This is a genomic window from Pseudomonas fluorescens HK44, from assembly GCF_000217955.3.
Classification (GTDB): Bacteria; Pseudomonadota; Gammaproteobacteria; order Pseudomonadales; family Pseudomonadaceae; genus Aquipseudomonas; species Aquipseudomonas fluorescens_AQ.
In genome coordinates this window covers 516,197-573,867 of record NZ_AFOY02000019.1, presented here as the reverse complement: position 1 = coordinate 573,867, position 57,671 = coordinate 516,197, and the positions used below count along the sequence as shown (strand labels likewise).

Sequence of the window (57,671 nt, the reverse complement as noted above, 5' to 3'; positions counted from 1 at the left end):
CGGCGCTTCCGGCACGTCCGTCGGCCCAGACCATCCGCCAACAGGCGCGCAAGACACCTTCGGCGGCATGCGGCTGCGCGCTTAAACGACGCAAGTAACCGCGCAAGCGATCATGCCCCGACTTGCCACGGTTGAACGCCGCGATTGCGCGCTTCTGCGCCGACTCGCTCATGTCCAGCGAACGCATTTCCTGACGCGCCTGGTAGATATGACCATCCACCACCCGGCCATCGCTCTTGGCCAGACGTCCCAGCAATACAAACAACAATTCATCGTTGCGCAACATCGGCCGACCACTGAGTCGCTCACGCAACTGCCCGAGGCTTTGCAGTTGCAAGCGCCGGTCCAGCGCCTGCCCCAACAGCGCGCCGAGCATGGCCCCCGGAATGCTGGCTATCGCAAAGCCCGCTCCGGCTCCGATCAGAGTCCCTGGCCACAACATATCAGTAGCTCGCTTCTATCAAGTGTTCGACGTGTGCCAGACGCTCATGAGTGCCGACATCGACCCAATGCCCACGCAATCGTTCACCACTCACCTGCCCTTGCGCCATGGCGTCGCGCAACAACGGAGCCAGTTTGAAGGCACCGTCCACGCACGCCGCGAAGAGCTTCGGATGCAGCACGGCGATGCCACTGTAGGTGAGCGTCTGCGCCCCCGACTGGCCGTCCCGCACCTGACCATCGACCAGACTGAAATCGCCGGCTGGATGATGGTCCGGATTATCGACCAGCACCAGGTGGGCCAGGCCCGCCATCGGTTGACGCAATGCCGTGAAGTCGTAATCGGTCCAGATATCACCGTTGACCACGACAAAAGCGTCATCACCCAAGAGCGGCAAGGCGCGGAAGATCCCGCCGCCCGTTTCCAGTGGTTCACCTTCCGGCGAGTACCGAATACTCAGTCCATAACGCGAACCATCGCCCAGGTAATCTTCGATCTGCTGCCCCAACCAGGCGTGATTGATCACCACCTCGCTGAAACCTGCCGCCGCCAGCGCTCGCAGGTGGTACTCAATCAGCGGCACCCCGCCAACGCGCACCAGCGGCTTGGGTGTGGTCAGGGTCAGCGGGCGCATGCGCTCGCCTTTACCGGCTGCCAGAATCATTGCCTTCATGCAGTCACTCCGACCGACTGGCGCAGACTGGCCAGCAACACATCCAGCTCCACCAGCTCAGGACGACGAGCGATGACTGCTTCTATATAAGCAAAGAAGCGCGGCACATCGCCGAGGTAGCGCGGTTTGCCATCGCGGTGGCAGATCCGGGCGAAAATGCCGATCACTTTCAGATGACGCTGCACCCCCATCAGGTCGCTGGCACGCAGGAAGTCTTCGAAATCGGGCTGAACCGGAATGCCGAGAGCACCTGCTTGCCGCCAGTACTCCGCCAGCCAACCCCGTACACGCTCCTCGGGCCAGCTGAGGAAGGCGTCCTTGAACAGGCACGTCACGTCGTAAGTCACCGGCCCGTACACCGCGTCCTGGAAATCCAGCACGCCGGGGTTTGGCTCGCTGAGCATCAGGTTGCGTGGCATGTAGTCGCGATGCACCAGCACTTTGGGCTGGGCCAGGGCGCTGTCGATCAACCTGTCGCTGACTTGCTGCCAAAGCATTTGCTGCGCCGAATCGAACTCGATGCCCAACTCTCGCTTCACATACCACTCGGGGAACAGTTCCAGCTCGCGGCGCAACAGTGCCACGTCATAGCTGGGCAGCGGAGCTGCCATCGGCAACTGCTGAAAAGCCAGCAACGCTTGCAAGGCATCCTTGAACAAATCGTCGGCATTTTCGCTGTCGATCACGTCCAGATAGGTCTTGTTGCCCAGGTCATTGAGCAAAAGAAAACCGCGTTCAAGGTCTTCTGCGTAGATTTTTGGCACGTTAATTCCGGATTTCGCCAGTAAAAAGGCGATATCCACGAACGGTTTACAGTTTTCCTGGGGCGGTGGAGCATCCATCACGACGAAGCTACGGCCGGCGCCTTCCCAACGGAAGTAACGGCGGAAACTCGCGTCGCTGCTGGCCGCAGTCAACGTGGCCGGGGGGACGGCACCCCATTCTTGCGTGGCAAACAGCGTTGCCAATTGCTCATCGAGCCAAACTTTCAGGTGCTGCAAGCGTACATCTTGTTCAGGCATTACAAGGGTCTCCGACGGCGCTAGCCGTCAAGCGGGTCATGCTTTATTATCCAGCATCTTTTTCAGACCATCGAGAGGCGTGCGGCCCACACCGCGGGCAGATGGCACGCAGGAAGCCCGGACTAATAAGATGGCATTGAAATCCCCCGCGTTTCGTAAAAAATTTCCGTTGTTGGTCACCGGCAGTTTGCTGGCCCTGCAACCTCTAGCCACTTCGTTCGTAGTCGCTGCGGAACAGTATGACTGCTCAGTCTCTGCTTCGGGTGCCTGGGACTGCGCGCCAAAAGCCAACGCAGCCCAATTACCACCGCGCCCTGTACATGAGGGCAGCGCGGTCAGTTCGGGCAACGAGTCAACGGCCGAGAGCAGCACAGCCGGTGGCGAAACCGCCAACAAGCCTGTGCTGGTCACCGAAGCCAAGGGCCGCGTCCTGAAATCGCGCAGCGCTGACTTTAGTCACCTCGACTGGGTCCCGCGTGAGAAGCTCACTGCTGCCCAATTGGCCGAAACAGGTCCTTATTGCTCTGGTTCCTATATCGAACCGATTCGTCCTGGCATGAATGACAAGACGAATAAAAGTGACGCGCCGACGTTTATCGGCGCCAAAGCCTCCCGCTACCAGCAGGAAGAACAGGTGGCGACCCTCGCCGGTGACGTGGTCATGCGCCAAGGCAGCATGCAGGTCGAAGCGGATGAAGCCAACCTGTATCAAACCGAAAACCGTGGCGAACTGAACGGTAATGTTCGCGTGCGCGACAACGGTGCGCTGATCGTCGGCGATCATGCAGAAGTGCAGCTCGATACCGGTGAAGCCCAGATCGACAACGCCGAATACGTGATGCACAAATCCCGTGTTCGCGGCAGCGCGCTGTATGCCAAACGCGCCGAAAACGCGATCATCCGGCTCAAGGATGGTACGTACACCACGTGCGAACCGAACAGCAACGCCTGGCAGCTCAAGGGCAACAACATCACCTTGAACCCGGCGACCGGTTTCGGTACCGGGACCAACGTGACATTGCGGGTCAAGGACATTCCGGTGTTCTACACCCCGTATATCTATTTCCCGATCGATGACCGTCGCCAGTCCGGCTTCCTGCCGCCAAGCTTCGGCACCAGCACCAAAACCGGCTTCATGCTGGTCACACCGTACTACTTCAACCTGGCACCGAACTACGATGCCACGATATATCCGCGCTACATGAGCAAGCGCGGCCTGTTGATGGAGGGCGAGTTCCGCTACCTGACCAAGTCCAGCGAAGGTCAGTTCGGCGCCGCGTACCTCAACGATGACGACACCGAACGCAGCAAGCAGACCGACTACGAAAAAACCCGCTACCTGCTCAACTGGCAACACAAGGGCGGGTTGGATTCGCGGGTAATGACCGAGGTCGACTACACCAAAATCAGCGACCCGTATTACTTCCAGGATCTGCAAAGCGATCAGATAGGCGTTCAAAACCGCGACTACGTGAATCAGCAAGGTGCCGTCACCTACCGTGGCGATACCTACTCCGCCCGCGTGAATGCACAGGCATTTCAGCTGGCGACGATCGCCAATATTACGCCGTACAACCGCCTGCCGCAGATCACCTTCAATGGTTTCCTGCCGCAGCATCCGGGCGGCCTGGACATGACCTACAACACCGAACTGGTGCGGTTTGACCGGAACCTGAGAACCGGTAACTTCACTGACGAAAACGGTGTCCAGTCACCTTTCCTGGATACCAACGTACAGGGTCTGGCACGTGCTACCGGTGATCGCCTGAACCTCGCACCAGCAATCAGCTTGCCGCTGAACTGGACCTACGGCTTCCTTAAGCCGTCGCTCAAATATCAGTACACCCAGTATGACCTGGACCTCGACGGTACCGGCAAAAGCCAGATCGCTGCACAAAGCGCGGATGCAGATCGCCTGAACGGCACCTTCAGCCGCAATCAGAGCCGCGGCGTGCCTATCGCGAGTATCGACAGCGGCCTGTACTTCGACCGTAGCACCCAGTGGTTCGGCAAGAACTACCGCCAAACCCTGGAACCTCGCCTGTACTATCTTTATGTACCCGAGAAAGACCAGTCTGACATCCCGATTTTCGACACCGGCGAAAGCACGTTCAACTACGCCTCGCTGTTTCGCGACAACCGTTTCACCGGTTCCGACCGTGTCGGTGACGAAAACAAACTGTCGCTGGGCGTGACCAACCGCTGGATCGAAGACAACGGCTTCGAACGTCAACGCATCAGCGTCGGCCAGGCCATGTACTTCAAGGACCGCGAAGTCCAGCTGCCGGGCATCGATGCAAAAACCCGTGCCGATGCGCACTCCAACGTTTCACCGTATGCTCTGGAATACGAATATCGCTGGAACCGCGATTGGCGGACCACGGCTGACTACAACTGGGACCCGGACAGCCGTAAACCGCGCTCGGGTAGCGCGATGTTCCACTACCAGCCGGAAGACAATCCGAACAAGGTCATCAACGCCGGTTATCGCTATCGCAATGACCAGGTTCGTTACGACCAGACGACGGGTAAATGGGCTGTGGGTGGCGGTGACTATGGCACCCCTGGCACACCTGGCTTCGTGAAGGATTACTACAAGATCAAACAGCACGACTTCTCGGTGATCTGGCCAGTCGTGCCGCAATGGAATGCCATCAGCCGCTGGCAGTACGACTACAACCGCAACCGCACCCTGGAAGCCTTTGGTGGTTTCGAGTACGACAACTGCTGCTGGAAACTGCGCCTGATCAACCGTTACTGGGTTTCATATGACGAGTTCAGTCAAGATGCCCCGCAAAACGAAAAAGGCGACCATGGCCTCTTCCTCCAAATTGTTCTGAAAGGTCTCGGTGGCGTCATGGGCACCAAAGTAGAGAGCTTCCTCGACAAAGGCATTCAAGGTTATCGTGAACGTGAAGACCAAGCTTTCTGATTGTCTGCGCCCGCTGATGCTGGGCGCGCTGTTCCTGGGTACCGCGGCTAGCGCCGCGGTTCAGTCCATAGACAAAGTGGTGGCCATCGTCGACAACGACGTGGTCATGCAGAGCCAGCTGGACCAGCGGGTTCATGAAGTTCAGCAAACCATCGCCAAGCGCGGTGGCGGCACACCGCCCGCCAGCGTGCTGGAACAACAGGTGCTCGAACGCCTGATCGTCGAAAACCTGCAACTGCAGATCGGCGAACGTTCCGGCATCCGCATCACTGATGAAGAACTGAACCAGGCCGTTGCCACCATTGCCCAGCGCAACAACATGACGGTGGATCAGTTCCGTGCGGCACTGACTCACGACGGCCTGTCTTACGACGACGCTCGTGACCAGATCCGTCGCGAGATGATCATCAGCCGTGTTCGTCAGCGCCGTGTGGCCGAACGGATTCAGGTGTCCGAGCAGGAAGTGAAAAACTTCCTCGCCTCCGACCTGGGCAAAGTGCAGCTCTCTGAAGAACTGCACTTGGCCAACATCCTGATCCCGACCCCGGAAAGTGCCAATTCGCAAGCGATTCAGAACGCTGCGCGCCAGGCCATGGAGATCTATCAGCAACTCAAGCAGGGTGCTGACTTCTCTCAACTGGCCATCGCCAAATCCGCGAGCGACAACGCACTGGAAGGCGGCGACATGGGCTGGCGTAAAGCCGCTCAACTGCCTCCTCCGTTCGACCGCGAGCTGAGCGCGATGTCAGTGGGTGAAATCACCCAGCCGGCACGTACACCGGGCGGTTTCATCATCCTCAAAGTGCTGGAAAAACGCGGCGGCGGCAATCAGGTGCGTGACGAAGTACATGTTCGCCACATTCTGGTCAAACCAAGCCCGATCCGCGACGAAGAAAAAACCAAGGCTCTGGCTCAATCGCTCTACACCCGTATTTCCGCGGGCGAAGACTTCGCTGAACTGGCGAAAAGCTACTCGGAAGACCCGGGTTCTGCCCTTAATGGCGGCGACCTCAACTGGATCGATCCGAACGCGCTGGTGCCGGAATTCCGCGAAGTAATGGCCAAGACCCAACAAGGTCAGCTGTCCAAGCCGTTCAAGACTCAATATGGCTGGCACGTTCTGGAAGTCCTTGGCCGCCGCGCCACCGACAGCACCAGCCAGGCCCGTGAACAGCAGGCCATGACCGTACTGCGTAACCGCAAATACGACGAAGAGCTGCAAACCTGGTTGCGTCAGATCCGTGACGAAGCCTACGTTGAAATCAAGCTCCCTGGCGTCGACCAGGCGGCGAAGTGAGCCCCAAGCGTTTTGCGCTGACACCCGGCGAGCCGGCCGGCATAGGTCCTGACCTGTGCCTGCTACTCGCCTCGCGAGCCCAGCCACATCCCCTGATTGCCATTACCAGCCGCGACCTGCTCCTTGAGCGGGCCGCGCAGCTGGGCGTGGTTGTCGATTTGCTGCCGGTAACACCGGACAGCTGGCCGGACACTCCGGCGCCGGCCAACAGCCTGTATGTCTGGGATACGCCGCTCAGCGCACCGGTTACCGCCGGACAACTGGACAAGGCCAATGCCGCCTTTGTCCTGGAAACCCTGACCCGCGCTGGCGTTGGCTGCCTGGACGGGCATTTCGCCGGGATGATCACCGCCCCTGTGCACAAAGGCGTGATCAATGAGTCGGGCATCGCCTTCTCCGGCCACACCGAGTTCCTCGCAGACCTGACTCACACCCCCCAAGTGGTGATGATGCTCGCCACACGCGGCTTACGGGTCGCGCTGGTTACCACGCACCTGCCGTTGCGGGAGATTGCCGATGCAATCACCCCTGAACGCCTGGAGCGGGTCACACGGATCCTGCACACCGACCTGCAACAAAAGTTCGGCATCGCCCGGCCACGCATCCTCGTTTGCGGGCTCAACCCGCATGCCGGCGAAGGCGGACACCTGGGCCACGAAGAAATCGACATCATTGAACCAACCCTGGAGCGTCTGCGCGCTGAAGGCATGGACCTGCGTGGTCCCCTGCCCGCCGACACTCTGTTTACCCCCAAATATCTGGAGCACTGCGACGCGGTGCTGGCGATGTACCACGACCAGGGCCTGCCGGTGCTGAAATACAAAGGCTTCGGCGCGGCAGTCAACGTGACCCTCGGCCTGCCGATCATCCGCACCTCAGTCGACCACGGCACCGCCCTGGACCTGGCTGGCAGCGGAAAAATCGACACCGGCAGCCTGCAAGTCGCCCTGGAAACCGCCTACCAGATGGCCGAGACCCGTTTATGACCGAGCATTACCAACACCGGGCGCGCAAGCGTTTCGGCCAGAACTTCCTGCACGATGCCGGCGTTATCGACCGCATCCTGCGCTCCATACACGCCAAGCCCGAAGACCGTCTGCTGGAAATCGGCCCGGGTCAGGGCGCGCTCACCGAAGGCCTGCTCAACAGCGGCGCCCAGCTGGACGTGGTTGAGCTGGACAAGGACCTGATCCCGATCCTCAACCAGCAATTCGCCGGCAAGAGCAATTTCAACCTGCACCAGGGCGATGCACTGAAGTTCGACTTCAACAGCCTGAATGCCGCACCCAACAGCCTGCGCGTCGTCGGTAACCTGCCGTATAACATCTCCACGCCGCTGATCTTCCACCTGCTGAACAACTCCGGACTGATTCGCGACATGCACTTCATGCTGCAAAAGGAAGTGGTCGAGCGTTTGGCGGCAGGTCCTGGCGGTGGCGATTGGGGTCGCCTGTCGATCATGGTTCAGTACCACTGCCGGGTCGAACACCTGTTCAACGTTGGCCCTGGCGCCTTCAATCCGCCACCAAAAGTCGACTCGGCGATCGTCCGTCTGGTGCCGCACGCCGTGCTGCCGCACCCGGCCAAAGACCATCGTTTGCTGGAGCGCGTCGTTCGCGAAGCCTTCAACCAGCGCCGCAAGACCCTGCGCAACACCCTCAAGGCTCTACTGAGCAATGCTGAAATCGAAGCCGCCGGCGTCGATGGCAGCCTGCGCCCAGAGCAGCTCGATCTGGCGGCCTTCGTCCGTCTGGCTGACAAGCTCAGCGAACAAGTCGCCGATCTGCCTGCCGACATCTGACAGGCCAGAAGCGTTATCGGGTAGGACACCAGCCTTCCAGTCTGGTTTACTATCCGATACCTGGCCTAGACTGATCTCAATCAGTTACGCCCCGCGTCCCGCTTTGCTTTTAAGGCCTCTTGCATGTCCGATCCTCGTTATCAGGTCGACGTCAGCGTCGTCACCCGCTATCTGGCAGAACAATCGCAACCCGAGCAGAACCGCTTTGCCTTCGCCTACACCATTACCGTACAGAACAACGGCCTGCTACCGGCCAAGCTGCTCTCGCGGCACTGGGTGATTACCGATGGCGACGGGCATGTCGAAGAGGTTCGCGGCGCAGGTGTCGTGGGCCAGCAACCATTGATCGGCGTCGGCCAGAGCCATACTTACAGCAGCGGCACCGTGATGACGACCCGCGTTGGCAACATGCAGGGGACTTATCAAATGCTCGCCGAAGACGGTAAACACTTCGATGCTATCATCGCGCCGTTCCGCCTGGCGGTGCCCGGAGCCCTGCACTGATGGCGACGTACGCCGTCGGCGACCTGCAAGGCTGCCTGGAACCCCTGCAATGCCTGCTCAAGCGGGTGGCCTTCGACCCTGCAAAGGATCATCTGTGGCTGGTCGGCGACCTGGTCAACCGCGGCCCGCAATCGCTGGAAACCCTGCGTTTTCTCTATAGCATCCGCGAATCGCTGGTGTGTGTACTGGGCAACCATGACCTGCATTTGCTGGCTGCCGGTTACAACATCGAACGCCTGAGGAAAGCCGACACCCTGCGTGAAATCCTCGAAGCCCCGGATCGCGAAGACCTGCTTGAGTGGCTGCGCCAGCAAAAGCTCATGCACTACGACGAACAACGCGATATTGCGTTGGTCCATGCCGGCATACCACCGCAGTGGTCCCTGCGCAAAGCCTTGAAGTGCGCAGCCGAGGTCGAAGAAGCATTGCGTGACGACAACCGCATCGCGCCCTACCTCGATGGCATGTATGGCAACGAACCGCTTAAGTGGGACGGCGACCTTAAAGGTGTAGCCCGCCTCCGTGTGATCACCAACTACTTCACCCGCATGCGCTTCTGCACCAGCGACGGCAAGCTTGATCTCAAGAGCAAGGAAGGCTTGGAGACCGCGCTTCCGGGTTACGCCCCCTGGTATGCACACCCGCAACGCAAGACCCGCAGCCAGAAAATCATTTTCGGCCATTGGGCGGCGCTCCAAGGTAAATGCAACGAACCCGGCATCTTCGCCCTGGACACCGGTTGCGTCTGGGGTGGCTCGATGACCTTGATGAACGTCGACACCGGCGAGCGCCTGCATTGCAAATGCGATGCCCAAGGCAACACCCAGCCGTACGTCCCCCCAACGCCCGCCGAACTATTGCCGGCCAGCGCCAAGCGCTAGGCTGCGCTTTCCGTCAGGCCACAGGAGCCCGCCATGAGCGAATTCAAACGTATCCCCCCAGAACAGGCCCAGGCACTGCGCGAACAAGGCGCGGTGGTGGTCGATATCCGCGATCCGGCAACTTTTGCCGCACTGCACATCAGCGGATCGAAGCATCTGGATAATCATTCCCTGCACGCATTCATCACCGCTGCCGACCTCGACGCACCGACCGTAGTGGTTTGCTATCACGGTAATTCCAGCCAGAGCGCCGCGGCGTATCTGGTCAGCCAGGGCTTTTCCGACGTCTACAGCATGGACGGCGGATTCGAGCTTTGGCGTACGATTTATCCTTCAGAGACGTCGCAAGGCACTGCCGAATAATTTTTTTCACCCGCTCAAGCCCACGCCCGCCGTGGGCTGACGAACGGTCAGTCATCACAAAACTACGCATTGCCCCCCTTACCTTGCAGATTCCGAACTATCCTTAGCCTCAGGCCATCCAAAACAGGGGAGAGCCGGTACACCGGCGCACGGATCATCGGGAGTAGCTTTCAGGGTTGATAGCTTTGAAGGTGTTCAGGGGGGTAAAAGGCAACTGCACTTTCAGTTGCTTGCCAGCATCCACTGATTGATCCGACGTCGGCTCCAGGTATCGAGCGAGGTGACGTCATGAGTATCTTTAGCCACTTCCAACAACGCTTCGAGTCCACACGGCAGGAAGAGCTCACTCTGCAGGAGTATCTCGAACTGTGCAAAAAGGATCGCAGCGCTTACGCGTCTGCCGCTGAGCGACTACTGTTGGCCATCGGCGAACCGGAGCTGCTCGACACCTCGACCAATTCGAGACTGTCGCGCATTTTTTCCAACAAGGTGATCCGTCGGTATCCGGCCTTTGAAGACTTCCACGGGATGGAAGAATGCATCGACCAGATCGTCTCCTACTTCCGCCACGCGGCTCAGGGTCTGGAAGAGAAGAAACAGATCCTCTACCTGCTCGGCCCCGTCGGTGGCGGTAAGTCATCCCTGGCCGAGAAGCTGAAACAACTGATCGAAAAAGTGCCCTTCTATGCGATCAAGGGCTCTCCGGTGTTCGAGTCTCCGCTGGGGCTGTTCAACGCCACCGAAGATGGTGCAATCCTCGAAGAGGATTTCGGCATTCCGCGGCGCTACCTGAACACCATCATGTCGCCCTGGGCAACCAAACGCCTGGCCGAATTCGGTGGCGATATCAGCCAGTTCCGGGTAGTCAAACTCTACCCGTCGATCCTCAACCAGATCGCCGTAGCCAAGACCGAACCAGGTGACGAAAACAACCAGGACATCTCGGCGTTGGTGGGCAAGGTCGATATTCGCAAGCTGGAAGAGTTCCCGCAGAACGACGCCGATGCCTACAGTTACTCGGGTGCACTTTGCCGCTCCAACCAGGGCCTGATGGAATTCGTCGAAATGTTCAAGGCACCGATCAAGGTGCTGCACCCATTGCTGACCGCCACCCAGGAAGGCAACTACAACAGTACCGAAGGCCTGGGCGCGATTCCCTTCACCGGGATCCTGCTGGCGCACTCCAACGAATCGGAGTGGCACACCTTCCGCAACAACAAGAACAATGAAGCCTTCATCGACCGGATCTACATCGTCAAAGTGCCGTACTGCCTGCGGGTCAGTGACGAAGTGAAGATCTACGACAAGCTACTGTTCAACAGCTCCCTGGCCAAGGCCCACTGCGCGCCCGACACCCTGAAGATGCTCGCTCAGTTCACTGTCCTCTCGCGCCTCAAAGAGCCGGAAAACTCGAACATCTACTCGAAGATGCGCGTGTATGACGGCGAAAACCTCAAGGACACCGATCCGAAGGCCAAATCGATCCAGGAATACCGCGACAACGCGGGTGTCGACGAAGGCATGAACGGTCTTTCGACCCGGTTTGCCTTCAAGATCCTGTCGAAAGTCTTCAACTTCGACCCGCATGAAATCGCCGCCAACCCGGTGCATCTGCTCTATGTGCTGGAACAACAGATTGAACAGGAACAGTTCCAGGCGGAAACCCGCGAACGTTATCTGCGCTTCCTGAAAGAGTACCTGGCGCCGCGTTATATCGAGTTCATCGGCAAGGAAATCCAGACCGCCTACCTGGAGTCCTACAGCGAATACGGGCAAAACATCTTCGACCGCTATGTGCTCTACGCGGACTTCTGGATTCAGGATCAGGAATACCGCGATCCGGAAACCGGCGAGATCCTCAACCGCGTAGCCCTCAACGAAGAGCTGGAGAAAATCGAGAAACCGGCGGGCATCAGCAATCCGAAGGATTTCCGTAACGAAATCGTCAACTTCGTCCTGCGTGCCCGGGCCAACAACAACGGCAAGAATCCGACCTGGCTCAGCTACGAGAAGCTGCGGGTGGTCATCGAGAAGAAAATGTTCTCGAACACCGAGGATCTGCTGCCGGTCATCAGCTTCAACGCCAAGGCCAGCAAAGAGGACCAACAGAAACACAACGACTTCGTTACACGGATGGTCGAGCGCGGCTACACCGACAAACAGGTACGACTGCTCTCCGAGTGGTACCTGCGGGTCAGGAAATCGCAGTAACACGCTGCCGGTCAGACCGGTTGTCGTTAGCCCGGAGCCTGCATGACAAATTTCTGTTACACAGGTTTCAGGAAGGTGTTTGGAAATCGGCAGCGAAGTCCAGGCAACGCGCAGGTGGTACGGGAGGCGCAAGATCGCGCCTCCTGCCACGCGCTCATTACCGCCAGACTTGCTCGCGATTTCTCAAGACAGCTTCTAAGGAGCAGTCATGAGCTATGTGATCGACCGACGTCTTAATGGCAAGAACAAGAGCACGGTAAACCGTCAGCGGTTTCTGCGGCGTTACCGTGATCACATCAAGAAGGCCGTCGAAGAGGCGGTCAGCCGGCGTTCCATTACCGATATGGAGCACGGTGAGCAAATCAGCATTCCTGGCCGCGATATCGACGAGCCGGTGCTTCACCATGGTCGCGGTGGCAAGCAGACCATCGTGCATCCCGGCAACAAGGAGTTCACCAGCGGTGAGCATATTGCTCGTCCGCCGGGAGGTGGCGGCGGCAGAGGCCCGGGCAAGGCTGGTAACTCCGGCGAGGGCATGGACGAGTTTGTGTTCCAGATCACCCAGGAAGAATTTCTCGAGTTCATGTTCGAGGACCTGGAGCTGCCAAACCTGGTCAAACGCAACCTGAGCGGCACGGACACCTTCAAGACCGTGCGCGCCGGCATCAGCAATGAAGGCAACCCTTCACGGATCAACATTATCCGCACCCTGCGCTCGGCCCATGCACGGCGCATAGCGCTTTCGGGCAGCAGCCGGGAGAAATTGCGGGTAGCAAAAGAGGAACTGGCGCGACTTAAACAGGAAGAACCAGACAACTTCGGCGATATTCAGGAAGTCGAGGCAGAAATCGAGCGCTTGAGCGCACGCATCAATCGCGTGCCGTTTCTCGATACTTTCGACCTCAAGTACAACCTGCTGATCAAGCAGCCCAACCCCAGCTCCAAGGCGGTAATGTTCTGCCTGATGGACGTTTCCGGCTCCATGACCCAGGCCACCAAGGACATCGCCAAACGGTTCTTCATCCTGCTGTATCTGTTCCTCAAGCGTAACTACGAGAAAATCGATGTGGTATTCATCCGCCACCACACCAGCGCACGGGAAGTCGATGAGGAAGAGTTCTTCTACTCTCGCGAAACCGGCGGCACCATCGTTTCCAGCGCCCTGAAACTGATGCAGGAGATCATGGCTGAGCGCTATCCAAGCAACGACTGGAACATTTACGCCGCGCAGGCTTCCGATGGCGACAACTGGAACGATGACTCGCCGATCTGCCGCGACATCCTGATCAACCAGATCATGCCATTTGTGCAGTACTACACTTATGTGGAGATTACCCCGCGCGAACACCAGGCCCTGTGGTACGAATACGAGCGTATCAGCGAAGCCTTTTCCGACACGTTTGCTCAGCAACAGCTGGTTTCGGCCGGGGATATCTATCCGGTCTTCCGTGAACTCTTCCAGCGCAGGTTAGTGACATGACCGCCAAAGAGCAGAAGCGCCAACCCATATCCACAGGCTCCGAATGGACGTTCGAGCTGATCCAGGCCTACGACCGGGAAATCAGTCGTCTTGCGGCCCGCTACGCGCTCGATACCTACCCTAACCAGATCGAGGTGATTACCGCCGAGCAGATGATGGACGCCTACGCCTCTGTCGGCATGCCGCTGGGCTATCACCACTGGTCCTATGGCAAACACTTCCTCAGCACCGAGAAGTCCTACAGTCGCGGCCAGATGGGGCTGGCCTACGAGATCGTGATCAACTCGGACCCATGCATCGCCTACCTGATGGAAGAAAACACCATCTGCATGCAGGCACTGGTGGTGGCCCACGCCTGCTATGGCCACAACAGCTTTTTCAAGGGTAATTACCTGTTCCGCACCTGGACCGATGCCAGTTCGATCATCGATTACCTGGTGTTTGCCAAGCAGTACATCATGCAATGCGAGGAACGCCATGGCATCGATGCCGTGGAAGACCTGCTGGACTCCTGTCATGCCCTGATGAACTACGGTGTCGACCGCTACAAACGTCCTTATCCGATTTCCGCGGAAGAGGAGCGACGCCGGCAAAAGGATCGCGAAGAACACCTGCAAAAGCAGATCAACGACCTGTGGCGCACCATTCCAAAAGGCGCAGACAAGTACAACGAGAAGGACAACGCACGCTTTCCGGCAGAACCGCAGGAGAACATCCTCTACTTCATCGAAAAGCACGCCCCGCTGCTGGAGCCATGGCAGAGGGAAATCGTACGGATCGTGCGCAAGATCGCGCAGTACTTTTATCCACAGCGTCAGACTCAGGTCATGAACGAGGGCTGGGCGACGTTCTGGCACTACACCCTGATGAATGACCTGTACGACGAGGGCCTGGTGACGGACGGCTTCATGATGGAGTTCCTGGCCTCTCACACCAGCGTGGTCTTCCAGCCCGGGTTCGATAGCCCTTACTACAATGGCATCAACCCCTACACCCTGGGCTTTTCCATGTACCGCGACATTCGGCGCATGTGCGAAGCGCCCACTGAAGAGGATTACCGCTGGTTCCCTGAAATCGCCGGGACCGACTGGCTGTCGAGCATCAAGTTCGCCATGAGCAGCTTCAAGGACGAAAGCTTCATCCTGCAGTACCTGTCTCCCAAAGTGATTCGTGACCTGAAACTGTTCAGCATTCTTGATGACGACCAGAAGGACGACCTGCTGGTGCCAGCCATTCATGACGAAGAAGGCTATCGGACCATTCGTGAAACCCTGGCAGCGCAGTACAACCTGGGTAACCGCGAACCGAACATACAGATCTACAGCATCGACCGGCGCGGCGACCGCTCGCTGACACTGCGCCATCAGCAACATGATCGTAAACCACTCGGGGACTCCACCGAGGAGGTGCTCAAGCACCTGCACCGCCTCTGGGGCTTCGATATTCACCTGGAAACCCTGCAAGGCGACCAGGTAATGAAAACCCATCATGTCCCGCCCAGAGGCGAGCATAGCGAGGGTGAATACGGTCGGATGGACCTCGCCGTCATTCATCTTTGATGTCACCCGGACCTCCGAAAGCTCGACGCAAGGGTTATCCTGTCGGGCTAACGGAGGTTTTTTATGCAGATTTATAAAGTCGGCGGCGCGGTCCGTGACCGCCTGCTCGGCAAGCCTGTTACCGACATCGACTGGGTGGTGGTGGGCGCCAGCACCGAAGAAATGCTCGCCAAGGGCTATCGCCCGGTAGGCGCCGATTTTCCGGTATTCCTTCACCCCAAAAGCGGCGAGGAATACGCACTTGCACGCACCGAACGCAAAAGCGGACGCGGCTACGGCGGCTTCACCTTCCACGCCAGCCCCGAAGTCACCCTCGAAGAAGACCTGATTCGGCGCGACCTGACGATCAATGCCATGGCCGAAGACGATCATGGTCAATTGACCGATCCGTATCACGGCCAGCGCGATCTTGAAGCACGCTTGCTGCGTCATGTTTCCCCCGCGTTCGCCGAAGATCCACTCCGTGTTCTGCGTGTTGCCCGTTTCGCCGCGCGCTATGCCGGGCTCGGGTTCACAATAGCTCCGGAGACCCTGGAACTGATGCGTCAGCTCAGCGAATCAGGTGAGCTTGAGGCACTGACAGCAGAACGTAGCTGGAAAGAAATATCCCGCGCCCTGATGGAAGATCAGCCACAAGTCTTCATCCAGGTTCTGCGCGACTGTGGCGCCCTGAAAGTATTGATCCCCGAGATTGACGCGCTGTTCGGCGTACCGCAACCCGAAGCCCACCACCCGGAAATCGACAGCGGCGTGCACACCCTGAGCGTTCTCGAACAGGCTGCCCTGCACAAACAGCCGCTGACCGTGCGCTGGGCCTGCTTGCTGCACGATCTGGGCAAAGGCCTGACACCCGAGAGCCAGTGGCCCAGACACATCGCTCACGAGCACAAGGGCCTGAAGCTGATCAAAGCAGTCAACGAACGCTTCAAGGCCCCGCGTGACTGCCAGGAACTGGCGTTGCTGGTCGGCGAATACCACACCCATGGTCATCGCGCGCTGGAGCTGAAGCCGTCGACATTGCTGGAGTTGCTGCAAAGCTTCGACGTTTACCGACGGCCGCAGCGCTTTGAAGAGTTCATCAAAGCCTGCGAAATGGACGCCCGCGGCCGCAAAGGCCTTGAGCAGAGAAGTTATCCACAAGCAGATTATTTGCGCGATGCGGCGACCGCCGCACGCACCGTGGCGGTTCAGCCTTTGCTGGAGCAGGGATTCAAAGGCCCGGAGCTGGGCGAAGCCTTGAAACGCGAACGGCTCAAGGCGCTGAAGGCCTACAAAGAGGCGGCGTCTGCTTGAAAAGCATCGCGGGCAAGCCTTGCTCCTACGAGACCTATGCCGAGCGCGTAAATGGCGTACGACACAATACTGTAGGAGCAAGGCTTGCCCGCGATGGCGTCATCAAGGTCACAGCAGAATCGAAGGGGTCAACTGCTCGCCGCGCCACTCAAACGCCACCGGCGCCAGAACCTGATCAATCTGCGCTTCACGCCTCAGCGTCGCAAAACTTTTACCCACGCCGGGATGGACCCTGTCCGGCGCTATCAGCGACAACGGCCACAGCACAAAGGCATTTTTCAGGATTTCCGCTCGTGGCAGGATCAATCCGTCGAAATTACCCACCAGATCGCCATACAACAGCACGTCGATATCCAACGGCAAACCCTTGCGATCCGGGGCATAACGACCGTTGTCGGCCTCGATAAACTTCAATCGACGGTCCAGTTCCATCAACGGCAGATCGGTAAACGCCGACACCACGAAATTGAAAAACGGACCGCTCTTGATCCCCACTGGCTGACTTTCGAACACCGCCGAACAGCGTATATCCACCAGAAAACCGGCAAGCGCTTCCAGCCCCGCCTGCAAATGAGCTTCGCGCTCGACATTGCTGCCGAGCCCAAGAAATACCTGAGTTAGCGACATCCGCGCTCGATCTCCACGCCCACGCCCGTTGCAGCCGGGATAGCCCCCGGTTTGGTCAGCTTGAGGCGCAGCCAGGTAACCTTGAATTCGCTCATCAAGACTTCGGCCAGACGCTCGGCAAAGGTTTCAACCAGTTGGTACTGCGCCTGCTCGGCGAACGCCTGAATACGTGCCGTCACGCTGGCGTAGTCGAGCGCCAGGGTCAGGTCATCACCGGCCGCTGCCGGGCGATTGTCCCAGGCGAAATTCAGATCAAGACGCAGGCACTGACGGATGCCGCGCTCCCAGTCATAGGCACCGATCACCGTGTCGACTTCCAGGCCCTCGATAAACACTCTGTCCAAGCACTCTTCTCCGCAGCACGACAAGGGCGCAATGCGCCGTTAGAATCAGGGCGTCCTCGCCCGGAATAGTTAGCATGTTTTGGTTACTGGCGATCCTCGCCTACCTGCTTGGCTCTCTGTCCTTTGCCATTTTGCTCAGCCGCCTGACCGGTCACCCCGATCCGCGAATGAGTGGCTCGGGCAATGCCGGCGCCACCAACATGTTACGCCTGGCCGGCAAAAAACTCGCCGTCCTGACTTTGCTCGGCGACCTCTGCAAAGGCCTGCTGCCCGTGTTGGTCGCAGGGCTAGCAGGCCTCTCGGTACAGCAACAGGCCTGGGTCGGCGTCTATGCCGTGATCGGCCATCTGTATCCGCTGTACTTCCGCTTTCGCGGCGGCAAAGGTGTTGCAACGGCTGCCGGCATGCTGCTGGGGCTTTACCCTCCGGCAGCGCTTCTGGCTATCGGCGCGTGGCTATTGACCTTCTACCTCACACGCACCAGCTCGCTGGCCGCCCTGATCGCCACGCCCCTGACCCTGCCACTGCTCGCCTGGCAGGAGCCGGGAGCATTGCTGCCCATGAGTGCTCTGACAGCACTGATCGTCTGGCGCCATCGCGGCAATCTACGCGACCTGTTTGCCGGGCGCGAACGGCATTTTTAATACTCTTGTCGAGTACGGCCCTGACTCACCCGTCTTTACACAGGTGACAACTGCTCCATCGGCCAGCGCGCCTGCACGCTGATCGCCAGACTTTCCTGCTGACCGGCCTGCAATCGCTGACACCCGGCAAAAGCGATCATCGCGCCATTATCGGTACAGAACTCCGGACGTGCGTAGTAAACGTCGCCCTTCATGTCGCCAAGCATTTTCTCCAGGGACACACGCAATGCCTTGTTCGCACTGACGCCGCCAGCGATCACCAGACGCTTGAGACCCGCCTGCTTCAGGGCACGCTTGCACTTGACGGTCAAAGTCTCCACCACCGCCTGCTGGAAGGCCAGCGAGATGTCGCTGCGTGTTTGCTCGCCGTCGTCCCCAGCGCTGACGCACTGTTGCCATGTGTTCAAGGCAAAGGTTTTCAAGCCGCTGAAACTGAAATCCAGACCTGGCCGATCACACATCGGACGAGGAAACACGAAGCGTCCGGCAACGCCTTGCACGGCCAATCGCGCGATTTCCGGACCGCCAGGGTAATTGAGGCCCATCATTTTCGCGGTCTTGTCGAACGCCTCACCGGCAGCGTCATCAAGCGTCTCGCCCAACAACGCGTATTGACCGATACCATCGACCCGAACCAGCTGAGTATGACCACCAGACACCAACAAAGCGACGAACGGAAATTCGGGCGGTTGCGGCTCCAGCATCGGTGCCAGCAAGTGGCCTTCCATGTGGTGCACGCCCAAGGCTGGAATACCCCAGGCAAACGCCAGCGCCTGAGCGCAGGAAGCCCCCACCAGCAAGGCCCCGACAAGCCCGGGACCCGCAGTGTAGGCGATGGCATCGATCTCGGTCGGCACGCAGTCGGCTTCAGCCAACACCTGACGAATCAAGGGCAGCATACGTTTGACGTGGTCACGCGAAGCCAGCTCCGGCACCACGCCACCATAGGCGCGATGCAGGTCGATCTGGCTGAACAGCGCATCGGCCAGCAGGCCTTTTTCACTGTCGTAAAGTGCGACGCCGGTTTCGTCGCAGGAGGTTTCTAATCCCAGTACTAGCATGGGTTTGCGCCTTGTTTAGGCTAAATTCGAAGGCGCGCATAATAGTCGCCACGTGATGCCCCGACCAGCGGTTTTCGATCAGAGGCTTTGCATTCCGAGCGATGAGGGGTTAACATCCGCAACCCTTAAAAACCGACGTCTTCAAGTGCACTTTTGCCGCGAGGATGTTGACCCCGGTAATGAATGAAGGTAGCTCTGGATGCCAGCCGTCAAAGTTAAAGAGAACGAACCCTTCGACGTAGCTCTGCGTCGTTTCAAGCGCTCCTGCGAAAAAGCCGGTGTTCTGGCTGAAGTTCGTAGCCGCGAATTTTACGAGAAGCCGACTTCTGAGCGTAAGCGTAAAGCAGCAGCCGCTGTTAAGCGTCACGCCAAGAAAGTTCAGCGCGAACAGCGCCGCGCCGTTCGTCTGTACTAATACGCAGACGTTCGTAGCAAGCTTCTGCCAAGCCCGGCCCTCAGCCGGGCTTATGGCATTTGCGGAAATCGCTTGATGCTTCACTGTCAAAGCCGCAGACGCGACCGAGACAAATCTGCTTCACACGTCAGACCTGGCTCTTTTGCCAGCGGTGCACGTCTCTTCTGACGAGCCTTCCAAGGCTACTGACGAGCACAACCTTTTACTGATTCCTCTCACGACGATCAGCCCAAGGCACGATTTTGCGTGCCCACTTATGAGCTATCCGAGGCCTCCCTTTGGCCAATGCGGACTCAGCGCAACACTTTCAAACAGTCGAATACCGATGCGCACTAACGTCAGCGGATTTTCGGCAGATACACTTCCCGACAGCGAATACGCAGACGATACCTGGTCGAGCCGCACATCCTCCGCGCCTCAACATTATGACCAGCATCAGGCCGCCTTTCGCGCGGATTAGATTTTCAGCGCAGTGATGACGAGAACGCCATGGCCGGGCTAATTCCCCAGAGCTTTATTGACGACCTTCTGAACCGCACCGACATCGTCGATGTGGTCAGCTCGCGCCTGCAAATGAAAAAAGCCGGCAAGAACTACACTGCCTGCTGCCCGTTTCACAAAGAAAAAACCCCCTCCTTCAGCGTCAGCCCGGAGAAACAGTTCTATTACTGCTTTGGCTGCGGCGCTGGTGGCAACGCCCTCGGCTTCATCATGGACCACGACAACCTGGATTTCCCCCAGGCTGTCGAAGAACTGGCCAAAGCCGCCGGCATGGAAATACCCCGCGAGGAAAGCGGTCGCCCGCATAAACCGCGACAACCGACCGACTCGCCGCTCTACCCACTATTGACCGCCGCAGCTGATTTCTACCGTCAGGCACTGAAAAGCCATCCGGCGCGAAAAGCAGCTGTCGATTACCTGAAGGGGCGCGGCCTGACCGGCGAGATCGCCCGTGATTTCGGCCTCGGCTTCGCACCTCCAGGCTGGGACAACCTGTTCAAGCATCTGAGCAGCGACACCCTGCAACAAAAAGCCATGATCGACGCCGGCCTGTTGATCGAGAACGCCGAAACCGGCAAACGCTATGATCGCTTTCGCGACCGCGTGATGTTCCCGATTCGCGACAGCCGCGGGCGCATCATCGCATTTGGCGGCCGGGTACTGGGCGACGACAAACCGAAATACCTTAACTCACCGGAAACCCCGGTATTTCATAAAGGCCAGGAACTCTACGGCCTGTATGAAGCACGCAAGAACAACCGCAATCTCGACGAAATCATCGTCGTCGAAGGCTACATGGACGTCATCGCACTGGCCCAGCAAGGCCTGCGCAACGCCGTCGCCACACTCGGCACCGCCACCAGCGAAGAACACTTGAAGCGGCTGTTTCGCGTGGTGCCCAACGTGCTGTTCTGCTTCGACGGCGACCAGGCTGGCCGCAATGCCGCGTGGCGCGCCCTGGAGTCAACGCTTTCGAGCCTGCAAGACGGACGGCGTGCGCGCTTCCTGTTCCTGCCCGAAGGCGAAGACCCGGACACGCTAATCCGCTCCGAAGGCACCGACGCCTTTCGCGCGCGGATCAATCAGCACGCCCAGCCATTGGCAGACTATTTCTTTCAGCAACTGACCGAGGAATCCGATCCGCGCTCGCTTGAAGGCAAGGCCCACATGGCCACCCTCGCCGCGCCGCTGATCGACAAAGTCCCGGGAGCCAACCTGCGCACCCTGATGCGCCAGCGCCTGACCGAAATTACCGGCCTGAACAGCGAAGCCGTCAGTCAGTTGGTGCACAGCGCACCACAGGATGCACCTCCCGCCTACGACCCGGGCATCGATTACGACGCCATGCCGGACTATTCCGACTACCACCAACCGCAAGAGGCCTACGCACCCCAACAGGAGTGGACGCCGAAAAAACCGGGCAGCGGCGGCAAGAAGTGGGATAACAAACCCTGGGACAAGAAAGGCAAACGCGATGAGCGACGCCCGCCCCGCACCCCGATTGCTGTCGAGGCCCCCACCTTGATTGCGCTGCGTACACTCATTCATCACCCGCAACTGGCCGGCAAAGTTGAGACCGCCGATCACTTCGCAAATGAAAGCAACACTTATGCGCAACTGCTGGTAGCCCTGATCGAGGCCGTGCAAAAAAATCCTAAGCTAAACTCTATCCAGTTGATGGCCCGCTGGCATGGAACCGAGCAAGGACGCCTGCTTAAAGCACTCGCGGAAAAGGAGTGGTTAATTGAAGGCGACAACCTTGAACAACAGTTTTTAGACACCATTACTAGGTTATCAGCGGGTCAGCACACACAGACCCTCGACGACCTCATCAAGAAAGCACGGCAGCCAGGATTGACTGCCGAGGAAGCGAATCAAATAGCAAATCAGATGCGCGACCTACTAAAACGGAATGTTTCCGCATCAAACCCGACCTCAAGTGGCGCGTGAGGTCATAGCTAAGGTATAATCCTCGGCTTGTTTTTTGCCCGCCAAGACCTTCAGTGGATAGGGTGTTATGTCCGGAAAAGCGCAACAGCAGTCTCGTATCAAAGAGTTGATCACCCTTGGTCGTGAGCAGGGTTACCTGACTTACGCGGAGGTCAACGACCACCTGCCGGAGGATATTTCAGATCCGGAACAGGTGGAAGACATCATCCGCATGATCAATGACATGGGGATCAACGTGTTCGAGGTTGCGCCAGATAAGGATTCCCTTATGCTGGCCGACGCCGATACCGACGAAGCAGCCGCAGAAGAAGCGGCGGCGGCGTTGGCAGCGGTTGAGACCGACATTGGTCGTACTACCGACCCAGTGCGCATGTACATGCGCGAAATGGGTACCGTAGAACTCCTCACACGTGAAGGCGAAATCGAAATCGCCAAACGTATTGAAGAGGGCATCCGTGAAGTGATGGGCGCAATCGCGCACTTCCCTGGCACGGTTGACCACATTCTCTCCGAGTACACTCGCGTGACCACCGAAGGTGGCCGCCTGTCCGACGTCCTGAGCGGTTATATCGACCCGGACGACGGCATTGCGCCGCCTGCTGCAGAAGTGCCGCCGCCTGTCGACCCGAAAGCCGTGAAAGCGGATGACGACACCGATGACGACGACGCTGAAGCCAGCGACGACGAAGAAGAAGCCGAAAGCGGTCCGGATCCGGTCATCGCAGCACAGCGCTTTGGCGCTGTGGCCGATCAGATGGAAATCACCCGCAAGGCGCTGAAAAAGCACGGTCGTGAAAACAAGCAGGCCATTGCCGAGATGTTGGCGCTGGCTGAGCTGTTCATGCCGATCAAACTGGTTCCGAAGCAATTCGAAGGCCTGGTTGAGCGTGTGCGTAGCGCCCTGGATCGTCTGCGTCAGCAAGAGCGCGCGATCATGCAACTCTGCGTTCGTGATGCACGCATGCCGCGTGCCGACTTCCTGCGCCAGTTCCCGGGCAACGAAGTTGACGAAAGCTGGACCGAAGCACTGGCCAAAGGCAAAAGCAAATACGCTGAAGCCATTGGTCGCTTGCAGGCCGACATCGTTCGCTGCCAGCAGAAGCTGACCGCACTTGAAGCCGAAACCGGCTTGAAGATTGCCGAGATCAAGGACATCAACCGTCGCATGTCGATCGGTGAGGCCAAAGCCCGCCGCGCGAAGAAAGAGATGGTTGAAGCCAACTTGCGTCTGGTGATCTCCATCGCCAAGAAGTACACCAACCGTGGCCTGCAATTCCTCGATCTGATTCAGGAAGGCAACATCGGTTTGATGAAAGCGGTAGACAAGTTCGAATACCGCCGCGGCTACAAATTCTCGACTTATGCCACCTGGTGGATCCGTCAGGCGATCACTCGCTCGATCGCCGACCAGGCCCGCACCATCCGTATTCCGGTGCACATGATCGAGACGATCAACAAGCTCAACCGCATTTCCCGCCAGATGTTGCAGGAAATGGGTCGCGAACCGACCCCGGAAGAGCTGGGCGAACGCATGGAAATGCCAGAGGACAAGATCCGCAAGGTATTGAAGATCGCTAAAGAGCCGATCTCCATGGAAACCCCGATCGGTGATGACGAAGACTCCCATCTGGGTGACTTCATCGAAGACTCGACCATGCAGTCGCCAATCGATGTTGCTACCGTCGAGAGTCTTAAAGAAGCGACTCGCGAAGTTCTCTCCGGCCTCACTGCCCGTGAAGCCAAGGTTCTGCGCATGCGCTTCGGTATCGACATGAATACCGACCACACCCTTGAGGAGGTTGGTAAGCAGTTCGACGTTACCCGTGAGCGGATTCGTCAGATCGAAGCCAAGGCGCTGCGCAAGCTGCGCCACCCGACGAGAAGCGAGCATTTGCGCTCCTTCCTCGACGAGTGATCACAAAACCCCCGGCCCTGCCGGGGGTTTTGCTTTCTGTAGATTAAATCCCCTTCGCTTCGCTCCCGTCGCCTGGCCCGTCTACACTCGAAACATTCCCCCAAAGCCATAACGAGACCGTTATGCCCGGACTGCCGGCCGTGCTTTTGCTATTGCTGATGACCTGGACCACAACAGCAGGCGCGCTGACTCTCACCGACGAAGAACGTGCCTGGCTTGCGGCTCACCCGGAACTGCGCCTGGGCGTCGACGCTTCCTGGCCACCGTTTGAGTTTCGTGATGAACAGGGCCGATACCAAGGCCTTGCCGCTGACTACATCAACATCGTGCGTGATCGCCTGGCAATCAAGGTCACGCCCATTGAGCCTGTGAGCTGGACCGAAGTTCTGAAACAGGCCAAACAGGGCAAGCTGGACCTCTTACCCGGCGTCATGTCGACACCTGAACGGCAGAGTTACCTCTCGTTCACACGGCCCTACCTGGACTTTCCGATCGTCATCCTGGCCCATGTAAAGGGTGCACAACCGCACAAGCTGGAAGACCTTTACGGTCTGAAAGTCGCCGTCGTGGAAAACTACGCCCCCCACGAACTGCTGCGCACCCACCATCCTGACCTCAATCTGGTTCCCATGCCCAATGTCAGCTCGACGTTGCAGGCACTGGCCACCGACGAGGTGGACGCCGTAGTCGGCGATCTGGCCTCAAGCGTCTGGAGCCTTCGCCAACTCAAACTCGACGGGCTCTACGTCAGCGGCGAAACGCCGTATCGCTACCAATTGGCGATGGGCGTACCGCGAGACGACAAAATGCTGGTCGGGATTCTGGATAAAGTGCTGGCGGACATGAGCCCCGGCGAAATCAGCGCCATCCAGGAGCATTGGGTCGGAAATGTCCTCGACCACCGCACCTTCTGGTCCGACCTGCTGATGTACGGCCTGCCCGGCGTACTGCTGCTGGTCACCGTTCTGGCCGTGGTGATCCGTATCAATCGCCGCTTGAGTTCGGAGATTTCCCGCCGGGTCGCACTGGAACAGGAGTTGCGCACCAGCGAATACCACTACCGCGGCCTGGTGGAGAGCCTTTCGGCGATAGCCTGGGAAGCGCGAATCAGCGATTTTACGTACAGCTACGTCTCACCCCATGCCGAAGGCCTGCTCGGTTACCCCCTGTCCCATTGGCTGATTCCGGGCTTCTGGCGAAATATCATCCATCCTGCCGACCTTACGCGCGCCCAGGCATTTTGCGATCACGAAGTACTTGCCGGACGCGATCACAGCCTCGACTACCGGGTAATCACTGCCGACGGGCGCTGCCTATGGGTACGCGACATCGTCAGCCTGATAGAGCACGGCCACGAGCCAATACTGCGCGGGCTGATGATCGACATCAGCGAAGCCAAAAGAACCGAAGAAGCCCTGCGCCTCTCTGAGCAGAAGTTTGCCTCGGTGTTCCAGCAATGCCCGGACATTCTGGTCATTGCACGCCTGTCCGACGGTTGCCTGCTGGAGGTCAACGAGGCGTTCGAAGAGCAAATCGGTCTCACTGCCGAAGAAGTGATCGGACAGACCGCCACCGAGCTGAACATCTGGGGCATCGCCGGTGTCGGCCCCGGGCTCTTGCAGCGCTTGCAAGCCGGCAGTATTCGCAATCTGGAGATGCCCTTTCGTCGCAGCAATGGCCAGGTGTTCACCGGCCTGATCTCCGCCGAACCCTTCGAACTCGACACCACCCCGGCACTGGTCGTGGTAGTGCGTGACATCAGCCAGCTCAAGGAAACCCAACAACAACTGCAAACCTCTGAAGAAAAATTTGCCAAAGCCTTCCATGCGTCCCCTGACGGCTTGTTGTTGTCACGCGTGAGCGACGGCCTGCTGATCGAGGTCAACGAAGGCTTCAGCCGCATCACCGGCTTCAACAGCGCTATGTCGCTGGACCGCTCGACTTTCGACCTCGGCATCTGGGTCAACCTGAATGAACGCAGGCAGATGCTCGACCTGTTGAAACGTGACGGCTTCGTGCGTGACTTCAGTTGCCATATACGCCGCAACGATGGGCAGATCCGTCTCTGCGAGATGTCCAGCCGGCCGCTGCCGATTGGCGATGACGATTGCATGCTGACCATCGCCCGGGACATCACCGAGCGGCATCTGATGCAGGAAAAACTGCAACAGGCCGCCACGGTATTCGAGAGCACCGCAGAAGGTGTATTGATCACCGACACCCAACAGCACATCAGCGCCGTCAATCGCGCGTTTACCGAGATCACCGGCTACAGCGAAACCGAAGCCCTGGGCCACACGCCAAGGCTGCTCGCCTCAGGCCTGCATGACAGCGCCTTTTATGCGGCGATGTGGCATCAACTGACCGCCGAAGGGCATTGGCAGGGAGAAATTTCCAACCGGCGCAAGAATGGCGAGCTGTACCCCAGTTGGCTGACCATCAGCGCGGTGCGCAATAAAGACCGGTTCATCACCCACTTCGTCGCGGTATTTGCCGACATCTCCAGCCTCAAGCACGCCCAGGCCAAACTCGACTATCAGGCCCACCACGACCCATTGACAGGGTTGCCGAACCGGACGCTGTTCGAAAGTCGGCTGCTGAGCGCACTCAACAACCAGCAGGAAAACGGTGGTCAGGGCGCCGTACTGTTTCTGGACCTCGATCGCTTCAAGCACATCAACGACAGCCTGGGTCATCCGGTTGGCGACCTGCTGCTCAAAGGCATCGCGGTGCGGCTCAAAGAGCAACTTCGGGACATCGATACCGTGGCGCGGCTGGGGGGTGACGAATTCATCATCCTGCTGCCGGGCCTGCAGCAAGCCAGCGACGCGGACCATATTGCCAACAAGCTGCTGAACTGCTTCACAGCGCCCTTCCAGGCTGGTGAGCACGAGTTCTTCATCAGTGCCAGCATTGGCACCAGTCTCTACCCCAAGGACGGCAGCGACGTCGCTACGCTGGTCAAAAACGCCGATGCCGCGATGTACCGCTCCAAAGCCAAAGGTCGCAACAGGGTTGAACGCTATACCCGCGACCTGACCGCACAGGCCAGCGAACGCGTGGCACTGGAGCATGAACTGCGTCGCGCTATCGAGCGCAATGAGCTGACGCTGTTCTATCAACCTAAAGTGAGCCTCAACCATCCGCGCCTGGTAGGTGCCGAAGCCCTGATCCGCTGGCGGCATCCAACCTTCGGCAACGTGCCGCCCGAGCACTTCATCCCGCTGGCCGAAGAAAACGGCATGATCCTGCAAATCGGTGACTGGGTACTGGAACAGGCCTGCCTGCAGATGCACGAGTGGAACCAGCGTTATGAAGGTTTCGGCCCGCTATCAGTCAACCTGGCCGGAGCGCAACTACGCCAGCCGAACCTGCTGGTGCGGATCGAACAACTGCTCAAGGACAACCGACTCAAACCGGGCTTCCTGCAACTGGAAATCACCGAAAACTTCATCATGAGCCAGGCCGAAGAGGCACTTGAAGTCCTGCATCAGCTCAAACGCCTCGGCGTGCAGTTGGCCATCGACGACTTCGGCACCGGTTATTCCTCGTTGAGCTACCTCAAGCGCTTGCCGCTGGATTTCCTGAAAATTGACCAGTCCTTTGTCCGCGGACTGCCGGACGACCCCCACGATGCCGCCATCGTCCGCGCAATCATTGCCCTGGGCCGCAGCATGCAATTCACGATCATAGCCGAAGGCGTTGAAACCCTCGCGCAGCAGCAATTCCTGGCTGCCGAAGGTTGCGAACAGATCCAGGGCTACATCGTCAGCCTGCCTCTGCCCGCCGACGAATTCGCCGCAACCTTTCTTCGTATAGCAGTTTCAGATTTTTCGGATAGCACAGCCAAGAAACCATCGCTATAATCCGCGGCCTACTGAGGGCCTATAGCTCAGTTGGTTAGAGCAGAGGACTCATAATCCTTTGGTCCACGGTTCAAGTCCGTGTGGGCCCACCATATGAATCAAGGCCTGCAGCTCAGCTGCAGGTTTTGACACCGCAATCAGATGTTCCCGAGGTACAGTTTCGGTACAGTCCGTACCGATCTTCCCTCGGAGAACGTATGGCAACTCTCGTAAAAACCCCTCTGGCACATGGAAGGTAGTCATTCGTAAGAATGGTTGGCCAACCACATCCAAAACCTTCCGTGCCAAGCGTGACGCTGAAGATTGGTCGAGCCGTTGATAGCAGTAGCAATCTGCGCTTACCTATACCTGTGAGGTGTCCAAGTCCGCGTACATAAGCGTAAATTAGACCGGCGTGGTGCTCCAATCCGCACTCCTGAGGATTGACTCAAGTTCGGCGGTGAAGGCCATTGCAGGTTTGGATTCGGCGATGTGAAAATCAAAGACCCCCTTCTGGGTCATGCCTCGTCCATTAGAAACCGTGCAGCTCATTTTTCGGAAAAGTGCCGTGCGGACTTCGAATCCACGGCCTTATATTTCCTCGCGCCACCTAATGGCGCCTTGAAGCAAGGCTATGGCGCTGGCGACCTTACGTCTGTTTGCGCAGCATCGGATTTTTATCGCTCACTGTTGCTCGAAAAACCAGTTTTTAGAGGCTCCCTAAAGAGCCGGCTAAAGTCTGCGGAAATACAACTGGGTCGTCGGCAACATCACTGGACCTAGCAGCCGCTTCGCAACGGTCTTCACGAACTTCATCGAGTCGCACGTTACGCAACTGACCGGCTTGCGAATAGGGGCGAAACCTAATCGCGTAGCGAAGCGCTTAAGCGTTTCTGGAGTAAAGGCGTTGATGTGTTCAAGCGGGTGGATTTTTCCATAATCGTCTCTAGTTCCGATGGTGCGCACTCCTGAGCAGTCAGGTGTCTCAAGCACTAGAATGCCACCGGTTGCGAGAAGTTCGCTCAATCGCAGCATTAAGCCGTGTGGGTCGTCAAGATGCTCTAAAACCTCAAAGAGTGTCAAAGCATGGAATGGGGACATGTTGGCAATGTCCTCAATCTCGGCGAATACTTTGGAGAAGCTGTTGTTATCGCGCTTTGCGGCTGACCTATCCACGCCATACGCCTCGAAACCGTACATTGAACACATTGAAAGGAAGCCACCATAGCCGCAACCGAAGTCCAGCACACGAGGTACTTCGGAACCACGTAAGGAACGGGTTAGTTGTTCGATTTGGAGGACGTGTGCTGTGTAGCCTGCTGCCTTCCTAAACACATTTGCAGGTGTCTTCGAATGTTTCTCGAACGCTTCGATGGCGTCCTGCGACATCCACTTAGAAAATCGGCGCTCATTCCATTCCGGGTCGAGAATATAGCGATGAAACATCAGACCGCAATCTTTGCAGGCGACAAAAGACCATTGCTGTTCTCGCAAGAACGGAGCTGGATGCTCACCCCAAGGATCCTCTTCGATGAAGCGCTGAACCGCACCTTCATCAAACCGTCCCGCAGACAATTCGACTAGGCCGGTGCCGCCGCAACTGATACATGCGGTTCGTACAGTAAATTTCGCAGTCTCGGTAGTGTTCATCTTTTTCCTATCCGATAAATGCTAAGGAAGGTCTGAAATAGACGCCGATAATTGATGTCTTCCGCGTTCGGGGTTCAAAAAATCGGTGGCCTGATTGAAAGTCAGGCCTATGCTTTGCCAAAATCATGCTTTCGCTTTTTTCTTGAATTGCACCTTTCCAAAGCGTTTGGCGCGCATCACAGGCGCAACCCTCCCACATTCAATATCCATTTTCGCATCATCCTCAGGTTCGACAGCGCGAACAGCGTGGTCTGCTGTGCGGTGTTTTTTACTAATCCCTGAAAGCGCACCTTCGTGTAGCCAAACTGGCGCTTGATCACTGGAAACGGGCACCAGAAGAATTATCACTCGCCCTGGGTCGCTGAACTCTATCAGCGTAGCCAACGGGACTAAGATCTGCTTCGTTTGCGGGACGCCTCCAATAATTGAATCGTAGGGGCTGGTGAACACATCTTCCGAGCTCGGCCGATAAGGGCGATTGTGTCCGCGTATTTTTGAGCGGACGCAATTACCCTTAACGCCAGGATCGCCATGCGCCAACGTAAGTCCTACCCGAAATCCTTCAAGACCCAAGTCGTCCAAGAGTGCAAGCAGCCCGGTGTTTCCGTGGCGGCTATTGCGATGAGGCATGGCATCAACGCGAATGTCGTTCGCCGGTGGCTACCGCTTTACCGCGATCAGGAGGCCGCCACTCTGCCAGCTTTCATTCCTGTGAATGTTGGCGCCGACGCCGAATTGACTTAGTTGCCGAGATGGCACTGACCCAGTCTGATTCCTCGCGAACCGTTGCCTGTTCTAGATCAGTGCCGATCTTGAGGTGGGTTAGTCTTACATCGGCACGTGGGTCAATTCGGCGTCGGCGTCAACAGAAAGTGTCCACAAATCGTCCCGCCTGCTCCCCTTTCCCGGCAACGTGTAACATGCTCGCCCACCGCCATGTGCCACCGGAGATGACCTTGCCTGATACCCGCCCTCCCGTCCTCGACGAAATTGACCGCCAGCTGATCGCGGCCTTGCAGATCAATGCCCGTGAAAGCGTGGCCATGCTCGCCCGGCAATTGGGGATTGCACGCACCACGGTAACGTCACGCCTGGCGCGGCTGGAAAAGGCTCGGGTCATTACCGGCTACGGCGTGCGGCTCGGACAGCGGGTGGTCGATGGCGGTTTGCAGGCTTATGTCGGGATCACCGTGCAACCACGCTCCGGCAAGGAAGTGCTGCGTCGGCTCAGCGCCATGGCGCAGGTCCAGCAGTTGTGTGCGGTCAGTGGCGAATTCGATTACGTGGCCTGGCTGCGTACCGATTCACCAGAACAGCTCGATCAGTTGCTCGACCAGATAGGCAGCGTCGACGGTGTAGAAAAAACCACTACTTCGATCATCCTCAGCAGCAAGATTGACCGCAGTCAGCCAGTTTGATCAATAAGCTCGTCACATTGCATCAACAACATGCAGAACGACGACACATTGCGTCTTATTAACGTGCTCGACGCTCCCTAGAATGGCGACAGTCTTTTCCTATACTCAGCACCGAGTGCGAGTCGCCAGCAAGGTCAGCCATGAACAAGAACAATCGCCATCCTGCAGACGGTAAAAAACCAGTCACCATTTTCGGCCCGGACTTCCCATTCGCCTTTGACGACTGGATTGAGCATCCGGCCGGTCTAGGCAGTATTCCTGCGCACAACCACGGCGCGGAAGTGGCGATTGTCGGCGCCGGTATCGCAGGTCTGGTAGCCGCTTACGAGCTGATGAAGCTGGGCCTCAAGCCGGTCGTCTACGAAGCCTCGAAAATGGGTGGCCGCTTGCGCTCCCAGGCCTTCGAAGGCGCTGAAGGGATCATCGCCGAGTTGGGCGGCATGCGCTTTCCGGTGTCGTCCACTGCGTTCTATCACTACGTCGACAAGCTCGGCCTTCAGACCAAGCCTTTCCCTAACCCGCTGACGCCTGCCTCCGGCAGCACCGTCATCGACCTGGAAGGCCAGACCCATTACGCACAGAAACTCGCCGACCTTCCTGCACTGTTCCAGGAAGTGGCCGACGCCTGGGCTGACGCACTGGAAGATGGCTCGCGCTTTGGCGAGATCCAGCAAGCGATCCGCGACCGCGATGTGCCGCGCCTCAAAGAGCTGTGGAACACCCTCGTTCCGCTGTGGGATGACCGGACGTTCTACGACTTCGTCGCCACCTCCAAAGCCTTCGCCAAGCTGTCGTTCCATCACCGTGAAGTGTTTGGCCAGGTCGGCTTCGGTACCGGCGGCTGGGACTCGGACTTCCCGAACTCGATGCTGGAAATCTTCCGCGTAGTCATGACCAACTGCGACGATCACCAACATCTGGTGGTCGGCGGTGTGGAACAAGTGCCGCTGGGCATCTGGCGCCATGTGCCGGAGCGCTGCGCTCACTGGCCGGAAGGCACCAGCCTGAGCTCGCTGCACAACGGTGCGCCACGCACCGGGGTCAAACGCATCGCGCGCGCCGCGGATGGCCGTTTCAGCGTGACCGACAACTGGGGTGACACCCGCGAATACGCGGCTGTGCTGACCACCTGCCAGAGCTGGCTGCTGACCACTCAGATCGAGTGCGAAGAGTCGCTGTTCTCGCAAAAAATGTGGATGGCCCTGGACCGCACCCGCTACATGCAATCGTCGAAAACCTTTGTGATGGTCGACCGGCCGTTCTGGAAAGACAAAGACCCGGAAACCGGTCGCGACCTGATGAGCATGACCTTGACCGACCGTCTGACTCGCGGCACCTACCTCTTCGATAACGGCGACGACAAGCCAGGCGTGATTTGCCTGTCGTATTCGTGGATGAGCGACGCGTTGAAAATGCTCCCGCAACCGATCGAAAAACGCGTGAAGCTGGCGCTGGATGCATTGAAGAAAATCTATCCAAAAGTCGACATCGCCGCGCGCATCATCGGCGACCCGATTACCGTGTCCTGGGAAGCCGACCCGCATTTCCTCGGTGCATTCAAAGGCGCCCTGCCCGGCCACTATCGCTACAACCAACGGATGTACGCGCACTTCATGCAACACGACATGCCTGCCGAACAGCGTGGGATATTTATCGCTGGCGACGACGTTTCGTGGACACCGGCCTGGGTCGAAGGCGCCGTACAGACCTCGCTCAACGCGGTATGGGGCATCATGAATCACTTCGGCGGTAAAACCCATGTCGAAAACCCGGGCCCGGGCGATGTGTTCCATGAAATCGGCCCGATTGCCCTGCCCGAGTAAGAGGAGTCCGAAATGCGCGTAGCTCTCTACCAATGCCCGCCGCTACCGCTCGACGTTGCCGGTAATCTGCAACGCCTGCAAAAGCTCGCGACAGAGGCCTCGGGCGCCGATCTGCTGGTGTTCCCGGAGATGTTCCTGACCGGCTACAACATCGGCGCCGAAGCGGTTGGCGCATTGGCCGAGGCGCAAGACGGTGCTTGCGCGCAGTACATTGCGAGCGTTGCCAAGGCCTCCGGCATCGCCATTGTGTATGGCTACCCGGAGCGCGCCGAGGACGGGCAGATCTATAACGCCGTGCAGTTGATCGACAGCCGAGGCGAACGTCTGGCCAACTACCGCAAGACTCACTTGTTCGGCGAGCTCGATCATTCGATGTTCAGCGTTGGACCGGATGAGTTTCCACTGGTGGAGCTCAATGGCTGGAAGCTTGGCTTTTTGATCTGCTACGACCTGGAGTTTCCGGAAAACGCCCGGCGCCTGGCACTGGCCGGTGCCGAGCTGATTCTGGCGCCGACGGCGAACATGATTCCCTACGACTTCATCGCCGATGTCACCGTGCGCTCGCGGGCCTTCGAGAACCAGTGTTACGTGGCGTACGCCAATTACTGTGGTCACGAAGGCGAGATCCATTACTGCGGTCAAAGCAGCATCGCCGCGCCGGATGGCAGTCGCATCGCCCAGGCCGGCCTGGATGAAGCATTGATCATTGGTACGCTGGATCGGCAGTTGATGCTCGATTCTCGCGCCGCCAATCGCTACTTTCTCGATCGTCGGCCAGAGCTCTACGGCGACCTGAACAAGCGCTGATCCCAGGTTTTCGCTAGCATGAGCACTTCTTAAGTAGCGGAAGTGCTCATGCCTGCGCCGACCCACCTTCTCCCTCACATCGAAACCCTGGCCAACGGCCTGCGGGTTTCACTTCGTCATACGCCCGGTTTGAAGCGCTGCGCCGCGGCTTTACGGGTTGCAGCCGGCAGCCACGACGCCCCACTGGCCTGGCCTGGGCTGGCGCACTTTCTTGAACACTTGTTCTTTCTCGGCACCGAACGCTTTCCGGCAAACGATGGGTTGATGGCTTACGTGCAACGTCATGGCGGACAACTGAACGCCAGCACCCGCGAGCGCACCACCGACTTTTTCTTCGAATTACCGCCTCAGGCCTTTGCCGGAGGGCTTGAGCGTTTGTGCGACATGCTCGCCCACCCGCGTCTGAATCCAGACGATCAGTTGCGTGAACGGGAAGTCCTGGAAGCCGAATTCATCGCTTGGACTCAGGATGCCGAGGCGCAACGACAAGTCGCGTTGTTCGACGGGCTTGCATCAGATCATCCATTGCGCGGTTTCCATGCCGGCAATCGCGACAGCCTGGCGGTGCAGAAACCTGAGTTTCAACAGGCCTTAAGCGCGTTCTATCAGCGTTTCTACCAGACCGGTCAAATAACTCTGAGCCTTGCCGGTCCGCAGTCTGTGGATGAATTGCGCAGCCTGGCCGAGCGCTTGAGCGCCGACTTCGCCGTCGGTGAGCAGCAACCACAAAACGCCCCGCCCGCGTTGATGGCAACCGCAAACCACAGTTATCAACAGGCTGACGAACGCCGACTCAACCTGCTGTTTGCATTCGAAGCCTTGCCGAGCGCTTCCCGTGAAGCGCTGGATTTTCTCTGCACCTGGCTGAACGCATCGAAACCGGGCGGCGTGTTCGCCGAGCTATGCTATCGCCAATTGATCGACAGCCTGAAGGCGGTGCCGCTGTACCAATTCGCCGGGCAAGCACTGCTGCAGGTCGAGTTCAACCTGACGGCCAGTGCCGCAACGCAGACCGGGACAATCAGCAAGCTGCTCGGCGATTGGCTGAGCTTCTTCGCCGGCCATGCCGACTGGTCGGAGCTGCGCGAAGAATATGCCCTGCTGCAACAGCGAAAACGTCAGGCCAGCAACACCTTGACGCTTGCCCGACTGGATGGCGAGAAGTTGGAGCCAGAACTCTCGGAGTCGGGTGTGATTGCCCTCAAGGCGATCTTGCAGCAGATGAATCCGACACCTATGGATAACCTGGATGTCACCTGGCAACTGCCGCCCGCCAATCCGTTCCTGCGCTCGGCCGAGGTGTCAGCACCGGCCGGTTTGATCCGCGGACAAACCAGCGCCCATCGCGGCTTGCGCACGTTTGCCCAGGATCGCACGCGCAGTCGCCGCGAACGCTCGCCCATGCAGTTCAGCCCGGCACTGGCAGACGATAGCGGCGAAGCGGCAGTTTGCCTGCGCTGGCGCCTCGACTCCGCACCGCCAGCCAATCTTCAGCCGACACTGGCCCGTAGCCTGCAAGACCTGTGCGATGACGCCAGTCAGGCGGGCGTCGATCTGTCCTTCAATGAAACGGGCAATCAATGGCTGCTGAAAATAAGCGGACGGCATGAGCCAATGCCGGCGATTCTCGAACAGGCGCTGCTGCGTTTGACGAAGCCCGCCGCCGATGCCTGGCTCAATACCGAATCACCAGCGCCGCTGATTGCAATCCGGCAGTTGCTTAAGGTATTGCCGGTGCATTGCCAGGGACAGGATGCGCACCCGACATCGCAGCCGGCCAGTGCCGATGACCTACAGCACATCTGGGCCAGCGCACGCTGGGATGGACTGGCTGCAGGTCTGCCGGCAACCAGTCAAACAGCGCTCACCCGCACCTTGAGCCGTGTTCCCGGCATTCCCGACAGCGAGATGACCGCGCCGGTCTCCATTGCCGGCCAACACCTCTGGAGCGCAGTACCTAGCAACACCAACGAGAATGCACTGCTGCTGTTTTGTCCGACGCCTACTCAAGAGCTGGCCGACGAAGCCGTGTGGCGACTGCTGGCACAACTCTGCCAAACGCCGTTCTATCAGCGCCTGCGGGTCGAACTGCAATTGGGCTACGCAGTGTTCAGTGGTGTCCGCCAGATCAACGGGCAAACCGGGCTGCTGTTCGGCGTGCAATCGCCGAACGCGCCGGTGAAAGAGATCCTCGAACACATCGAAGCCTTCCTGAAGCAACTGCCCGAACTGATCTCGACGCTCGATGATGCGGTCTTGATCAATCAACGCCAGACCCTGGCCGAACAACTCGACGGCAATGCCATGCCGCTTGCCCAGGCCTTTGAACTGCTGTGGCAGGGCAAACTGGGCGGCCATTCGTCGGATTACCTGTTCCAGTTGCAACAGGCCGTGTTGCTGCTGGATCGCACAGCTTTGCTCGACGCAGCAAGGCGCCTGATTCACGCAGCAGGTGGCCGCAGATGCCTGGCCACCAATGCCTGCCCGGACGGCACCTGGCAACCGATAGCCCGATCATTACCGGGGCTGTAATGGGCTTTCTTCGAGAGATGTCTCCAATTTGCAGAAACGTTTCAGTAACATAGCCCGGCAAGCCTCTGAACATCTCCTGCGGGAGGTGGACTATAGGTATAGAGTGAATTTTCTCACGAGCCTGAAGGAACGTTTTTATGACTTGGTCCAAACCTGCTTACACCGACCTGCGTATCGGCTTTGAAGTCACCATGTACTTCGCCAGCCGTTGATACTGCCCTTGGGTAGAACATGCGGTACAACGCCTCGGCCCGTCCGGGGCGTTTTTATTTTCAGCGTTGAAGTGATGGAGCAACCATGTTTGTCCAGATTCTAGGTTCCGCCGCCGGCGGTGGTTTTCCGCAGTGGAACTGCAATTGCGTGAACTGCGCAGGTTTTCGCGACGGCAGCCTGCGGGCCGAGGCGCGCACCCAGTCGTCCATCGCGATTTCCGATGACGGCCTGAATTGGGTCCTGTGCAACGCCTCGCCGGACATTCGCGCGCAGCTCCAGAGCTTCGCCCCGATGCAGCCGGGCCGCTCCCTGCGTGACACCGGCATCAGCGCGATCATCCTGATGGACAGCCAGATCGACCACACCACCGGCCTGCTGAGCCTGCGCGAAGGTTGCCCGCATCAGGTCTGGTGCACCGACATGGTCCATGAAGACCTGAGCACCGGCTTCCCGCTGTTCACCATGCTCACCCACTGGAACGGCGGATTGAACTGGAACCGCATTGAACTCGACCAGAGCTTCAGCGTCCCGGCCTGCCCGAACCTGCGTTTTACCCCATTGCCACTGCGTAGCGCTGCACCACCCTATTCGCCACATCGCTTCGACCCACACCCGGGCGACAACATCGGGTTGATCGTCGAAGACCTGCAAACGGGCGGCAAGTTGTTCTATGCGCCAGGGCTGGGCAAGGTCGATGCGCCGCTGCTGGAGATCATGGCAGGCAGCGATTGCCTGCTGGTGGACGGCACGCTGTGGGACGACGATGAGATGCAGCGCCGTGGCGTCGGCACCCGCACCGGCCGGGAGATGGGCCATCTGGCACAGAACGGCCCCGGCGGCATGCTCGAAGTGCTGGAGCAACTCCCCAAACAGCGCAAAGTACTTATCCACATCAACAACACCAACCCGATCCTCGATGAGGACTCGGCCGAGCGCGCCGAACTGGTTCGGCGCAATGTTGAAGTAGCCTACGATGGCATGAGTATCGAGCTGTAAGAGCGGAGACCGCTGCGCGGTCTATCGCGGGCAAGCCTTGCTCCTACGAGACCTTTGGCGAGCGCGCAAATGGCGTGCGACGCAATACTGTAGGAACAAGGCTTGCTCGCGATGAGGCCAGAGCAAACACCACAGAATCCAACGGTTATTCCCCGGAGAACCGAAATGACTGACACACCACTCTCCCCTGCCGAGTTCGAACAGGCGCTTCGGGCGAAGGGCGCCTACTACCACATCCATCACCCGTATCACGTGGCGATGTATGAAGGCCGGGCGACTCGCGAGCAAATCCAGGGCTGGGTCGCCAACCGCTTCTACTATCAAGTGAATATCCCGCTCAAGGACGCTGCCATTCTGGCCAACTGCCCGGACCGTGAAGTCCGTCGCGAGTGGATTCAACGCCTGCTCGACCACGACGGCGCGCCCGGTGAAGACGGTGGCATCGAAGCCTGGTTGCGTCTCGGCCAAGCCGTTGGCCTGGACCCGGAGCAACTGCGTTCCCAGGAATTGGTGTTGCCCGGCGTGCGTTTCGCAGTGGATGCCTACGTCAACTTCGCCCGTCGGGCCAGTTGGCAGGAAGCCGCCAGCAGCTCGCTGACCGAACTGTTCGCGCCGCAAATCCACCAGTCACGCCTGGACAGTTGGCCGCAGCATTACCCGTGGATCGATCCGGCCGGTTATGAGTATTTCCGCACGCGGCTGGGTCAGGCGCGGCGTGATGTCGAGCACGGTCTGGCGATCACCCTGCAGCACTACACCACGTACGAAGGCCAGCAGCGCATGCTGGAAATTCTCCAGTTCAAACTGGACATCCTTTGGAGCATGCTCGATGCCATGAGCATGGCTTATGAACTGAACCGCCCGCCTTATCACAGCGTGACCGCGCAACGGGTCTGGCATAAAGGGATCGCCTTATGAGTTTCGACCGCAGCAAGACCCCAAGCTGGCGTCCCGGCTACCGCTTCCAGTACGAACCGGCGCAAAAAGGCCATGTGCTGCTGTACCCGGAAGGCATGATCAAGCTCAACGAAAGCGCCGCGCTGATTGGTGGTCTGATCGACGGTGAGCGTGACGTCGCGGCGATCATTGCCGAACTGGATGCCCAGTTTCCCGGCGTACCCGAGCTCGTTGACGACATCGAGCAATTCATGGAGGTCGCCCGTGCAGAGCACTGGATCGAGCTTGCCTGAATCAGCGGCCCCGCCATTGCCGCCCAAACCCGAAATTGGCCTGCCGCTGTGGCTGCTCGCCGAGCTGACCTACCGCTGCCCGCTGCAATGTCCCTACTGCTCGAACCCGCTGGATTTCGCCGAACAAGGCAAAGAGCTCAGCACCGAGCAGTGGCTCAAGGTGTTTCGCGAGGCGCGGGAAATGGGCGCGGCGCAGTTGGGCTTCTCTGGCGGTGAGCCCTTGGTGCGTCAGGATCTTGCAGAGCTGATCGCCGAGGCCCGCAAACTGGGCTTCTACACCAACCTGATCACCTCGGGGATTGGCCTCACCGAGCAGAAAATCAGCGACTTCAAGAAGGCCGGTCTCGATCACATCCAGATCAGTTTCCAGGCCAGCGATGAACAGGTGAACAACCTGCTGGCCGGTTCGAAAAAAGCCTTCGCGCAGAAGCTCGAAATGGCCCGTGCAGTGAAAGCGCACGGCTACCCGATGGTGCTGAACTTCGTCACCCATCGGCACAACATCGACAAGATCGACCGCATCATCGAGCTGTGCATTGCCCTGGAAGCCGACTTCGTCGAGCTCGCCACCTGCCAGTTCTACGGCTGGGCCCAGCTCAACCGCGTCGGTTTGCTCCCGACCAAGGAACAGCTGGTACGCGCCGAGCGCATCACCAACAAATATCGCGCCAAACTCGAAGCCGAAGGTCACCCGTGCAAGCTGATCTTCGTTACCCCGGACTACTATGAAGAACGCCCCAAAGCCTGCATGAACGGCTGGGGCAGCATCTTCCTCACCGTGACCCCGGACGGCACCGCCCTGCCGTGTCACGGCGCGCGACAGTTGCCGGTGCAATTTCCAAACGTTCGCGATCACAGCATGCAGCACATCTGGTACGACTCGTTCGGCTTCAACCGCTTCCGCGGTTACGACTGGATGCCCGAGCCGTGCCGCTCCTGCGACGAGAAAGAAAAGGACTTCGGCGGCTGCCGTTGCCAGGCCTTCATGCTCACGGGTGACGCGAGCAACGCCGACCCGGTGTGCAGCAAGTCAGAACATCACGGCGTGATCCTCAAGGCCCGCGAAGAAGCCGAGCACGCTACCCAGACCATCGAACAATTGGCCTTTCGCAATGAACGAAACTCACGCCTCATCGTTAAAAGCTGAACCCTTGAGCGCCCTCAAAGCCGTAGCGGCCGGTGTCGATTTCACTGACTTGTGCGTCGGCGCTCAGGGTGTGTTCTGGAATGAGTACCGCCCCGAAGATGGCGCCTGCCGAATCTGGCACTGGCGCGAAAACACCGCCCATTGCCTGACCCCGCCGGGGTTCAGCGCGCGCAGTCGGGTCTATGAATACGGTGGCGGATCGTTTTGCTTGAGCGATGATGGCGTGGTCTTCGTCAACGAGACAGATCAGCAGCTGTATCGGCAATCGTTGGTAGGCGAAATACCTCAAGCGCTGACCTCGGGTGAATGCCGTTACGGCGATCTGCAATTTGCCGGCGGGCAGGTACTCGCCGTCGAAGAGCAAGGCAATCAGCATCGCCTGGTGGCCATCGATCCGGCAGACGGTAAACGTCAGCTGTTGGTTGAAGGCGCAGACTTCTATTCGGCGCCAACCTTGAGTCCAGATGCCAGGCGGTTGGCCTGGATCGAATGGAGCCGGCCGCATCAACCCTGGACCGCGACCCGCTTGATGGTCGCCGAACGCGACACCAACGGCGCTTTCGGCCAGCCGCGCTGCGTAGCGGGTGATGCGTCTGAAGAGTCCTTGCAACAGCCTCGCTTCGATGATGCCGGCCGCCTGTATTGCCTGACCGATCGCGCCGGATTCTGGCAGCCGTGGGTCGAAACCGATTCAGGTCTGCAGCCGCTGCCCAGCAGCGACGCCGATCATGCTCCGGCGCCGTGGCAGCTTGGCGGTTGCACTTGGTTGCCGCTTGGCGAAAAGAATTACCTGGCGAGCTGGACCGTGGAGGGTTTCGGACGCTTGGGGCTGTGCGCTGGCAATTCCACCGAGGATTTCACCGGCGACTACAGTCGCTTCCGAAATCTGGCGCTGGATCAGGAATCTGTCTACTGCATCGTGGCTTCGCCGGTCAGCCCTTCTGCGGTGATTGCCATCAACCGCAAAAGCCATCAAGTCCGGGTGCTGGCGGGCGGAGTAGCACCGCTGCCCGCCGAGCACATCAGCCAGCCACAAACACTGCGCTACCCAAGCGGTGCCGGCGAGGCCCACGGTTTCTTTTATCCGGCCATGACCGATGTCGCCAAACCACCGTTGCTGGTGTTTATTCATGGCGGGCCAACGTCGGCGTGCTACCCGATGCTCGATCCGCGAATCCAGTACTGGACACAACGGGGCTTCGCGGTCGCCGACCTCAACTATCGCGGCAGTAGCGGCTACGGTCGCGCCTATCGGCAGGCGCTACACCTGAGCTGGGGCGACGTGGATGTCGAAGACGCCTGCGCCGTGGTCGCCTACCTCGCCGGACAAGGTTTGATCGACGACGATCACGCGTTCATTCGCGGTGGCAGTGCCGGCGGTTACACCACACTCTGCGCGCTGGCATTTCGGGACGTCTTCACCGCGGGCGCCAGTTTGTATGGCGTCAGCGACCCGGCTGCCCTGGGCCGCAGCACCCACAAGTTTGAAGGTGACTATCTGGACTGGCTGATCGGCGATCCGCAGCAGGACTCCGAGCGCTACGTCGCCCGTACACCGCTGCTGCACGCGAGTGAAATCCGCGTGCCGGTAATCTTCTTCCAAGGCGAACTCGACGCTGTAGTGGTGCCGCAACAGACCCGCGATATGCTCAAGGCCCTGCAAGACAATGGTATTCCCGCCCAGGCCCATTACTACCCGGACGAGCGCCACGGCTTTCGCAAGGCCCACAATCAGGCCCATGTGCTGGAGCAGGAGTGGCTGTTTTATCGCGCGGTGATGGAGCAGAAGAACGCGTGATCGGTGACAGGAATCGGAGCAGCTTGAAAAGATCGCAGCCACTGGGGCGGCGATCCAGCTTCTCAGCGCTTGCGGATCATCTCAGGCCAGTATTTCCAGCCCGTGCTTCTGCACGATGCTCAGCAGCTTCAATGCCATGCCACTGGGGTGCTTGTCGCCCGCTTCCCACTGTTTGACGGTAGAAGCACTGGTATTCAAATATCGGGCGAACACCGGTTGGCTGACATTGTTACGCTCGCGCAGTTGCTTGATCTGCTCGGCGGGAATCGCCTCTGGCACCTGTGCCAGGCATGACTCATCGAACTGGCGCATGGTGGTCTTGCTGATAGCGCCGATCGACAACAATGCAGTAGCCGAGTCGTGAACCGACTCAAGGGCTTCACTCTTGAACTTCTTACTCATGATGTACCTCCACAAACTCCCTCATATCCAGCAGTTGCTGGACCTGTGTGTCACTCAACCTCTCGTAGGCTTTGGCCAACTCTCGAAAGGCAGCCAACTCCGTTTGGCTGATGTTGCTCTGGTCTTTCTTGGCAAACAGAAACTGGTAAACCCAGTACCGTCCTCCCTTGGCCAGAACAATCGAACGGTGACGGTTTTCGCTCAAGCGCTTTTTCCAAACGCCGCCTCCCAGACTGTCTGCCTGCCCTTTAAGCAACTCGCGGAACGCTGACCTGAGCTCGTCATCGCCGATCCAGGCTTTGCCTGCCTGGACGGTAAAACGCTTGGTCTTGAACAGCCTGATCGTCATGGACATCCCTTCCCATTACCATACCACCCAGTGGTATACACTTACAAACCAAGCCATCCGCAGTATCAATGCGTGATGGCATCGGCAGTCCTCGCCGACTCCGTAAAAAAGCCATTGTTCTGGCAATCACTCAAGCACTGAGTAGGGTTTGGAAAATCGCTGAGACAAAAAAACGCCCCATGCCAAAAGAGTCAGGCATGGGGCGCTGCGTTATACCGCGAGACGGTTAGGGAATTAGAGAAGTGCTGGTCTGTTCAGACCGCGATGCCTTTGCGGCATTGGAGTTGGGCCGTGCGCACCCGGGAGAAAGCTCGAGCCAGGCGCAGGAGCATTTCGTCGATATTGGCCTTGCTGACTGTCAGCGCCGGCGTAAACCGCAGGCAATCGGGTTTCGGGGCGCTTAACAGCAAACCTTCGTACAGCGCCGCATTCAACACGGCGTCAGCCGAATCGTCACTCAGTGTCAGCCCCCAGAGCAGCCCCTGGCCACGCAGTTCACCGTGCCCGTAACGGTTGGCCAATCGGCTCAACCCTTTGCGCAGGTGTTGGGCGCTATCGCGAACCTGTTCGAGGAAGCCGTGATCCAGCACGCTGTCCAGAACCGCCAGCGCCGCCGAGGCCATCAACGCGTTGCCATGATGGGTGCCATCCAGTTCGCCCGACTCGAGGCAGCAGGCTTTACCGCGCGCCAGAAGCGCCGCCACCGGCACCCCGCCACCCAGCCCTTTGCCCAGCACGACAATGTCGGCACGCACGCCGTAAAACTGTTCGGCAAGCACACTGCCGCAACGGCCAATCCCTGTTTGCACTTCGTCGAGTATCAGCAGGATCCCCAACTCACGGCATAGGCGCTCGACACCTTTGAGGTAATGCTCAGTCGCCGGAACCACCCCGGCGGCGCTTTGGATCGGTTCAAGCAGGATGGCGACGGTCTGCGCATCTACTGTCGCATGTAATGCTGGCAGGTCATTGAACGGAACGTGGCTGAAACCCGGAAGCTGCGGCTCAAAGCGATTGTTCTGACAGTCCGACGCGGACATGGCTGCGAAACCATGACCATGGCAGCTACCGCTGGCGGTGATGATTCGCGAAGCGCCGCCACGATGCAGTTGCCCCCACTTACGCGCCAGCTTGATCGCCGCTTCGCAAGCTTCACTGCCACTGTTGAGCAGGTAAACCTGGTCGCTGCCGGTACTGGCGCACAACCGCTCGGCCAGATTGAGTTGGCCGCGGTTAAGCAGACCCGAACCCGGATTGATCAGTGTTTGCGCTTGAGCAGCGATGGCTTTGACCAGCACCGACGGGCTGTGGCCGAGGCTGTTGGCCGCGCCACCTTGGGTGAAATCCAGATACGCGCGGTCGTCACTGTCCCAGAGCCAGGAACCCTGGCCGCGAACAAAAATGTGCTGGGGTCGCTCGACACTGGGCATCAGGCACTCGCTGGAAAGGTTGTCGTGCCTGGAAGGCCGAAAATGCTCCACCACCAGATCATCCAGGCTCGGCTGTTGGCGATGCAGGCTGAACAGGTTCATGCGCGCATTCCTTCAAGCGGCGAGCCCAGCAGACGCGAAGACCAATCCTCGACGCGCCCGGTACGCAAGCGTTTGAGTGCAATATCACGCCAGCGCGAAGACAGCGCCGGGCAGTCGACGAGTTTTTTCAAACCGGCATGCTCAAGCGGCTCCCGATAAAAACAGCGCAACGCCCAGGCCACAGTCAGGCCGGGGTAGCTGCGCTGGATCAGCTCGAACGGCTGATCGGCGCTAATGAAACCGGGTTTTAGAACGCGATAGAACCAGCCACAGCGTCCCGTGTCCTGGGCCAGTTGCGGCAAAATCGGCACGTCCCAGCGATGGCTCAACCGATAACACGGCGAGCGCGGTTGGCTGACCTGCAACAACGCACCGCCCCAGCGAAACATATCGCCGAGGCACACCTGCTCTTCAGTCAGGCCAAGGGTTGAAAGGTTTTCACCGAAGGCCGGCGCGTTCCAGTCGATCTGTGGATAAAGATTGCGCCAGTAAGCGTAGTGCTCGGCCGGGTAATGATGCAGGGCGCGTTCGGGGCCGGTATGAAAACGCGGATCACCGTGCTCATCGCTGCCCAGGCCTTGCGGCCACAACCAGAGTCGATTGGCAATCCGCTGTTTGTCGGTATCGCTGATCAAACCCTGCCCGAGATTTTTTGCCTTGCCTATGTAAACACCATCAACGTAAACGGTATTCATCGCGCTTTCTGGCCCTGTAAGCCTTGTGAATACGGTTAGACTAGGCTTCTGTCAGGCGCTGAGCCATTTCGATTTTCCAGCTTTTTCGATAAGAATTACTTATGGATTTTAAGCAACTGCGTTATTTCGTCGCGGTGTATGAAGAAGGCCATGTCGGACGGGCCGCCGAACGCCTGTCGATCTCCCAGCCAGCGTTGTCGCAACAGATCCGCCAACTGGAACAAAACCTCGACGTGGGCCTGTTCGAACGCAGCAGTAAACGTCTGCTGCCCACTCTGGCCGCGCATACTTTGTACAACCACGCCCTGCCGTTGCTCGACGGTCTGCAGCGTGCGCGCGAGGCGTTGGGCAACTTCAAGGGTCAGGCATTGCGCACTTTGGCCATCGGTGTGCTGCAAACCGTTCACACCAGCCTGGTACCCAAAATGCTGGAGCGTGTGCGCACGGCGCAACCGCACCTGGTGGTACAGATCTATGAACTCACGGGGCTGGAAATCGAACGTCGATTGCTCAATGGCTCACTCGACATCGGCATCAGCTATCTGCCGCCACGCCAACCCGGGCTGCATGGCGTTTTGCTGTATGAAGATGAACTGACCCTGGTGATTCCTGCCGATCATCCGTTGCGTGAATTCAAGAAAGTCTCCATGAGTCAGGCAGCGGAGTTGCCGATGCTGTTGCTGGGGGAAGAGTTTCAGGTCCGGCAGATCTGGCAGGGGCAATTGGCCAATCTCGGACGCCGCCCGCAAGTTCAGGCGGAACTGAACAACATGGCGGGGATCCTCGACAGTTTGCCCCACACCAGACTGGCCACTGTCCTGCCCGGTCGCTCGCAGCAGGAACATGGAAACAAGGCACTCTTGTGGAAACCCTTGAGTGAGCCGCGGGTCCCCCTGAAAGTAGGATTGGTCTGTCGAGACGTCCAACGTCAGCAAGCGACACTGGAGTTGCTGCGCAACCTGCTGGAAGACGTGATGAACGCCCCGGCCGGGCGGATGACGAGCCCGACGGTACTCGATGTTCAGGGCTGAACAACGGCAAAAACATAAACCGCAGACAAAAGAAAACCCCGCCGAAGCGGGGCTTTGCAGACTGTTTCCCTGACATCCATTTCACTCCGCCATCCTGGCAGAATCCTACGTGTCCGTGTTATTGCTTTGCGCTTCCTGCGCGACGTCCATGTGAAGTAGATTAGCTCTGGATCCAATTTTGGAACAGGGGGAAAACAGCAGCACGTCACGTAAGCAAATGCTTACATGGCGTTACACTTCTCAGAATTGCGCCGCATCCAACAGGAACAGCGACTCACTACCGGCCTTGACCGAAGCGCTCAGCGAATGAATCCGTGGCAGCAGGCGAGCGAAGTAAAAACGCGCAGTGCCCAGTTTGCTGGCATAGAAGTCGTCCTGCGCCTCTTTGCCAAAGGCTGCCTTGGCCATCAGCGCCCACATGTAGGCGTAGGACACATAGCCAAACACTTGCAGATACTCGACCGAGGCTGCGCCGATTTCGTTCGGGTTATTTTTCACACGGTCCAACAGCCAGGCGGTCAGTTCGTCCAGCGTTTCGACCGCGTCGTTCAACGGCTGGGTGAACTCGGCCAGATCAGCGCTCGCGGTGGCGGTGAAATGACGAATCTCATCAGCAAACAACTTGTAGTACGCCCCGCCGCTGCCGACGATCTTGCGCCCGACCAGGTCAAGCGCCTGAATGCCGTTGGTGCCTTCGTAGATCTGGGTGATCCGCACGTCACGCACCAGTTGCTCCTGGCCCCACTCACGAATGTAGCCGTGGCCGCCGAAGACCTGCTGGCCGTGAACGGTGGTTTCCAGGCCCAGATCCGTGAGGAATGCCTTGGCGACCGGCGTCAGCAAGGCCGCCAGGTCTTCAGCGCGTTTGCGGGTGGTCACGTCTTCGCTGAACTTGGCGGTATCCAGTTGCATGGCCACGTAGGTTGAGAATGCACGACCGCCCTCGTTCGAGGCCTTCATGGTCAACAGCATGCGACGTACGTCCGGGTGAACGATGATCGGGTCGGCGACCTTGTCTTTGTTCTGCGCACCCGTCGGCGAACGGCTTTGCAGGCGATCACGGGCGTATTCAACCGCGTTCTGGTAAGAGCGCTCACCGCTGGCCAGGCCCTGGATACCAACGCCCAGACGCTCGTAGTTCATCATGGTGAACATGGCCGCCAGGCCTTTGTTCGGCTCACCCACAAGGTAACCCACGGCTTCGTCGAAATTCATCACGCAGGTAGCAGATGCCTGGATACCCATTTTGTGTTCGATCGAACCGCAGTTAGCCGGGTTACGCGCGCCGAGACTGCCGTCGGCGTTGACCATGAACTTCGGAACCAGGAACAGCGAAATACCTTTCGGACCTGCAGGGGCATCCGGCAGTTTGGCCAGCACCAGGTGAATGATGTTTTCGGTCAGGTCGTGTTCACCGCCGGTGATGAAGATCTTGGTTCCGCTGACTTTGTAGGAACCGTCCGCTTGCGGTTCAGCCTTGGTACGGATAATCCCCAGGTCAGTCCCCGCATGCGGTTCGGTCAGGCACATGGAGCCTGCCCAGACACCGGCGTACATATTTGGCAGGTAAGCAGCTTTCAGTTCTTCGCTGGCGTGAGCGTTGATCGACAGGCAAGCCCCGGCAGTCAGCATCGGGTACAGACCGAATGACAGGCTGGCGGAGTTGACCATTTCTTCGACCTGAGCCGAAACCGCTTTCGGCATGCCCATACCACCGTAGGACGGATCACCACCGACGCCAACCCAACCGCCTTCTGCATAGGTCTGATAAGCCTGTGGGAAACCAGCTGGCGTGGTGACGGCGCCGTCGCTCCAGTGGCAGCCTTCTTCGTCGGCGGCACGGCTCAGCGGTGCGATGCTTTTGCTGGTGACTTTGCCGGCTTCCTCAAGGATTGCCTCGACGGTCTCGGCATCGACGGTGTCGGCCAGGGCGGGCAGTTCAGCCCACAGTTTGGCAACCTCGAAAACTTCATTGAGGACGAAGCGCATATCGCGCAGGGGCGCTTTGTAGTCAGCCATGGCAAACCTCGTGAGAACTTGAAAAGTGATTCGTAGGATCGGGTTTCAGCAAGGTATTGAGTGTACCCGAACAACTTTTACGACACATAGGGTCATCTCGTGACCTATTTGTAATTTTTAGTCATCAGAAAAAAGATCGCAGCCTGCGGCAACTCCTACAGGTCCATCTGTATTGTAGGAGCTGTCGCAGCTGCGATCTTTCAGAGGCAGCACTGTCGCGCAGGGAGAGACTTGTACTCGAGCTGGTCGTTTCTCCGTCAGCAGATCATCCAAACCTACTGCTGCAAATCGCCCGAACAATCACCGTCCAGACGTTGAGTGCGCGCTCATCACTCAACCCGCAACGCCATCCATACGCACCGCACCACGGCGGCTTTGCCCGAATGCCATCACGCAGTTTCGCCCCTCGCCCTTGGCGCTGTAGAGCGCCTGGTCAGCGGATTTCAGGACTTCTTCCGGGGTCCGCTGTTCCAGTCGCTCGGCGACGCCGATACTCACCGTGACCGATACGCTTGAGGCGCCAGAGCCCGCACGGCGCTGCCGACCTTGCTGATCGTCTTGCGGACGGCTGTCCTGATTGCGCAACTGAATGTTGTAGGTGGCAATCGACTCACGGATGACTTCCAGGTGCGGCATGCACTCTTCAAGCGTCTTGGCGGCGAACACCAAGGCGAATTCCTCGCCCCCGTAACGATACGCCCGGCCACCGCCGCCGATTTTCGACAACTTGCTGGCGACCAGCCGCAACACCTGGTCGCCGACATCGTGCCCGTGGGTGTCGTTGAATTTCTTGAAGTGGTCGACGTCGCTCATCGCCAACACATAGTTGCGGCCCAGGCGCTGCATGCGCTCATTCAAGGCGCGGCGCCCCGGCAGGCCGGTCAGCTCATCGCGAAAAGCCATTTGATAGGCTTCGTGGGCGACCGCCGTGGCAATCATCAACATCACCTGGCTGCACATGATGTTCAGGGTAAACGGCAGGATGAAGGTCTTGGGCAACATCCAGAACAGCCCGAGCAAGCCCACCAGTTGCGCGGCATGTAGCGGCCGTGGGTTACGCCAGTATTGATACGCCAACAACACAAAGGACGCGAAGAACACCGGATACGACAACTGGATCAAACTCATCCAGGCACCATGGAGGGCCGGCCAGCGTATTTCCGACAGCCACATCAACAACGTCTGTGGGTAACTTTGCTCCAACCCCAGTGCAACGCTGCCGAACACCAGCAGTACGGCGAAGCGCGCGACCATGTCCTGAAACAGATGGGTGCGCTCCTGCCAGGCAGCAAACAGCCCGTACAGCAAAGGCAGCAGCAAACAGCAGAGATGGAAAACCACCGCCGCGTCGTCACGAACCTTGCCGTAATCACGGTAGTAATCGGTTTGGGTGTCGAGCAGGAAGTAGGTGATGTACACCGTGACCATCAGAAACAGTTCACGTTGGCGTCGGTAAACCGCGCAGTACGAGCCGCCGAGCAACAGCACCAGAGTCGGCAGCACGTTGAACAGTGAGGTGAAAAAGACGTTGAGATCCTTGACGTAGGCAGCTGCGAGCCCCGCAAGCAACAACAGTAATGAGGGTAAAAAGTGACTGAGACGTACAGCGCAAGAACGCGGCAAGGGTAGAGCTCCGGCCCGGCAAATCAATAGATGGCATTGTGCCTGCATTCCTGGCATTTAAGCACATGCAATGTGACGTACATCACACCGCACACTCTTTAACGGCAACAAAAGCGTTCTACTTAGCGTTTTAGTCGGGAATATTTTCAGCCGTTTGCAGCGGGCAGAAAAAAGCCGCTGCTCCCGAAGAAGCAGCGGCTGTTTGAAGCGCTCCGCGGGACTTAGTAACCCAGTGCGAAGTCTTCTTCTTTCATGTCCATCAGGTTGTTAGCGCCCGACAGCATGGTTGCAGCGTGAGTGCGGGTACGCGGCAGGATGCGCTGGAAGTAGAAGCGCGCTGTCTGCAGCTTGGCGGTGTAGAACGCCTCTTCGGTGGTGCCGGCAGCCAGTTTCTCGGCAGCCAGGCGCGCCATGTCAGCCCAGAAGTAGGCCAGGCAGGCGTAACCGGAGTACATCAGGTAGTCCACCGACGCGGCACCGACTTCCTCGCGGTCTTTCATCGCGGCCATACCGACCTTCATGGTCAGTTCGCCCCATTCCTTGTTCAGTGCAGCCAATGGCTCGACGAACTCTTTGACCGCTTCGTTGCCCTCGTTGGTCTGGCAGAACTTGTGGACGATCTTGGTGAAGCCTTTCAGAGCCTCGCCTTGAGTCATCAGCACTTTACGGCCCAGCAAGTCGAGCGCCTGGATACCGGTGGTGCCTTCGTACAGCATCGAAATACGGCTGTCGCGAACGTTCTGCTCCATGCCCCACTCGGCGATGAAGCCGTGGCCGCCGTAGATTTGCACACCGTGGTTAGCGGATTCAAAGCCGACTTCAGTCATGAAGGCTTTGGCGATCGGCGTCATGAACGCCAGCAGTGCATCGGCTTTCTTCTTCTCTTCCTCATCCACGCCGTACTTGACGATGTCGACCTGCTTGGCCGTGAAGTAAACCATCGCACGGTTGCCTTCGGCGAATGCCTTCATGGTCAACAGCATACGACGTACGTCAGGGTGAACGATGATCGGGTCAGCGGCTTTGTCTGGCGCTTTCGGGCCAGTCAGGGAACGCATTTGCAAACGATCGCGAGCGTATTTCAGACCGCCCTGGAAGCCGATTTCGGCGTGAGCCAGACCTTGCAGAGCCGTACCCAGGCGTGCGGTGTTCATAAAGGTGAACATGCAGTTCAGGCCTTTGTTCGCCGGGCCGATCAGAAAACCGGTGGCCGCGTCGAAGTTCATCACGCAGGTGGCGTTACCGTGGATGCCCATTTTGTGTTCCAGGGAACCACAGGTCACGGCGTTGCGCGCACCGATGCTGCCGTCAGCGTTCGGCAGGAATTTTGGAACGATGAACAGCGAAATGCCTTTGGTGCCAGCAGGTGCATCCGGCAGGCGAGCCAGAACGATGTGGACGATGTTGTCGGCCATGTCGTGCTCACCGGCCGAGATGAAGATCTTGGTGCCGGAAACTTTGTAGGAACCATCAGCCTGAGGCTCGGCCTTGGTGCGCAGCATGCCGAGGTCGGTGCCGCAGTGCGGTTCGGTCAGGCACATGGTGCCGGTCCATTCGCCGGACACCAGTTTGGTCAGGTAAGCCTCTTGCTGCTCAGGCGTACCGTGTTCGGAAATGGTGTTCATCGCGCCATGAGACAGGCCTGGGTACATGCCCCACGACCAGTTGGCCTCGCCGACCATTTCGCTCACAGCCAGACCCAGAGACTCCGGCAGACCTTGGCCACCGTGTGCTACGTCGTGAGCCAGGCTTGGCCAGCCACCTTCGACGAATTGTTTGTAGGCTTCCTTGAAGCCAGTCGGGGTCTTAACGCCGGACTCGCTCCAGGTGCAGCCTTCGGTGTCACCCACACGGTTCAGCGGAGCCAGCACCTGCTCACAAAACTTGGCGCCTTCCTCGAGAATGGCGTCAACCATGTCCGGGGTAGCGTCCTGGCAAGCCGGAAGGCTCTGATAGTGCGCTTCGTAGCCGAGCAGTTCGTCACGAACGAAGCGAATATCACGCAAGGGGGCCTTGTAGTCAGGCATAGCGATAAACCTCTGCTGATGTAACCGGGAATGAACGACCGAAATGATGTGTTGTGACGGTCAAACAGTTGTTTGAAACATACGTTTACGCCGAAATCTTGTCAAGCGTCGATCTTTTTCCGTTCGTCATGACCCACATGAATAGCGCGCACGCAAAGGACCGCAGCCGGTGCGCAAGGCAACAAGCCGTGTTGGAAAGATTAGTTGAACGAGAAGGACATGCCTGTCAGAACGCCGCGCCTGGAGCGGCGTTCAGGTAAATAGGTTCAGCGAGGGATCAAGCGAAAGTATCGATCAACGTACCAAGCATTTCGTCAGCAGCCTTGGCGACTTTGACGCCCAGTTCTGCCTGGGTCTTGCCTTGGGACATATCGACCATATTACTGGCCAGATTCGATTGCTGGCTGCGATCGACCGAACGCAATCGGTCGATCTGAGCGTCGGAGGACTGGCTGGAGGCCGAACGATCGACTGTGGTGCCGGCGATCTGGCTGGCGGCTTGATCAACACGGTTCTGCCCAGCCTGAATGGAACTCAGACCAGCATAAAACGCGGTGTTTCCCGAAATGTCCATGGAGCAACTCCATCCTGCACAGGATAAACAGCGCTCATTGAACCAGAGACACCCACAAAAGGCCCGACAAAAACACTAATGGCACAGTGCCTTGCCATAGGCAAAACCTAGTCGAGCAAATCCAGCTGAAGATACTCCGCCACTGCTTCTGCCGTGACCAGCTTGAGTTTCGGCACCCGCCCCAGACACGGTGCCGGCAGCCGTTCTGCCAGCGTGGCGAGGTTCTCTTCCAGCCGCGACGTCTTGGGGTCAATGATGTTGGCCACCCAACCCGCCAGTTGCAAACCGTCCCGGGCAATTGCCTCAGCTGCCAGTAACGCGTGATTGATGCAGCCCAGACGCACGCCAACCACCAGAATCACCGGCAAACCCAGCGCCACTGCCAGATCCGAGAGATTGTCCTGATCAGCCAACGGCACCCGCCAGCCGCCCGCACCTTCGATCAAGGTGAAATCGGCCTGTTTGTCCACTATGTGCCGCATCGGCGCCAGCAACGACTGGACCGTCAGCGCGAAACCCGCCTCACGTGCAGCCAGATGCGGTGCGATGGCCGGTTCGAAGGCCACCGGATTGACCTCGGCATAAGTCAGCGGCAACGAACATTGCGCCAACAGCGCCAACGCGTCGGCATTGCGCAACCCTTTGGGCGTCACCTCGCAGCCAGACGCCACGGGTTTCCCGGCCGCGGTGCTCAACCCCGCCAGCCGCGCGGCGTGTAACAGGCCGGCGGCAATAGTGGTCTTGCCGACGTCGGTATCGGTACCGGTGATGAAATAGGCTGCGCTCATAGTGGTTTCTCCAACACGGCGTAAACCACCTGATAAGTCGCGGGCAGCCCTTGCGCCTGACGAAACTGCTCATAGGCGTCGATCAACCCCATGATCCGCGCCCGACCTGTCAGCCCGCCCGGCCGACCAGGATTGAGATTATGCGCGCCCAAAGCCTTGAGTTCGTGAGTCAGGCTACGCACATCCGGGTAATACAGCACGTGCGGGCAACTTTGCAGACTGATCACGTTCAAGCCGCTGGCCGCACACAGCTGTTGATACGTGCTGAACTCGCGGAAGCGATTGACGTGCACCAGGCCATCGACTTGGCGCCAACTGTCGCGCAATTCATGGAGCGTCCCCACGCAGAGACTGGCAAACGCCAATACACCGCCAGGTTTCAGAACCCGATAAGCCTCGCTCAGCACCGCCCTGAAATCAGCGCACCACTGTACTGCAAGGCTGGAGAACACCAAGTCGCAGCTCGCGCTCTGCAACGGCAAGCGCTCGGCATCGCCGGCAATGAAATGTGTCGCGCCACCCAAGGGTCGTGCGTGCTTGAGCATGCCTTGGGCGATATCCAGCGCCAAGCCTTCGCTGGCATCGAATCGCTCACCCAGCGCACGGCTGAAATACCCTGTGCCACAGCCCAGATCCAGCCAGCGAGCGGGCGTTCGATCAGTAGGCAAACGCCCCAGCAATTCACTGCCGACAGCCCGTTGCAATTCGGCAACGCTGTCATAGCTGGCCGCTGCACGGGAAAAGGATGCCGCGACCTGACGCTTGTCGGGCAAGCCTCCGGGCAGGTTGGGAAGGGCTAAATCAGTCATCGCCGGACTCATGCAAAAAGGCCTGGATGGCCCCCGCCACACCGTGGGGGTCTTCCAGAAGAAACGCGTGACTGGCCTGTTCAATCAGACCAATTTCGACATCGGGGAGTAACGCCAGCAGCTCACCGGCGGCTTCGGCCGGAACCAACCCGTCAAGCCCGGCGAACAAATGCAGCTGCGGACCTCGAAAGGCCTGCAAGGCTTGCCGATTGTCCAGTTGTGCGAGCACTTCCAACCCGCTCATCAACTGCGCCTGCGGAGTATTCGGCGCCCCCGCCAGTAACCGTCGCGACAACCCGCGCGGGTCTTCGGCCCCCTGGGCGCAGAGCAGGCTGAAGCGCTTGAGGGTCATGCGCGGGTCCGCGCTGCACCCAGCCAGAAACGCATCGAAGGTCTCGCCCGGCATGGCGCTCGACCACTCGGCATGCGCCACAAACGAAGGGTTACTCGCCAGCGTCAGCAAGCCGCAGCAACGCTCGCCACGTCTAGCCGCAAGCTCTGAGGCGAGCATCCCGCCGAGCGACCAGCCGCCGAGCCAGGCATCTTTTGGCAGGGTCGTATCCAGTTCGTCGAGCCATTCATCGAGGTCGCTCGACTCCAGTTCCGGCAGCGGTTCGATCTCGACGCGCAGGTGTTCGTCCAACCCCTGCAAGGCTGCAGCCAAAGGCTCCAGCGGTGAGATGCCGAGCCCCCAACCGGGCAACAGAATCAGACGATCACGCATGGTTCGGCTCCGCTCCCAGTTGCTGAAGACAATCGGCCAGACCTTCTAACAATAGCTGGACCTGCGCTTCGCTGTGCGCCGCTGTCAGGGTCACGCGCAAACGTGCGCTGCCGGCTGGCACGGTGGGTGGGCGGATCGCGGTCACCATCAGCCCGCGCTGACGCAGCATCTGCGAAAAAAGCACTGCGCGTCCGGCGTCGCCGATCATGATCGGCTGGATCGGCGTAGCGCTGTCCATCAACTCCAGACCCATCTGCTCGGCGCCCTTTCGAAATTGGCGGATCAGCACGTTCAAGTGCTCGCGTCGCCAATGTTCGCTGCGCAGCAACTCAAGACTTTTCAAGGTCGCGCACGCCAGGGCCGGGGGCTGACTGGTGGTGTAAATGTACGGTCGGGCGAACTGGATCAGGCTTTCGATCAGGTCATCGCTGCCCGCGACAAACGCGCCCGCGGTGCCGAACGCTTTACCCAAGGTACCAACCAATACCGGCACATCCTCCAGACTCAAACCGAAGTGCTCGACGATCCCGCCGCCATTGGCGCCCAAGGGACCAAAGCCGTGGGCATCATCGACCATCAGCCAGGCGCCTTTGGCCTTGGCCTCGCGAGCCAGCGCAGGCAGGTCGGCAATGTCGCCGTCCATGCTGAACACCCCGTCGGTCACCACCAGCGTATCGCCGGTGGCCTTCTCCAGACGTTTGGCCAGGCTGACCGCGTCATTGTGCAAATAGCGATTGAAGCGCGCCCCCGACAACAACCCGGCATCCAGCAATGACGCATGATTGAGTCGGTCTTCAAGCACGGTATCGCCCTGTCCGACCAACGCGGTGACCGCGCCCAGGTTAGCCATGTAACCGGTGGTAAACAGCAACGCGCGCGGGCGCCCCGTCAGATCGGCCAAGGCTTCTTCGAGCGCATGATGCGGACTGCTATGGCCGATCACCAGGTGCGAAGCACCGCCACCGACACCCCAGCGGGCAGCGCCGGCACGCCAGGCTTCGATCACTTGCGGATGATTGGCCAGGCCCAGGTAGTCGTTATTACAGAACGCCAGCAATGGCTGGCCATCGACCACCACTTGCGGACCTTGTGGGGTCTCCAGCAAGGGACGCTGGCGATAGAGGTTTTCGGCACGACGGGCAGCAAGGCGTGCGGCGAGATCAAAAGACATGCAGGCCTCGAAGGGTCAGAATTCGGAAGCGATGTCGCATTACCTTGTGGGAGCGAGCCGGCTCCGGGCGGCGATCCGACGATGAGGTCATAACATTCAACATTGATGCTGGCTGTTACAGCCCAATCGCGAGCAGGCTCGCTCCCACAGTGTTTTTGCATTCCTTCAGAAGGATCGGTGGAGACGTCAAACAGCGGCGTTGTAGAACTGTTCGCTGCTTTTCTGCTCGACCAGCGCTTGCTCGATCGCTGCCTGATGCACTTCGTCGGCGTGCTCTTCGCGGGCTTCCGGCAGGATCCCCAAGCGCCCGAACAGTTGCATGTCCTTGTCGGCCTGCGGGTTGGCGGTGGTCAGCAGTTTATCGCCGTAGAAAATCGAGTTGGCACCGGCGAAGAACGCCAGGGCCTGCATCTGCTCGTTCATGGCTTCGCGGCCGGCGGACAGGCGCACGTGGGATTGCGGCATCAGAATACGGGCGACGGCGAGCATGCGAATGAAGTCGAACGGGTCGATGTCGTCGGCATTTTCCAGCGGCGTACCGGCGACTTTCACCAGCATGTTGATCGGCACCGACTCCGGGTGCTCCGGCAGGTTGGCCAGCTGGATCAGCAGGTTCGCGCGGTCGTCGAGGGACTCGCCCATGCCGAGAATACCACCCGAGCAGATTTTCATCCCCGAATCACGTACATACGCCAGGGTTTGCAGGCGTTCGCTGTAAGTACGGGTGGTGATGATGCTGGCGTAGAACTCCGGCGAGGTATCAAGGTTGTGGTTGTAGTAATCGAGGCCGGCTTCGGCCAGGGCTACGGTCTGGTCCTGATCGAGACGGCCGAGGGTCATGCAGGTTTCCAGGCCCATGGCCTTCACGCCTTTGACCATCTCCAGCACGTACGGCATGTCTTTGGCCGATGGATGCTTCCAGGCGGCGCCCATGCAGAAACGCGTCGAACCGATGGCCTTGGCGCGAGCAGCCTCTTCGAGGACTTTCTGCACTTCCATCAGTTTTTCTTTTTCCAGGCCGGTGTTGTAGTGACCGGACTGCGGACAATATTTGCAATCTTCCGGGCAAGCACCGGTTTTGATCGACAGCAGAGTCGACACCTGGACGCGATTGGCGTCGAAGTGCGCGCGGTGCACCGTCTGCGCCTGGAACAACAGGTCGTTGAATGGCTGAACGAAGAGTGCTTTGACTTCGGCCAAAGACCAGTCATGACGCAGGTTTGCAGTGGTGCTGGCGCTCATGGGCGTTTCCTTGTTTATGCTTGGCAAGCGGCTGTGGAACGGAATATCCACAGACGCGACACGGATGTTCGGCATATTTAAGGAAGAGCTATGCGCTGTCAACCACGATACGTAGGACAAGTCTACATCTGGTTAAACAATAAACAACTTTGCGTGCTTTGCGATGAACGGTCCGACACCCTTCAACCGATTTGCACGCCCTGCGAAACCGAGCTGCCCTGGCTCGGCGATCATTGCCAGGTCTGTGCCCTGCCCTTGCCCGCAGCTGGCCTCACCTGTGGCCAGTGTTTGAAAGACCCACCAGCCTTCGAGCACGTCATCGCCCCCTGGACCTATAGCTTTCCGCTCGACAGTTTGATCACTCGTTTCAAGCATGCGGCAAAGTGGCCGTACGGTCGCTTGCTTGCCGAACTTCTTGCTCAATCCCTGCAACATCACTTCGATGAAGGCCTCAAGCGGCCCGACGCTTTGGTGCCGGTGCCCCTGGCCCGCAAACGGCTGCGTGAGCGAGGTTACAACCAGGCGGCAATGCTCGCCCGCTGGCTCAGCGACAGCCTGGGGATCAGCTGCGATGAGAACCTGCTGTCACGACCCCAGGACACCACCGCGCAACAGAATCTGGACGCCAAGGCGCGCAAACAGAATTTGCTCAGGGCCTTCGCATTGAAGCCGAATGCACAGATCAAGGGGCGCCACCTGGCGTTGGTCGACGACGTGCTGACCACCGGCGCCACCGCGCAAAGCCTGGCACGCTTGCTGATCGGGGCGGGGGCGGGGGCGGCACGGGTCGACGTTTATTGCCTGGCGCGCACGCCAAAACCCGGGGAGCTGACTTGACTCTCACGCGCCAAGCCGCCAACGTCCGAATCCATCACTACCCGCTCGCAGCCCCTTGCCATGTCCTTGCCTACTTTGTTGTCCCAACACATCGTCCGTCGTCCGCAGCGCATCGCCTTGCTGCAACACATCGCCGAACAAGGCTCGATTACCCGCGCCGCGAAAAGCGCCGGGATGAGCTACAAAGCGGCGTGGGATGCGATCGACGAGTTGAACAATCTGGCGCAGAAACCGCTGGTGGAACGCAGCGTCGGCGGCAAGGGCGGTGGTGGCGCAAAACTGTCCAGCGAAGGTGAACGGGTGCTGCGGCTCTATCAGCGCTTGCAAGCCTTACAGGCACAGGTACTGGAAGCTGCCGAAGACACCAGTGACCTCGACTTGCTCGGGCGCCTGATGCTCAGGACCAGCGCGCGCAATCAGCTGCATGGCACCGTCGCCGCCATCGACACTTACGGTCATAACGATTTGATCAGCCTGGAACTGGCTGCCGGGTTGACCATTCAGGCTCAGATCA

General features: G+C 58.8%; 50 protein-coding genes, 1 tRNA gene and 1 pseudogene (2 of these 52 running past the window's edge). 31 read left to right on the top strand and 21 right to left on the bottom strand.

Annotated features, from left to right (window positions below; all coding sequences use genetic code 11):
• The 3 genes in view from HK44_RS25125 to HK44_RS25115 are tightly spaced (at most 1 nt apart) and all read right to left on the bottom strand, a layout consistent with a single transcriptional unit that may run on beyond the window.
• Positions 1–442: the 5' portion of a DnaJ domain-containing protein gene (locus tag HK44_RS25125; protein WP_019693917.1), read on the bottom strand. Its footprint begins 326 nt before the window's first position; 442 of the gene's 768 nt are visible here — the first part of the coding sequence; it begins with the start codon at positions 440–442; its stop codon lies off the left edge, out of view.
• Between the two features lies 1 nt (position 443).
• The gene (gene murU, locus HK44_RS25120; protein ID WP_019693918.1) at positions 444–1,115 is read right to left on the bottom strand and encodes an N-acetylmuramate alpha-1-phosphate uridylyltransferase MurU; all 672 of its coding nucleotides are present in this window, start codon (positions 1,113–1,115) and stop codon (positions 444–446) included.
• Entirely contained in the window at positions 1,112–2,137 is a 1,026-nt protein-coding gene (locus HK44_RS25115) for an aminoglycoside phosphotransferase family protein (protein WP_019693919.1), read from the bottom strand. The genes murU and HK44_RS25115 overlap by 4 nt, the downstream gene beginning before the upstream one ends.
• Before the next feature lie 130 nt (positions 2,138–2,267).
• Here HK44_RS25115 and HK44_RS25110 point away from each other — a divergent pair, with 130 nt between their 5' ends.
• From HK44_RS25110 to HK44_RS25060, 11 genes are all read left to right on the top strand, one after another.
• Positions 2,268–5,069: an LPS-assembly protein LptD gene (locus tag HK44_RS25110; RefSeq protein WP_019693920.1), complete on the top strand. Its 2,802-nt coding sequence runs from the start codon at positions 2,268–2,270 to the stop codon at positions 5,067–5,069.
• Positions 5,044–6,366, top strand: a complete 1,323-nt coding sequence (surA, locus tag HK44_RS25105; protein WP_019693921.1) for a peptidylprolyl isomerase SurA — start codon at positions 5,044–5,046, stop codon at positions 6,364–6,366. Before HK44_RS25110 ends, surA begins: the two co-directional genes overlap by 26 nt.
• Entirely contained in the window at positions 6,363–7,352 is a 990-nt protein-coding gene (gene pdxA, locus HK44_RS25100; RefSeq protein WP_019693922.1) for a 4-hydroxythreonine-4-phosphate dehydrogenase PdxA, read from the top strand. Before surA ends, pdxA begins: the two co-directional genes overlap by 4 nt.
• Positions 7,349–8,167 carry a 16S rRNA (adenine(1518)-N(6)/adenine(1519)-N(6))-dimethyltransferase RsmA gene (rsmA, locus tag HK44_RS25095; RefSeq protein ID WP_019693923.1) on the top strand — a complete coding sequence of 273 codons (819 nt, stop codon included), beginning with the start codon at positions 7,349–7,351 and terminating at the stop codon, positions 8,165–8,167. The genes pdxA and rsmA overlap by 4 nt, the downstream gene beginning before the upstream one ends.
• Before the next feature lie 123 nt (positions 8,168–8,290).
• Positions 8,291–8,671, top strand: a complete 381-nt coding sequence (apaG, locus tag HK44_RS25090) for a Co2+/Mg2+ efflux protein ApaG (RefSeq protein WP_019693924.1) — start codon at positions 8,291–8,293, stop codon at positions 8,669–8,671.
• The gene (locus tag HK44_RS25085) at positions 8,671–9,552 is read left to right on the top strand and encodes a symmetrical bis(5'-nucleosyl)-tetraphosphatase (protein ID WP_019693925.1); all 882 of its coding nucleotides are present in this window, start codon (positions 8,671–8,673) and stop codon (positions 9,550–9,552) included. Before apaG ends, HK44_RS25085 begins: the two co-directional genes overlap by 1 nt.
• A 33-nt stretch (positions 9,553–9,585) precedes the next feature.
• Positions 9,586–9,915: a thiosulfate sulfurtransferase GlpE gene (gene glpE, locus HK44_RS25080; protein ID WP_019693926.1), complete on the top strand. Its 330-nt coding sequence runs from the start codon at positions 9,586–9,588 to the stop codon at positions 9,913–9,915.
• Between the two features lie 288 nt (positions 9,916–10,203).
• Positions 10,204–12,126 (top strand): PrkA family serine protein kinase, encoded by a 1,923-nt coding sequence (locus HK44_RS25075; protein WP_019693927.1) that lies wholly within the window; start codon positions 10,204–10,206, stop codon positions 12,124–12,126.
• Positions 12,127–12,334: 208 nt separating this feature from the next.
• Positions 12,335–13,606, top strand: a complete 1,272-nt coding sequence (locus tag HK44_RS25070; protein WP_019693928.1) for a YeaH/YhbH family protein — start codon at positions 12,335–12,337, stop codon at positions 13,604–13,606.
• The gene (locus HK44_RS25065) at positions 13,603–15,165 is read left to right on the top strand and encodes a SpoVR family protein (RefSeq protein ID WP_019693929.1); all 1,563 of its coding nucleotides are present in this window, start codon (positions 13,603–13,605) and stop codon (positions 15,163–15,165) included. The genes HK44_RS25070 and HK44_RS25065 overlap by 4 nt, the downstream gene beginning before the upstream one ends.
• 63 nt (positions 15,166–15,228) lie before the next feature.
• The gene (locus HK44_RS25060) at positions 15,229–16,458 is read left to right on the top strand and encodes a multifunctional CCA addition/repair protein (RefSeq protein ID WP_019693930.1); all 1,230 of its coding nucleotides are present in this window, start codon (positions 15,229–15,231) and stop codon (positions 16,456–16,458) included.
• A 108-nt stretch (positions 16,459–16,566) separates the two neighbouring features.
• On the opposite strand, the gene folK is transcribed toward HK44_RS25060, so the two are convergent.
• Complete coding sequence (folK, locus tag HK44_RS25055) at positions 16,567–17,085, bottom strand: 2-amino-4-hydroxy-6-hydroxymethyldihydropteridine diphosphokinase (protein ID WP_019693931.1); 519 nt, start codon at positions 17,083–17,085, stop codon at positions 16,567–16,569.
• Positions 17,076–17,429, bottom strand: a complete 354-nt coding sequence (gene folB, locus HK44_RS25050; protein ID WP_019693932.1) for a dihydroneopterin aldolase — start codon at positions 17,427–17,429, stop codon at positions 17,076–17,078. The genes folK and folB overlap by 10 nt, the downstream gene beginning before the upstream one ends.
• 74 nt (positions 17,430–17,503) lie before the next feature.
• Here folB and plsY point away from each other — a divergent pair, with 74 nt between their 5' ends.
• The gene (gene plsY, locus HK44_RS25045) at positions 17,504–18,073 is read left to right on the top strand and encodes a glycerol-3-phosphate 1-O-acyltransferase PlsY (RefSeq protein ID WP_019693933.1); all 570 of its coding nucleotides are present in this window, start codon (positions 17,504–17,506) and stop codon (positions 18,071–18,073) included.
• 35 nt (positions 18,074–18,108) lie between these two features.
• On the opposite strand, the gene tsaD is transcribed toward plsY, so the two are convergent.
• Positions 18,109–19,134 carry a tRNA (adenosine(37)-N6)-threonylcarbamoyltransferase complex transferase subunit TsaD gene (tsaD, locus tag HK44_RS25040; RefSeq protein WP_019693934.1) on the bottom strand — a complete coding sequence of 342 codons (1,026 nt, stop codon included), beginning with the start codon at positions 19,132–19,134 and terminating at the stop codon, positions 18,109–18,111.
• Positions 19,135–19,333: 199 nt separating this feature from the next.
• Here tsaD and rpsU point away from each other — a divergent pair, with 199 nt between their 5' ends.
• From rpsU to HK44_RS25015, 5 genes are all read left to right on the top strand, one after another.
• On the top strand, positions 19,334–19,549 hold the full coding sequence (gene rpsU / locus HK44_RS25035; RefSeq protein ID WP_002551877.1) for a 30S ribosomal protein S21: 216 nt from the start codon (positions 19,334–19,336) through the stop codon (positions 19,547–19,549).
• A 489-nt stretch (positions 19,550–20,038) separates the two neighbouring features.
• Positions 20,039–22,000 carry a DNA primase gene (dnaG, locus tag HK44_RS25030; RefSeq protein ID WP_019693935.1) on the top strand — a complete coding sequence of 654 codons (1,962 nt, stop codon included), beginning with the start codon at positions 20,039–20,041 and terminating at the stop codon, positions 21,998–22,000.
• Between the two features lie 67 nt (positions 22,001–22,067).
• Positions 22,068–23,915, top strand: coding sequence for an RNA polymerase sigma factor RpoD (gene rpoD / locus HK44_RS25025; protein ID WP_019693936.1), 1,848 nt, complete (start codon positions 22,068–22,070; stop codon positions 23,913–23,915).
• A 122-nt stretch (positions 23,916–24,037) separates the two neighbouring features.
• Complete coding sequence (locus HK44_RS25020) at positions 24,038–27,781, top strand: bifunctional diguanylate cyclase/phosphodiesterase (RefSeq protein WP_019693937.1); 3,744 nt, start codon at positions 24,038–24,040, stop codon at positions 27,779–27,781.
• Between the two features lie 15 nt (positions 27,782–27,796).
• A tRNA-Ile gene (locus HK44_RS25015) sits at positions 27,797–27,873 on the top strand.
• Positions 27,874–28,492: 619 nt separating this feature from the next.
• On the opposite strand, the gene HK44_RS25010 is transcribed toward HK44_RS25015, so the two are convergent.
• Positions 28,493–29,410 (bottom strand): class I SAM-dependent methyltransferase, encoded by a 918-nt coding sequence (locus HK44_RS25010; RefSeq protein WP_024265166.1) that lies wholly within the window; start codon positions 29,408–29,410, stop codon positions 28,493–28,495.
• A 176-nt stretch (positions 29,411–29,586) separates the two neighbouring features.
• Positions 29,587–29,739 (bottom strand): annotated as a pseudogene (locus HK44_RS25005) (IS5/IS1182 family transposase); the annotation flags it as partial.
• Positions 29,740–29,941: 202 nt separating this feature from the next.
• Between HK44_RS25005 and tnpA the strand changes: the two are divergent.
• The 11 genes from tnpA to HK44_RS24950 all read left to right on the top strand — a co-directional run bounded on the left by tnpA (position 29,942) and on the right by HK44_RS24950 (position 41,334).
• Positions 29,942–30,154 carry an IS66-like element accessory protein TnpA gene (tnpA, locus tag HK44_RS25000; RefSeq protein WP_019693942.1) on the top strand — a complete coding sequence of 71 codons (213 nt, stop codon included), beginning with the start codon at positions 29,942–29,944 and terminating at the stop codon, positions 30,152–30,154.
• A 212-nt stretch (positions 30,155–30,366) separates the two neighbouring features.
• A complete protein-coding gene (locus HK44_RS24995) occupies positions 30,367–30,828 on the top strand; it encodes an Lrp/AsnC family transcriptional regulator (RefSeq protein ID WP_024265165.1) in 462 nt (153 codons plus the stop codon).
• Between the two features lie 140 nt (positions 30,829–30,968).
• Positions 30,969–32,651 carry a flavin monoamine oxidase family protein gene (locus HK44_RS24990; RefSeq protein ID WP_019693944.1) on the top strand — a complete coding sequence of 561 codons (1,683 nt, stop codon included), beginning with the start codon at positions 30,969–30,971 and terminating at the stop codon, positions 32,649–32,651.
• Positions 32,652–32,663: 12 nt separating this feature from the next.
• Positions 32,664–33,458: a carbon-nitrogen hydrolase family protein gene (locus HK44_RS24985; protein ID WP_019693945.1), complete on the top strand. Its 795-nt coding sequence runs from the start codon at positions 32,664–32,666 to the stop codon at positions 33,456–33,458.
• 48 nt (positions 33,459–33,506) lie between these two features.
• On the top strand, positions 33,507–35,990 hold the full coding sequence (pqqF, locus tag HK44_RS24980; RefSeq protein ID WP_019693946.1) for a pyrroloquinoline quinone biosynthesis protein PqqF: 2,484 nt from the start codon (positions 33,507–33,509) through the stop codon (positions 35,988–35,990).
• A gap of 137 nt (positions 35,991–36,127) precedes the next feature.
• Complete coding sequence (gene pqqA / locus HK44_RS24975; protein ID WP_003194766.1) at positions 36,128–36,202, top strand: pyrroloquinoline quinone precursor peptide PqqA; 75 nt, start codon at positions 36,128–36,130, stop codon at positions 36,200–36,202.
• Between the two features lie 85 nt (positions 36,203–36,287).
• Positions 36,288–37,199: a pyrroloquinoline quinone biosynthesis protein PqqB gene (gene pqqB, locus HK44_RS24970; RefSeq protein ID WP_019693947.1), complete on the top strand. Its 912-nt coding sequence runs from the start codon at positions 36,288–36,290 to the stop codon at positions 37,197–37,199.
• Between the two features lie 165 nt (positions 37,200–37,364).
• Positions 37,365–38,117, top strand: a complete 753-nt coding sequence (gene pqqC / locus HK44_RS24965) for a pyrroloquinoline-quinone synthase PqqC (RefSeq protein WP_019693948.1) — start codon at positions 37,365–37,367, stop codon at positions 38,115–38,117.
• Positions 38,114–38,389, top strand: coding sequence for a pyrroloquinoline quinone biosynthesis peptide chaperone PqqD (pqqD, locus tag HK44_RS24960; protein WP_019693949.1), 276 nt, complete (start codon positions 38,114–38,116; stop codon positions 38,387–38,389). Before pqqC ends, pqqD begins: the two co-directional genes overlap by 4 nt.
• Positions 38,361–39,536: a pyrroloquinoline quinone biosynthesis protein PqqE gene (gene pqqE / locus HK44_RS24955; RefSeq protein WP_024265164.1), complete on the top strand. Its 1,176-nt coding sequence runs from the start codon at positions 38,361–38,363 to the stop codon at positions 39,534–39,536. Before pqqD ends, pqqE begins: the two co-directional genes overlap by 29 nt.
• On the top strand, positions 39,502–41,334 hold the full coding sequence (locus tag HK44_RS24950; protein ID WP_024265163.1) for a S9 family peptidase: 1,833 nt from the start codon (positions 39,502–39,504) through the stop codon (positions 41,332–41,334). Before pqqE ends, HK44_RS24950 begins: the two co-directional genes overlap by 35 nt.
• A gap of 81 nt (positions 41,335–41,415) precedes the next feature.
• Here HK44_RS24950 and HK44_RS24945 read toward each other — a convergent pair whose 3' ends face one another.
• From HK44_RS24945 to HK44_RS24930, 4 genes are all read right to left on the bottom strand, one after another.
• Positions 41,416–41,736: a helix-turn-helix domain-containing protein gene (locus HK44_RS24945; protein ID WP_019693952.1), complete on the bottom strand. Its 321-nt coding sequence runs from the start codon at positions 41,734–41,736 to the stop codon at positions 41,416–41,418.
• Entirely contained in the window at positions 41,729–42,085 is a 357-nt protein-coding gene (locus tag HK44_RS24940; protein ID WP_024265162.1) for a type II toxin-antitoxin system RelE/ParE family toxin, read from the bottom strand. Before HK44_RS24940 ends, HK44_RS24945 begins: the two co-directional genes overlap by 8 nt.
• A gap of 254 nt (positions 42,086–42,339) precedes the next feature.
• A complete protein-coding gene (locus HK44_RS24935) occupies positions 42,340–43,617 on the bottom strand; it encodes an aspartate aminotransferase family protein (RefSeq protein ID WP_019693954.1) in 1,278 nt (425 codons plus the stop codon).
• Positions 43,614–44,312: an MOSC domain-containing protein gene (locus tag HK44_RS24930; RefSeq protein ID WP_019693955.1), complete on the bottom strand. Its 699-nt coding sequence runs from the start codon at positions 44,310–44,312 to the stop codon at positions 43,614–43,616. The genes HK44_RS24935 and HK44_RS24930 overlap by 4 nt, the downstream gene beginning before the upstream one ends.
• Before the next feature lie 101 nt (positions 44,313–44,413).
• Here HK44_RS24930 and HK44_RS24925 point away from each other — a divergent pair, with 101 nt between their 5' ends.
• Positions 44,414–45,343 carry a LysR family transcriptional regulator gene (locus HK44_RS24925; RefSeq protein ID WP_019693956.1) on the top strand — a complete coding sequence of 310 codons (930 nt, stop codon included), beginning with the start codon at positions 44,414–44,416 and terminating at the stop codon, positions 45,341–45,343.
• A 240-nt stretch (positions 45,344–45,583) separates the two neighbouring features.
• On the opposite strand, the gene HK44_RS24920 is transcribed toward HK44_RS24925, so the two are convergent.
• From HK44_RS24920 to bioB, 9 genes are all read right to left on the bottom strand, one after another.
• Positions 45,584–47,362: an acyl-CoA dehydrogenase C-terminal domain-containing protein gene (locus tag HK44_RS24920; protein WP_019693957.1), complete on the bottom strand. Its 1,779-nt coding sequence runs from the start codon at positions 47,360–47,362 to the stop codon at positions 45,584–45,586.
• Positions 47,363–47,695: 333 nt separating this feature from the next.
• A complete protein-coding gene (locus tag HK44_RS24915) occupies positions 47,696–48,985 on the bottom strand; it encodes a GGDEF domain-containing protein (protein WP_019693958.1) in 1,290 nt (429 codons plus the stop codon).
• Positions 48,986–49,206: 221 nt separating this feature from the next.
• A complete protein-coding gene (locus tag HK44_RS24910) occupies positions 49,207–51,012 on the bottom strand; it encodes a phenylacyl-CoA dehydrogenase (protein ID WP_019693959.1) in 1,806 nt (601 codons plus the stop codon).
• 277 nt (positions 51,013–51,289) lie between these two features.
• Positions 51,290–51,586, bottom strand: a complete 297-nt coding sequence (locus HK44_RS24905; RefSeq protein ID WP_019693960.1) for a hypothetical protein — start codon at positions 51,584–51,586, stop codon at positions 51,290–51,292.
• A 107-nt stretch (positions 51,587–51,693) separates the two neighbouring features.
• Positions 51,694–52,374, bottom strand: a complete 681-nt coding sequence (bioD, locus tag HK44_RS24900; protein ID WP_019693961.1) for a dethiobiotin synthase — start codon at positions 52,372–52,374, stop codon at positions 51,694–51,696.
• Positions 52,371–53,183, bottom strand: a complete 813-nt coding sequence (gene bioC, locus HK44_RS24895; RefSeq protein WP_019693962.1) for a malonyl-ACP O-methyltransferase BioC — start codon at positions 53,181–53,183, stop codon at positions 52,371–52,373. The genes bioD and bioC overlap by 4 nt, the downstream gene beginning before the upstream one ends.
• A complete protein-coding gene (locus HK44_RS24890) occupies positions 53,176–53,907 on the bottom strand; it encodes an alpha/beta fold hydrolase (protein ID WP_019693963.1) in 732 nt (243 codons plus the stop codon). The genes bioC and HK44_RS24890 overlap by 8 nt, the downstream gene beginning before the upstream one ends.
• The gene (gene bioF, locus HK44_RS24885; protein WP_019693964.1) at positions 53,900–55,078 is read right to left on the bottom strand and encodes an 8-amino-7-oxononanoate synthase; all 1,179 of its coding nucleotides are present in this window, start codon (positions 55,076–55,078) and stop codon (positions 53,900–53,902) included. The genes HK44_RS24890 and bioF overlap by 8 nt, the downstream gene beginning before the upstream one ends.
• A 186-nt stretch (positions 55,079–55,264) precedes the next feature.
• Positions 55,265–56,320: a biotin synthase BioB gene (gene bioB / locus HK44_RS24880; RefSeq protein ID WP_019693965.1), complete on the bottom strand. Its 1,056-nt coding sequence runs from the start codon at positions 56,318–56,320 to the stop codon at positions 55,265–55,267.
• A 90-nt stretch (positions 56,321–56,410) separates the two neighbouring features.
• Between bioB and HK44_RS24875 the strand changes: the two genes are divergently transcribed.
• On the top strand, positions 56,411–57,157 hold the full coding sequence (locus tag HK44_RS24875) for a ComF family protein (protein WP_019693966.1): 747 nt from the start codon (positions 56,411–56,413) through the stop codon (positions 57,155–57,157).
• Positions 57,158–57,217: 60 nt separating this feature from the next.
• Positions 57,218–57,671, top strand: the 5' portion of a protein-coding gene (locus tag HK44_RS24870) for a TOBE domain-containing protein (protein WP_019693967.1). The gene runs 311 nt beyond the window's last position; the window shows 454 of its 765 coding nt (coding positions 1–454); the start codon lies at positions 57,218–57,220; the stop codon falls past the right edge of the window.

Bases quoted from the DNA above. Each gene is read 5' to 3' on its own strand.
- HK44_RS24985 (WP_019693945.1), top strand. From the start codon at position 32,664: ATGCGCGTAGCTCTCTACCAATGCCCGCCGCTACCGCTCGACGTTGCC.
- HK44_RS24920 (WP_019693957.1), bottom strand. From the start codon at position 47,362: ATGGCTGACTACAAAGCGCCCCTGCGCGATATGCGCTTCGTCCTCAAT.
- apaG (WP_019693924.1), top strand. From the start codon at position 8,291: ATGTCCGATCCTCGTTATCAGGTCGACGTCAGCGTCGTCACCCGCTAT.
- bioC (WP_019693962.1), bottom strand. From the start codon at position 53,183: ATGACTGATTTAGCCCTTCCCAACCTGCCCGGAGGCTTGCCCGACAAG.
- pqqD (WP_019693949.1), top strand. From the start codon at position 38,114: ATGAGTTTCGACCGCAGCAAGACCCCAAGCTGGCGTCCCGGCTACCGC.
- bioF (WP_019693964.1), bottom strand. From the start codon at position 55,078: ATGTCTTTTGATCTCGCCGCACGCCTTGCTGCCCGTCGTGCCGAAAAC.
- HK44_RS24890 (WP_019693963.1), bottom strand. From the start codon at position 53,907: ATGCGTGATCGTCTGATTCTGTTGCCCGGTTGGGGGCTCGGCATCTCA.
- HK44_RS25010 (WP_024265166.1), bottom strand. From the start codon at position 29,410: ATGAACACTACCGAGACTGCGAAATTTACTGTACGAACCGCATGTATC.
- HK44_RS24945 (WP_019693952.1), bottom strand. From the start codon at position 41,736: ATGAGTAAGAAGTTCAAGAGTGAAGCCCTTGAGTCGGTTCACGACTCG.
- pqqF (WP_019693946.1), top strand. From the start codon at position 33,507: ATGCCTGCGCCGACCCACCTTCTCCCTCACATCGAAACCCTGGCCAAC.
- HK44_RS25075 (WP_019693927.1), top strand. From the start codon at position 10,204: ATGAGTATCTTTAGCCACTTCCAACAACGCTTCGAGTCCACACGGCAG.
- HK44_RS24925 (WP_019693956.1), top strand. From the start codon at position 44,414: ATGGATTTTAAGCAACTGCGTTATTTCGTCGCGGTGTATGAAGAAGGC.
- dnaG (WP_019693935.1), top strand. From the start codon at position 20,039: ATGGCCGGGCTAATTCCCCAGAGCTTTATTGACGACCTTCTGAACCGC.
- murU (WP_019693918.1), bottom strand. From the start codon at position 1,115: ATGAAGGCAATGATTCTGGCAGCCGGTAAAGGCGAGCGCATGCGCCCG.
- tsaD (WP_019693934.1), bottom strand. From the start codon at position 19,134: ATGCTAGTACTGGGATTAGAAACCTCCTGCGACGAAACCGGCGTCGCA.
- HK44_RS25065 (WP_019693929.1), top strand. From the start codon at position 13,603: ATGACCGCCAAAGAGCAGAAGCGCCAACCCATATCCACAGGCTCCGAA.
- pqqB (WP_019693947.1), top strand. From the start codon at position 36,288: ATGTTTGTCCAGATTCTAGGTTCCGCCGCCGGCGGTGGTTTTCCGCAG.
- rpoD (WP_019693936.1), top strand. From the start codon at position 22,068: ATGTCCGGAAAAGCGCAACAGCAGTCTCGTATCAAAGAGTTGATCACC.
- HK44_RS25110 (WP_019693920.1), top strand. From the start codon at position 2,268: ATGGCATTGAAATCCCCCGCGTTTCGTAAAAAATTTCCGTTGTTGGTC.
- pqqC (WP_019693948.1), top strand. From the start codon at position 37,365: ATGACTGACACACCACTCTCCCCTGCCGAGTTCGAACAGGCGCTTCGG.
- HK44_RS25085 (WP_019693925.1), top strand. From the start codon at position 8,671: ATGGCGACGTACGCCGTCGGCGACCTGCAAGGCTGCCTGGAACCCCTG.
- tnpA (WP_019693942.1), top strand. From the start codon at position 29,942: ATGCGCCAACGTAAGTCCTACCCGAAATCCTTCAAGACCCAAGTCGTC.
- HK44_RS24905 (WP_019693960.1), bottom strand. From the start codon at position 51,586: ATGGACATTTCGGGAAACACCGCGTTTTATGCTGGTCTGAGTTCCATT.
- HK44_RS24875 (WP_019693966.1), top strand. From the start codon at position 56,411: ATGCGCTGTCAACCACGATACGTAGGACAAGTCTACATCTGGTTAAAC.
- HK44_RS24990 (WP_019693944.1), top strand. From the start codon at position 30,969: ATGAACAAGAACAATCGCCATCCTGCAGACGGTAAAAAACCAGTCACC.
- HK44_RS25060 (WP_019693930.1), top strand. From the start codon at position 15,229: ATGCAGATTTATAAAGTCGGCGGCGCGGTCCGTGACCGCCTGCTCGGC.
- folK (WP_019693931.1), bottom strand. From the start codon at position 17,085: ATGTCGCTAACTCAGGTATTTCTTGGGCTCGGCAGCAATGTCGAGCGC.
- HK44_RS25070 (WP_019693928.1), top strand. From the start codon at position 12,335: ATGAGCTATGTGATCGACCGACGTCTTAATGGCAAGAACAAGAGCACG.
- plsY (WP_019693933.1), top strand. From the start codon at position 17,504: ATGTTTTGGTTACTGGCGATCCTCGCCTACCTGCTTGGCTCTCTGTCC.
- HK44_RS24910 (WP_019693959.1), bottom strand. From the start codon at position 51,012: ATGCCTGACTACAAGGCCCCCTTGCGTGATATTCGCTTCGTTCGTGAC.
- HK44_RS25020 (WP_019693937.1), top strand. From the start codon at position 24,038: ATGCCCGGACTGCCGGCCGTGCTTTTGCTATTGCTGATGACCTGGACC.
- rpsU (WP_002551877.1), top strand. From the start codon at position 19,334: ATGCCAGCCGTCAAAGTTAAAGAGAACGAACCCTTCGACGTAGCTCTG.
- bioD (WP_019693961.1), bottom strand. From the start codon at position 52,374: ATGAGCGCAGCCTATTTCATCACCGGTACCGATACCGACGTCGGCAAG.
- rsmA (WP_019693923.1), top strand. From the start codon at position 7,349: ATGACCGAGCATTACCAACACCGGGCGCGCAAGCGTTTCGGCCAGAAC.
- HK44_RS24950 (WP_024265163.1), top strand. From the start codon at position 39,502: ATGAACGAAACTCACGCCTCATCGTTAAAAGCTGAACCCTTGAGCGCC.
- glpE (WP_019693926.1), top strand. From the start codon at position 9,586: ATGAGCGAATTCAAACGTATCCCCCCAGAACAGGCCCAGGCACTGCGC.
- HK44_RS24940 (WP_024265162.1), bottom strand. From the start codon at position 42,085: ATGACGATCAGGCTGTTCAAGACCAAGCGTTTTACCGTCCAGGCAGGC.
- HK44_RS24930 (WP_019693955.1), bottom strand. From the start codon at position 44,312: ATGAATACCGTTTACGTTGATGGTGTTTACATAGGCAAGGCAAAAAAT.
- HK44_RS24935 (WP_019693954.1), bottom strand. From the start codon at position 43,617: ATGAACCTGTTCAGCCTGCATCGCCAACAGCCGAGCCTGGATGATCTG.
- HK44_RS25115 (WP_019693919.1), bottom strand. From the start codon at position 2,137: ATGCCTGAACAAGATGTACGCTTGCAGCACCTGAAAGTTTGGCTCGAT.
- bioB (WP_019693965.1), bottom strand. From the start codon at position 56,320: ATGAGCGCCAGCACCACTGCAAACCTGCGTCATGACTGGTCTTTGGCC.